This is a genomic window from Haemophilus sp. SZY H35 (assembly GCF_018829705.1).
In the GTDB taxonomy this organism is placed as follows: Bacteria; Pseudomonadota; Gammaproteobacteria; order Enterobacterales; family Pasteurellaceae; genus Haemophilus; species Haemophilus haemolyticus_K.
Genome location: NZ_JAHKJZ010000002.1, coordinates 403701 through 461371, shown reverse-complemented (window position 1 = coordinate 461371; position 57671 = coordinate 403701). Strand labels below are relative to the sequence as shown.

Annotated in this window: 56 protein-coding genes, 2 tRNA genes and 3 pseudogenes (2 of these 61 cut by a window edge); 36 read left to right on the top strand and 25 right to left on the bottom strand. The window is 39.0% G+C overall.

The window, feature by feature from the left end:
* From ispH to murJ, 6 genes are all read right to left on the bottom strand, one after another.
* Positions 1-270, bottom strand: the 5' portion of a protein-coding gene (gene ispH, locus KP710_RS05845) for a 4-hydroxy-3-methylbut-2-enyl diphosphate reductase (protein ID WP_005634483.1). 675 nt of this gene lie to the left of the window's left edge; 270 of the gene's 945 nt are visible here — the first part of the coding sequence; its start codon is at positions 268-270; the stop codon falls past the left edge of the window.
* Positions 267-782 carry a signal peptidase II gene (lspA, locus tag KP710_RS05840; protein WP_005639176.1) on the bottom strand — a complete coding sequence of 172 codons (516 nt, stop codon included), beginning with the start codon at positions 780-782 and terminating at the stop codon, positions 267-269. Before lspA ends, ispH begins: the two co-directional genes overlap by 4 nt.
* Positions 783-850: 68 nt before the next feature.
* Entirely contained in the window at positions 851-2410 is a 1560-nt protein-coding gene (locus KP710_RS05835) for a phosphoethanolamine transferase (protein WP_215770988.1), read from the bottom strand.
* A 76-nt stretch (positions 2411-2486) separates the two neighbouring features.
* Positions 2487-5312: an isoleucine--tRNA ligase gene (gene ileS, locus KP710_RS05830; protein ID WP_215770987.1), complete on the bottom strand. Its 2826-nt coding sequence runs from the start codon at positions 5310-5312 to the stop codon at positions 2487-2489.
* Between the two features lie 28 nt (positions 5313-5340).
* Positions 5341-6267: a bifunctional riboflavin kinase/FAD synthetase gene (gene ribF, locus KP710_RS05825; protein WP_165818765.1), complete on the bottom strand. Its 927-nt coding sequence runs from the start codon at positions 6265-6267 to the stop codon at positions 5341-5343.
* 46 nt (positions 6268-6313) lie between these two features.
* Entirely contained in the window at positions 6314-7888 is a 1575-nt protein-coding gene (gene murJ / locus KP710_RS05820) for a murein biosynthesis integral membrane protein MurJ (protein WP_215770986.1), read from the bottom strand.
* A gap of 266 nt (positions 7889-8154) precedes the next feature.
* Here murJ and rpsT point away from each other — a divergent pair, with 266 nt between their 5' ends.
* Positions 8155-8418 carry a 30S ribosomal protein S20 gene (rpsT, locus tag KP710_RS05815; protein WP_005548279.1) on the top strand — a complete coding sequence of 88 codons (264 nt, stop codon included), beginning with the start codon at positions 8155-8157 and terminating at the stop codon, positions 8416-8418.
* Positions 8419-8472: 54 nt separating this feature from the next.
* On the opposite strand, the gene bamC is transcribed toward rpsT, so the two are convergent.
* Positions 8473-9474, bottom strand: a complete 1002-nt coding sequence (gene bamC, locus KP710_RS05810) for an NlpB/DapX family lipoprotein (protein ID WP_111408034.1) — start codon at positions 9472-9474, stop codon at positions 8473-8475.
* Between the two features lie 87 nt (positions 9475-9561).
* Positions 9562-10458, bottom strand: coding sequence for a 4-hydroxy-tetrahydrodipicolinate synthase (gene dapA / locus KP710_RS05805; RefSeq protein WP_111408035.1), 897 nt, complete (start codon positions 10456-10458; stop codon positions 9562-9564).
* Positions 10459-10558: 100 nt separating this feature from the next.
* Here dapA and bcp point away from each other — a divergent pair, with 100 nt between their 5' ends.
* From bcp to KP710_RS05785, 4 genes are all read left to right on the top strand, one after another.
* Positions 10559-11026, top strand: coding sequence for a thioredoxin-dependent thiol peroxidase (bcp, locus tag KP710_RS05800; protein ID WP_048952705.1), 468 nt, complete (start codon positions 10559-10561; stop codon positions 11024-11026).
* A gap of 163 nt (positions 11027-11189) precedes the next feature.
* Positions 11190-11642: a TonB-system energizer ExbB gene (exbB, locus tag KP710_RS05795; protein ID WP_048952706.1), complete on the top strand. Its 453-nt coding sequence runs from the start codon at positions 11190-11192 to the stop codon at positions 11640-11642.
* A 3-nt stretch (positions 11643-11645) separates the two neighbouring features.
* Positions 11646-12083, top strand: coding sequence for a TonB system transport protein ExbD (gene exbD / locus KP710_RS05790; RefSeq protein WP_111408036.1), 438 nt, complete (start codon positions 11646-11648; stop codon positions 12081-12083).
* Positions 12084-12092: 9 nt separating this feature from the next.
* Positions 12093-12866 (top strand): TonB family protein, encoded by a 774-nt coding sequence (locus KP710_RS05785; RefSeq protein ID WP_111408037.1) that lies wholly within the window; start codon positions 12093-12095, stop codon positions 12864-12866.
* An 85-nt stretch (positions 12867-12951) separates the two neighbouring features.
* Here KP710_RS05785 and KP710_RS05780 read toward each other — a convergent pair whose 3' ends face one another.
* The 7 genes from KP710_RS05780 to mutY all read right to left on the bottom strand — a co-directional run bounded on the left by KP710_RS05780 (position 12952) and on the right by mutY (position 17191).
* Positions 12952-13776: a class II glutamine amidotransferase gene (locus KP710_RS05780; protein WP_140450224.1), complete on the bottom strand. Its 825-nt coding sequence runs from the start codon at positions 13774-13776 to the stop codon at positions 12952-12954.
* A gap of 102 nt (positions 13777-13878) precedes the next feature.
* Complete coding sequence (locus KP710_RS05775; RefSeq protein WP_111408039.1) at positions 13879-14256, bottom strand: cytochrome b562; 378 nt, start codon at positions 14254-14256, stop codon at positions 13879-13881.
* Between the two features lie 67 nt (positions 14257-14323).
* A tRNA-Asn gene (locus KP710_RS05770) sits at positions 14324-14399 on the bottom strand.
* Between the two features lie 2 nt (positions 14400-14401).
* Positions 14402-14477 (bottom strand) — tRNA-Phe (locus KP710_RS05765).
* A 239-nt stretch (positions 14478-14716) separates the two neighbouring features.
* Complete coding sequence (mltC, locus tag KP710_RS05760) at positions 14717-15790, bottom strand: membrane-bound lytic murein transglycosylase MltC (protein ID WP_065265466.1); 1074 nt, start codon at positions 15788-15790, stop codon at positions 14717-14719.
* Positions 15791-15804: 14 nt separating this feature from the next.
* Entirely contained in the window at positions 15805-16077 is a 273-nt protein-coding gene (locus KP710_RS05755; protein WP_065265465.1) for an oxidative damage protection protein, read from the bottom strand.
* Positions 16055-17191, bottom strand: a complete 1137-nt coding sequence (gene mutY / locus KP710_RS05750) for an A/G-specific adenine glycosylase (RefSeq protein WP_215770985.1) — start codon at positions 17189-17191, stop codon at positions 16055-16057. The genes KP710_RS05755 and mutY overlap by 23 nt, the downstream gene beginning before the upstream one ends.
* Positions 17192-17364: 173 nt before the next feature.
* Between mutY and rpmE the strand changes: the two genes are divergently transcribed.
* From rpmE to KP710_RS05730, 4 genes are all read left to right on the top strand, one after another.
* Complete coding sequence (gene rpmE / locus KP710_RS05745; RefSeq protein WP_005625828.1) at positions 17365-17577, top strand: 50S ribosomal protein L31; 213 nt, start codon at positions 17365-17367, stop codon at positions 17575-17577.
* A gap of 95 nt (positions 17578-17672) precedes the next feature.
* Entirely contained in the window at positions 17673-18485 is an 813-nt protein-coding gene (locus KP710_RS05740; protein WP_048952714.1) for a glycosyltransferase family 25 protein, read from the top strand.
* Between the two features lie 3 nt (positions 18486-18488).
* A complete protein-coding gene (locus tag KP710_RS05735) occupies positions 18489-19460 on the top strand; it encodes a glycosyltransferase family 8 protein (RefSeq protein WP_048952715.1) in 972 nt (323 codons plus the stop codon).
* Positions 19457-20203: a glycosyltransferase family 25 protein gene (locus tag KP710_RS05730; RefSeq protein ID WP_048952716.1), complete on the top strand. Its 747-nt coding sequence runs from the start codon at positions 19457-19459 to the stop codon at positions 20201-20203. The genes KP710_RS05735 and KP710_RS05730 overlap by 4 nt, the downstream gene beginning before the upstream one ends.
* 38 nt (positions 20204-20241) lie before the next feature.
* Here KP710_RS05730 and hemN read toward each other — a convergent pair whose 3' ends face one another.
* The 4 genes from hemN to KP710_RS05710 all read right to left on the bottom strand — a co-directional run bounded on the left by hemN (position 20242) and on the right by KP710_RS05710 (position 24266).
* A complete protein-coding gene (hemN, locus tag KP710_RS05725) occupies positions 20242-21609 on the bottom strand; it encodes an oxygen-independent coproporphyrinogen III oxidase (RefSeq protein ID WP_215770984.1) in 1368 nt (455 codons plus the stop codon).
* The gene (locus tag KP710_RS05720) at positions 21609-22055 is read right to left on the bottom strand and encodes a DUF2489 domain-containing protein (protein WP_048952718.1); all 447 of its coding nucleotides are present in this window, start codon (positions 22053-22055) and stop codon (positions 21609-21611) included. The genes hemN and KP710_RS05720 overlap by 1 nt, the downstream gene beginning before the upstream one ends.
* 3 nt (positions 22056-22058) lie before the next feature.
* Complete coding sequence (gene yihI / locus KP710_RS05715; RefSeq protein ID WP_048952719.1) at positions 22059-22619, bottom strand: Der GTPase-activating protein YihI; 561 nt, start codon at positions 22617-22619, stop codon at positions 22059-22061.
* A 120-nt stretch (positions 22620-22739) separates the two neighbouring features.
* Positions 22740-24266: a catalase gene (locus KP710_RS05710; RefSeq protein WP_215770983.1), complete on the bottom strand. Its 1527-nt coding sequence runs from the start codon at positions 24264-24266 to the stop codon at positions 22740-22742.
* A gap of 248 nt (positions 24267-24514) precedes the next feature.
* Here KP710_RS05710 and KP710_RS05705 point away from each other — a divergent pair, with 248 nt between their 5' ends.
* The 15 genes and pseudogenes from KP710_RS05705 to KP710_RS05640 all read left to right on the top strand — a co-directional run bounded on the left by KP710_RS05705 (position 24515) and on the right by KP710_RS05640 (position 39423).
* A complete protein-coding gene (locus tag KP710_RS05705) occupies positions 24515-25672 on the top strand; it encodes an EmrA/EmrK family multidrug efflux transporter periplasmic adaptor subunit (protein ID WP_215770982.1) in 1158 nt (385 codons plus the stop codon).
* 9 nt (positions 25673-25681) lie between these two features.
* A complete protein-coding gene (locus KP710_RS05700) occupies positions 25682-27214 on the top strand; it encodes a DHA2 family efflux MFS transporter permease subunit (RefSeq protein WP_215770692.1) in 1533 nt (510 codons plus the stop codon).
* 125 nt (positions 27215-27339) lie between these two features.
* Positions 27340-29631, top strand: coding sequence for a CRISPR-associated helicase Cas3' (gene cas3, locus KP710_RS05695; RefSeq protein ID WP_215770691.1), 2292 nt, complete (start codon positions 27340-27342; stop codon positions 29629-29631).
* 85 nt (positions 29632-29716) lie between these two features.
* Positions 29717-29986 carry a GmrSD restriction endonuclease domain-containing protein gene (locus KP710_RS05690; RefSeq protein WP_215770690.1) on the top strand — a complete coding sequence of 90 codons (270 nt, stop codon included), beginning with the start codon at positions 29717-29719 and terminating at the stop codon, positions 29984-29986.
* 12 nt (positions 29987-29998) lie between these two features.
* Positions 29999-30403, top strand: a pseudogene (locus KP710_RS09470) (hypothetical protein); the annotation flags it as partial.
* Positions 30404-30601: 198 nt separating this feature from the next.
* A complete protein-coding gene (locus KP710_RS09510) occupies positions 30602-31546 on the top strand; it encodes an HNH endonuclease family protein (protein ID WP_308163122.1) in 945 nt (314 codons plus the stop codon).
* A gap of 150 nt (positions 31547-31696) precedes the next feature.
* On the top strand, positions 31697-32371 hold the full coding sequence (gene cas5c / locus KP710_RS05680; protein ID WP_215770688.1) for a type I-C CRISPR-associated protein Cas5c: 675 nt from the start codon (positions 31697-31699) through the stop codon (positions 32369-32371).
* Positions 32368-34146, top strand: a pseudogene (cas8c, locus tag KP710_RS05675) (type I-C CRISPR-associated protein Cas8c/Csd1). The gene cas5c and the pseudogene cas8c overlap by 4 nt, the downstream one beginning before the upstream one ends.
* A gap of 11 nt (positions 34147-34157) precedes the next feature.
* Positions 34158-35024: a type I-C CRISPR-associated protein Cas7/Csd2 gene (cas7c, locus tag KP710_RS05670; protein ID WP_215770686.1), complete on the top strand. Its 867-nt coding sequence runs from the start codon at positions 34158-34160 to the stop codon at positions 35022-35024.
* A gap of 94 nt (positions 35025-35118) precedes the next feature.
* The gene (gene cas4, locus KP710_RS05665; protein ID WP_215770685.1) at positions 35119-35769 is read left to right on the top strand and encodes a CRISPR-associated protein Cas4; all 651 of its coding nucleotides are present in this window, start codon (positions 35119-35121) and stop codon (positions 35767-35769) included.
* Positions 35744-36367 (top strand): Nmad2 family putative nucleotide modification protein, encoded by a 624-nt coding sequence (locus KP710_RS05660; protein ID WP_215770684.1) that lies wholly within the window; start codon positions 35744-35746, stop codon positions 36365-36367. The genes cas4 and KP710_RS05660 overlap by 26 nt, the downstream gene beginning before the upstream one ends.
* A gap of 144 nt (positions 36368-36511) precedes the next feature.
* Positions 36512-37258 (top strand): HEPN domain-containing protein, encoded by a 747-nt coding sequence (locus KP710_RS05655; protein ID WP_215770683.1) that lies wholly within the window; start codon positions 36512-36514, stop codon positions 37256-37258.
* Between the two features lie 156 nt (positions 37259-37414).
* Positions 37415-38276: pseudogene (gene cas1, locus KP710_RS05650) on the top strand (CRISPR-associated endonuclease Cas1).
* 3 nt (positions 38277-38279) lie between these two features.
* On the top strand, positions 38280-38573 hold the full coding sequence (gene cas2 / locus KP710_RS05645; protein WP_215770981.1) for a CRISPR-associated endonuclease Cas2: 294 nt from the start codon (positions 38280-38282) through the stop codon (positions 38571-38573).
* 589 nt (positions 38574-39162) lie between these two features.
* Entirely contained in the window at positions 39163-39423 is a 261-nt protein-coding gene (locus tag KP710_RS05640) for a hypothetical protein (RefSeq protein ID WP_252346377.1), read from the top strand.
* Between the two features lie 283 nt (positions 39424-39706).
* Here KP710_RS05640 and ligA read toward each other — a convergent pair whose 3' ends face one another.
* Both ligA and zipA read right to left on the bottom strand, forming a co-directional pair.
* On the bottom strand, positions 39707-41725 hold the full coding sequence (gene ligA / locus KP710_RS05635; RefSeq protein ID WP_215770980.1) for an NAD-dependent DNA ligase LigA: 2019 nt from the start codon (positions 41723-41725) through the stop codon (positions 39707-39709).
* Positions 41726-41835: 110 nt separating this feature from the next.
* Positions 41836-42822 (bottom strand): cell division protein ZipA, encoded by a 987-nt coding sequence (zipA, locus tag KP710_RS05630; protein ID WP_215770979.1) that lies wholly within the window; start codon positions 42820-42822, stop codon positions 41836-41838.
* A 152-nt stretch (positions 42823-42974) separates the two neighbouring features.
* Between zipA and cysZ the strand changes: the two genes are divergently transcribed.
* The 6 genes from cysZ to pnuC all read left to right on the top strand — a co-directional run bounded on the left by cysZ (position 42975) and on the right by pnuC (position 48077).
* The gene (gene cysZ, locus KP710_RS05625) at positions 42975-43793 is read left to right on the top strand and encodes a sulfate transporter CysZ (protein ID WP_215770978.1); all 819 of its coding nucleotides are present in this window, start codon (positions 42975-42977) and stop codon (positions 43791-43793) included.
* 99 nt (positions 43794-43892) lie between these two features.
* The gene (gene cysK / locus KP710_RS05620) at positions 43893-44843 is read left to right on the top strand and encodes a cysteine synthase A (RefSeq protein ID WP_140518512.1); all 951 of its coding nucleotides are present in this window, start codon (positions 43893-43895) and stop codon (positions 44841-44843) included.
* Between the two features lie 154 nt (positions 44844-44997).
* Positions 44998-45771: an amino acid ABC transporter substrate-binding protein gene (locus KP710_RS05615; RefSeq protein ID WP_065265444.1), complete on the top strand. Its 774-nt coding sequence runs from the start codon at positions 44998-45000 to the stop codon at positions 45769-45771.
* Entirely contained in the window at positions 45755-46471 is a 717-nt protein-coding gene (locus tag KP710_RS05610) for an amino acid ABC transporter permease (protein WP_215768003.1), read from the top strand. The genes KP710_RS05615 and KP710_RS05610 overlap by 17 nt, the downstream gene beginning before the upstream one ends.
* Before the next feature lie 9 nt (positions 46472-46480).
* A complete protein-coding gene (locus tag KP710_RS05605; protein ID WP_215768002.1) occupies positions 46481-47248 on the top strand; it encodes an amino acid ABC transporter ATP-binding protein in 768 nt (255 codons plus the stop codon).
* Between the two features lie 151 nt (positions 47249-47399).
* On the top strand, positions 47400-48077 hold the full coding sequence (gene pnuC, locus KP710_RS05600) for a nicotinamide riboside transporter PnuC (RefSeq protein ID WP_140581959.1): 678 nt from the start codon (positions 47400-47402) through the stop codon (positions 48075-48077).
* 71 nt (positions 48078-48148) lie between these two features.
* On the opposite strand, the gene gorA is transcribed toward pnuC, so the two are convergent.
* From gorA to ispB, 3 genes are all read right to left on the bottom strand, one after another.
* Positions 48149-49519 carry a glutathione-disulfide reductase gene (gene gorA, locus KP710_RS05595; protein ID WP_215768001.1) on the bottom strand — a complete coding sequence of 457 codons (1371 nt, stop codon included), beginning with the start codon at positions 49517-49519 and terminating at the stop codon, positions 48149-48151.
* A 156-nt stretch (positions 49520-49675) separates the two neighbouring features.
* Entirely contained in the window at positions 49676-50413 is a 738-nt protein-coding gene (locus KP710_RS05590) for an epoxyqueuosine reductase QueH (RefSeq protein WP_111407966.1), read from the bottom strand.
* 50 nt (positions 50414-50463) lie between these two features.
* Positions 50464-51453: an octaprenyl diphosphate synthase gene (ispB, locus tag KP710_RS05585; protein WP_111407965.1), complete on the bottom strand. Its 990-nt coding sequence runs from the start codon at positions 51451-51453 to the stop codon at positions 50464-50466.
* A gap of 214 nt (positions 51454-51667) precedes the next feature.
* On the opposite strand from ispB, the gene rplU reads away from it, so the two are divergent.
* From rplU to KP710_RS09505, 5 genes are all read left to right on the top strand, one after another.
* Entirely contained in the window at positions 51668-51979 is a 312-nt protein-coding gene (gene rplU, locus KP710_RS05580; RefSeq protein WP_005626416.1) for a 50S ribosomal protein L21, read from the top strand.
* Positions 51980-51999: 20 nt separating this feature from the next.
* Complete coding sequence (gene rpmA / locus KP710_RS05575) at positions 52000-52257, top strand: 50S ribosomal protein L27 (RefSeq protein WP_005626413.1); 258 nt, start codon at positions 52000-52002, stop codon at positions 52255-52257.
* An 80-nt stretch (positions 52258-52337) separates the two neighbouring features.
* A complete protein-coding gene (locus tag KP710_RS05570; RefSeq protein ID WP_111407964.1) occupies positions 52338-53258 on the top strand; it encodes a DMT family transporter in 921 nt (306 codons plus the stop codon).
* A gap of 27 nt (positions 53259-53285) precedes the next feature.
* Complete coding sequence (gene cgtA, locus KP710_RS05565) at positions 53286-54458, top strand: Obg family GTPase CgtA (RefSeq protein WP_111407963.1); 1173 nt, start codon at positions 53286-53288, stop codon at positions 54456-54458.
* Positions 54459-54462: 4 nt separating this feature from the next.
* Complete coding sequence (locus tag KP710_RS09505) at positions 54463-54630, top strand: hypothetical protein (RefSeq protein ID WP_226385906.1); 168 nt, start codon at positions 54463-54465, stop codon at positions 54628-54630.
* Positions 54631-54694: 64 nt separating this feature from the next.
* Here the strand turns inward: KP710_RS09505 and typA are convergent, their stop codons facing one another.
* A complete protein-coding gene (gene typA / locus KP710_RS05560; protein WP_215770977.1) occupies positions 54695-56545 on the bottom strand; it encodes a translational GTPase TypA in 1851 nt (616 codons plus the stop codon).
* Between the two features lie 251 nt (positions 56546-56796).
* Between typA and glnA the strand changes: the two genes are divergently transcribed.
* Positions 56797-57671: the 5' portion of a glutamate--ammonia ligase gene (gene glnA, locus KP710_RS05555; RefSeq protein ID WP_111407961.1), read on the top strand. 544 nt of this gene lie beyond the right edge of the window; only the first 875 of its 1419 coding nucleotides appear in the window; it begins with the start codon at positions 56797-56799; its stop codon lies off the right edge, out of view.

Below are 57671 nucleotides of genomic sequence, written 5' to 3'. Positions count from 1 at the left end.
TTTGAGATTACGATCTTTCGCTTCTTGTCGAACGGCTTGAGATACGCCATGCGCAGAAAAAATAACGATAGCACCATCAGGTACTTCGCTTAATTCTTCCACAAAGATCGCGCCACGATCACGCAATCCATTTACAACAAATCGGTTATGCACCACTTCATGACGAACATAAATCGGTGCGCCATGAATTTCTAAGGCTAGTTCAACAATACTAATGGCACGATCTACACCGGCACAAAATCCTCGTGGATTCGCTAAAATTATCTTCATTTCTGACCGCACTTTTCTGCTTGTTTATCTTGTACTTTTTTCTTTTCGCTCTTAAAAGCATCCAATGCTAATAACCCTGCACCAATACAAATGGCAATATCGGCGATATTAAACACAGGATAATGGTAAATATCCCAGTAAAAATCAAAGAAATCCACGACGAAACCATTGTAAGCACGATCCACCATATTCGCTAACGCCCCTCCAATAATGAGTGCATAAGCAGAATTTTGGATTTTTTGTTGGGCATTATTTTTTGCTAAAAAATAAACCAACATGCCAGAAATAGCTAATGCTAACAAAATAAAGAAATATTGTTGCCAGCCACTATGATCCGCTAAGAAACTAAATGCCGCGCCATAATTGCGAACATAGGTGAGATTGAAAACAGGCAACACATTAACACTTTCATACAAATCAAATTTTTGCACCACAATATATTTAGTGAGCAAATCAACCACAAAAGCGACCGCACTTAACCATAAAAATGAAAGCCCTGATTTTTTGGACATAATATTTCCCTTCTAAAAAATTCCGCTAATTCTAGCATAAGCTGATAAATGATAAAGCACGATCTCATTTACTGAACGGCTTCTGGTAATTTTGCTGGATCATCAGCCAACTCTTTAACATTCACCACTTTCTTCCAATCAAATACCTTAATTTCCTGTTTTTCAGGACGGAAGAAATCGACGCCTTGTAAATGTTTTTCCTTAATCCCCATCCAATCAGCAAAACCATAAACAAAATTAAATGCAGATTGTGGTGTTTTTATTTTTTCTACCTTTTGGCTATTACTCGAAAACATAACGAAAGGAATTTCATAATCTTGTTTATAAAGATTATTTGGATGCAATGATAAACCTTTAGAATCCTCATAATGAGCAAGCCCATGATCAGAAAAGTAAATCACCGAATAGGGCTCATTTTGTGCTACCAATTGTGAATTTAATTTTTCTAAAAACTGATCGGTATATTTAATCGATTCTAAATAACAAGACATAGATTGATTAATAAAATAATTTTTAACCTCGTACGGAAGACGCTCACAAAAGGCGGGATGTGAGCCCATTAAATGAATCACAATTAATTTTGGATTCGTAATATTTTCTTTTAAGGCTTTATCTAATACAGGTAACATTTCATCGTCATAAACTTTTTTAGAGTTATAACCTAACGGTTTCATAAAAATCGTTTCATCTGCACTTTGACCAATACGAGAGGCCATCGTATCAAATTCCCCAATTTTGCCTTGATTAGAAATCCAATAGGTTTTCACGCCCGCTTTTTTGGCTAAAGAAATAATATTATCTGTATAAACCGTTTCCCCTTTTTCTGCTCGATACAAGGTGCGTTGTAAAGACGGTTGCGTATTTGGTGCCGCAGAATAATAGTTTTCAAAAACTGTGCCTTTCACACTTTCTAAAAATGGCGTGGTTTTCAATGGAAAGCCATATAACGACATATAATCTTTTCGCATGCTTTCACCGATAATCAAAATATAATTTTTATACTTTGGCGTGAAAGATTGAATATCCCATTGAGAAGGCGCATTAACGGATTGATTTAGAAAATCTCGTTGTTCTAAATACAGATCATTCATACGATCAAATTCTGAGTAAAACAGAACAGGATAAAAACGGAATTTATACGCATAGTTCCAATCAGAAAATTGATTGTAAGAAAAAACTAATAATAGGCTGATAACAGCCGTATTTAGCCATTTAAATGCTTGTTGTTTAGCATGAAAACTTAATTTCATTAAAGCAACAAACAGAATGAGATAAGTAGCTTGAAATAAAAATATCCAAAAAGGAATGGTTGTATAGTATTCCAAAGTTTCATTAATATTCGTTTCATAAACAGAAGCGATAATACCCAAAGATGGAATACCATAGAAAAAACCTGCAGAGCAATAAAATAGCGCACTGAGGAATAATACGGTGATTAATATTCGCCCAATCCAAGGGGTGAAATAAAAAGAAATCGCCGTGATAATAAATAAAATTGCGTAATCTGAAACGGGAATATTCTCACTTAATACATTACCCAACCCCATATTGGTAAAAATGGAGAAAACAAGCAATAAGAGATAAAACCATATTGTTTTTGAGCGAATCATTTCTTTTCCTAACATCATCTCTACTTCCTTTTGTACAAAAGTAAAAAAGTGCGGTTAAAATCAACCGCACTTTTATGTTTTACAACGAATTTAATTATGCAAAATGGCGCACTTCACCATTACCCGCCACATTTTCTACACAACGTGGACAAAGTGTAGGATGTTCGGGATTTCCCCCAATTTTGTCAGAATAATGCCAGCAACGTGGACATTTTTCACCATTTGAACGGGCTACGCTTACCGCAATACCTTCTAACTCATCCGCAGCCACATCCACTGGTTTGTCTGCTAATGCTTTCACTTCAGCTTTTGAGGTGATTAACACGAAACGTAATTCATTGCCTAATTGTTCTAACAATGCACGATATTCGTCATTAGCATAAACGGTTACTTCTGCTTCTAAACCGCCGCCAATCACTTTATCGTTACGCGCAACTTCTAATACGCGGTTCACTTCAGAACGAACTTTAATCAGTTGTTGCCAGTAAGCATCATCTAATTTTTCATTCTCGCCTAAACCAAACAAGCCTTGATAGAATTCTTCAGTAAATACGAATTCTGCACGAGTACTTTCGGTTTGTGGCAAGTGTTGCCAAATTTCATCGGCAGTGAAAGATAAAATCGGTGCCATCCAACGAACTAATGCTTCCGCAATATGCCATAACGCAGTTTGACAACTACGACGAGCAAGGCTGTCTGCTTTGGTTGTATATTGACGGTCTTTGATAATATCTAAATAGAATGACCCCATTTCTACCGAACAGAAACGCATTAAACGTTGTACCACAGTGTGGAATTGATAGTTATCGTAGGCATCTTTGATTTCTTTTTGCGCATCTAATGCACAAGCTACCGCCCAACGATCTAGGCTAATCATGTCTTCTGGTTTGACTAAATCACGTTTTGGATCAAAACCATTTAAGTTCGCTAATAAGAAACGTGCGGTGTTACGAATACGACGATAGCTGTCCGCTGCACGTTTTAAGATTTCATCAGAAACCGTCATTTCACCCGTATAGTCGGTAGAAGCGACCCATAAACGTAAAATATCACCACCGAATTTATCCATTACTTCTTGTGGTGTCACGATGTTACCGATAGATTTTGACATCTTACGGCCTTGACCATCCACAGTGAAACCATGGGTTAATACTTGTTTGTATGGTGCTTTGCTGTCTGTTGCCGTAGAAAGCATTAAAGAAGACATAAACCAGCCACGGTGTTGGTCAGAACCTTCTAAATACATATCGATATCTTGACCGTTAAATTCCGGACGATTCGCCACAACAGAAGAATAGGTTGATCCTGAGTCAAACCATACATCAAGGGTATCAGGCACTTTGCGATAGGTTTCTGCGTCCGCACCTAATAATTCTTTTTCGTCTAAATCCCACCATGCTTGAATACCAGCTTTCTCTACACGTTTAGCCACTTCTTCAAGTAACTCTAAAGTACGCGGATGAAGTTCTTCAGTTTCTTTGTGCACGAATAAGGTCATCGGCACGCCCCAAGTACGTTGACGGGAAATACACCAGTCTGGACGGTTTTCAACCATTTTTTCGATACGTGCTTGACCCCAATCTGGAATCCAGCGAACTTGTTTGATTTCACCTAATGCTTGTTGGCGTAAACCTTGTGTTTCCATGCCGATAAACCATTGTGGGGTCGCACGGAAAATAATCGGGGTTTTGTGGCGCCAGCAGTGTGGGTAGCTGTGTTTGATTTTCTCAACTTTTAATAAGTTGCCCACTTCTTGTAATTTTTCAACAACCAATGGATTGGCTTCAAATACGCCTTTGCCTGCAAAGAATTCAGTGGTCGAAATAAATTTACCGTCATTCGATACAAGACCTGCCATTGGTAAATTATATTTTTGTCCTACAATAAAGTCGTCCAAACCATGATCCGGTGCAGTGTGTACTAAACCTGTACCGCCATCGGTAGTCACGTGATCACCTAAAATTACTGGCACAGTGAAATCATAGAACGGATGGTTAAAGCGTACTAACTCAAGTGCCTGACCTTTTACTGAACCTAAAATTTCAACTTGTTCTATGCCCACCGCTTTCGCTACGGATTCAACTAATTCAGCGGCTAAAATCACACGTTCATCGCCAAGTTGTACTAAGTTGTATTCTAATTCTGCATTTACTGCAATCGCACGGTTAGATGGCATTGTCCAAGGTGTGGTTGTCCAAATTACCGCAGATAATTTGCCATGACCTTTATCAACTGCGTTAAATTTCTCTTCAATTTCAACCGCACTTACTGCTGGAAAACGAACATAAATAGACGGAGAAACTTTGTCTTCGTATTCCACTTCTGCTTCAGCCAAAGAAGAACCGCAGTCTAAACACCAGTGAACTGGTTTTGAGCCTTTGTATAAATGGCCATTCGCAATCACTTTACCAAGAGTACGGATGATGTTTGCTTCGGTGTCGAAGTTCATCGTTAAATAAGGATTATCCCAATCGCCCAACACACCTAAACGGATAAAGTCTTTTTTCTGACCTTCTACTTGTTCCGTCGCATATTCGCGACATTTTTGACGGAACTCAGCTGCTGTAATTTTTTCGTTTGGTTTACCTACTAAACCTTCTACTTTTAATTCAATTGGCAAACCATGACAGTCCCACCCCGGGATATAAGGCGAATCAAAACCTAATGCCGTTTTGGATTTAATAATAATATCTTTCAGAATTTTGTTTACTGCGTGACCAATATGAATGTTACCGTTCGCATACGGAGGACCATCATGCAGAATAAAAGATTTTTTGCCTTTGCTCGCTTCACGAATTTTTTGGTAAAGATTTTTCTCGTACCAATTTTTCAACATATCAGGTTCGCGCTTAGCTAAATCACCGCGCATTGGAAAGCTGGTTTCTGGTAGGTTAAGAGTGTTTTTGTAATCGACTGTCATTTTATTTTCCAATTTTTACATTTTAAAATTAACTGTTAAAAAACGCTTTCGCAGTTTCTACGTCTTTCTCAATTTGTACTTTCAAATCATCAAAAGACGGGAATTTAATCTCGTTTCTAATCTTGTGGCAGAATTCGACTTCCACCATTTGGCCATAAATATTCTGAGAAAAATCAAACAAATGAACTTCTAATAATTGCATTAATCCATTTATAGTTGGGCGTTTTCCCATGTTGGCGACGCCATTAAAAATCTCGCCTGACTTCAACCGCACTTTTACGGCATAAACGCCTTTGATTGGATTGACTTGTCTATGTAAACGAATATTGGCCGTTGGAAATCCTATTGATCTGCCTAACTTATTACCATGGATCACACGCCCGAAAATACGATAAGGTTTACCGAGTAAATTTTCTGCAAGTTGTAAGTCATCATTCGCTAACGCTTCGCGAATTGCAGTGCTACTAATTCGCTGTTCATCTAGACAAAAGCTACGGTTATCTTCAACAATAAAACCGAAACGCTGACCAGCTGCTTGCAACATTGCAAAATTGCCTTGGCGTTTTGAGCCGAACTTGAAATCATCGCCAATGCTTAAAAATTTCACATGTAGATGATTAACAAGCGTTTGCTCAATAAACACATCAGCTGGTTGTTCGGCAAAAGTGCGGTCAAATTTCGCCACAATTACGACATCAACCTTAGCCTTTTCGAGATAATAAATTTTGTCACGCAAACGCATTAAACGCGCTGGTGCATTTTCTCCCATAAAATATTCACGCGGCTGTGATTCAAATAACAATACCGCCATGGGTAAATTTAATTCGTCAGCTTTTTGGCGCAAATGGCGGAGAACTGCTTGATGCCCTAAATGCACACCATCAAAGTTGCCGATCGTTAGCGCACAACCTTGTAAAACACGATTTGCATTATGAAGCCCACGAATTAATTGCATGTCCTTATCCATGAAAATAAGAGAATTTTGGCATTATAGCGAGAAGTTAGTTTTTTGTCAGCAAATGGTGCTTGCGAATGCCCAATAAAATCAACGTTGCGCCATAAGCTATTGCGGCTAATACAATCAACCAAACAAGCCAATAAACACGCATGAAGAAATCCATTTTCGCCCATTGGTTGATTTCAGGCACGTAATACCAAACTGCTGCACCCATTACTATTGCTGCCAATAAAACTTTTCCAAAAAAGACCGCACTTTTACGTGAAAAATGGTACACATCCGCTTTGTCTAAGCCGCGATAGAGCAAATAGGCATTAAGAGTTGCCGACATTGCTGAAGCAATAGCTAAACCTACATAACTGAAAGGAATTGCCAATAGGTTAAAGCCCATATTACTCACCATGGCAATAATGCCTATTTTTACTGGCGTTTTGGTATCTTGGCGGGCGTAATAGCCATTGGCGAGGATTTTAATCAACATAAAGCTAAGTAAACCTGCATTAAATGCCCATAAAGAATAAGAGGCAGCATGAACATCATTGAGCATGAAATTGCCACGCATAAAGAGCGTAAGTAACATCGGTTGAGCCAATACAGCAATACCAATGGCAGCTGGAACGCCAAGTAATAAAATCATTCGCACGCCCCAATCCATTGTATTACGAAAATCAACCGCACTTTTAACTGAATCGCCTTCACGATTAACGTGGTGACGGGCAAGCGTTGGCAAAATTACGGTAGAAATAGCGATGCCAAATAAACCGAGAGGAAATTCCAGTAAGCGGTCGGAGTAATACAACCAGCTAATTGAACCTGTCATTAAAAAGCTTGCAATCACTGTATCCAGCAAAAGATTAATTTGACTTACCGATACACCAAATAACGCAGGGATCATTAATTTGCGGATTTTAGTTACGCCTTCATCCCGCCAAGCCCATTTGGGTTTCACCAGTAAACCGGCTTGTTTCATAAATGGAATTTGAAATAAGAACTGTAATAAGCCGCCTAGAAAAATACCGATAGCCAATGCAAGATCTGGATTATCCATTTGTGGTGCAAGGAAAAGTGCGGTGGCAATCATCGCTATATTTAATAACACGGGTGAAAAGGACATCACGCCGAATTTTCCAATCGTATTAAGTACTGCTCCAGAAAGCGCGACAAAAGTGACAAACCATAAATAAGGAAAAGTTATTTTAAGTAAAAGGGAAGCTTGTTCAAATTTATGCGCATCAGGGCCATCATTCATCCAATCGGTAAACCAGCCCATCCCAAATAAAGCGGCAACGACAGGTGAGCCAACCATCGCGAGGATCGTAACAATACTGACCAATCCCCCAAGGGTACCAGAAACTTTTCCAATAAATTCCCGAGTTTTATTAATATCTCCGGATTTTTGATATTCAGCGAGAACAGGGACAAAAGCCTGTGAAAAAGCCCCTTCAGCGAATAAACGACGAAGAAAATTTGGGATACGATTAGCAAATAAAAAAACGTCCGCCGCAGCGCCTGCACCAATAAGATGGGCGATAACTACATCGCGCACAAGGCCTAACACTCTTGATAATAAAGTCATAGAACTAACAACAATGCTAGATTTTAAAAGTCGTTTACTCAAAATATTCTTCTCTACCCTAAAATTTTTGCCTAATTGTATAGAAATTTTGTTTTTACGCTATATTCCGTGAAAAAAAACTGATAAAATCCACCGCACATCGTTTGTGTGAGCCCATATTGAAAGAGCTTGTAAAAATAACGATACTTACTTTCGGTTGTGTCTCACCGAAATCAACACAAATTTTCCATTGACAAAAGTATAAAAAATCGGCATATTGACGCCCTTTATTTTGTCTATCAATCAACAGAAATTTTAGGAGTTTGACCTTGGCTAATATCAAGTCAGCAAAAAAACGCGCGGTTCAATCTGAAAAACGCCGCCAACACAACGCAAGCCAACGCTCTATGATGCGTACTTACATCAAAAAAGTATATGCTCAAGTAGCAGCAGGTGAAAAAGCAGCAGCTGAAGCAGCATTCGTTGAAATGCAAAAAGTTGTTGACCGTATGGCTTCTAAAGGCTTAATCCACGCTAACAAAGCAGCAAACCACAAATCTAAATTAGCTGCACAAATCAAAAAATTAGCGTAATTTTTAGCTAGAAAGAATGAAAAATAAAACCGCACTTTAAAGTGCGGTTTTTCTTTATCTTGATATGATATTACTTATCGCCTGATAGATCTTTCTTGCATCATCTCCAGAAAGTGAATGCCCTTTTTCATCAGAGATAACCATTGAACTTTGTTTGCCATGATCCGAGATTTGCATATTGTAAATACCGTTATCTATTTTGGGGGATTCGATACCTAAGCGTAGCCAGTCTTCTTTATTTAAAGAGGAATATTTCAATTCGCGATATCCTCTGCCAGAGGTTTCAGATTTAATCGCAAAACCCACTTTAGGTAAGGCATAGCCTAATTTTTCCCATGCTTGGTTAAATGTCGTATTCATTGCTAAAGCGATTTGACCATTTAGATCTTGAATAATGTGTGATGAAATAGCCCCAACAGAAGCATTAGATAAATCTTGCTGTTGTTTTGTATAAGCTGATGTTAATGCATATATGAGACGATTCAGACGATCAGAGGTATAACGCTGTTTTTCAGACACACTTGGTGTGAAGATGATACCATCACGACGTGTTTGTAACACCGATACGGCAAGTGCACTAGAACGGCGATCGGTAACATGCTCTATTTGATATTTAATTTCGACATTTTTATCTCCAATACGATCAGTTGGTGACCAATCCGTCGTTAAAACACTACCCTGAACAGTGGATGAAATATTTTCTTCTTTCAGTAGACGTTCAACTTGCTTTAAATTATAGATGCTTGTTTGTTCTTCTGGATATACTATAAGGGCTCGTTCACCGTCAAATTGTGTTAATGAATTTTGAATAATTGCTAATGGTGTTGATGGTGGACGGATATCGATATTTTCTCCTTTTTTGAAGGCAATATTAGGTAATGCATAAGTGTTGTCTGCAACAGGTAAGTTAACGCCTCCTGTTGCTAATGGAGAGAAACCTGGAATACTGGCTTCTGATTTTTGGAATGTATCATTAGCGGTTTTTAGCTTTTCTGGATCAGATGAACAACCACTTAGCACAACAGTTGCAGCCAAACCTAATATTATTTTTTTCATGTTTAGAATCCTATAAAATAAACGAAAAATCAATAATACTTTTGCGATAATAAAAATATGGGGACAATGATTTGTCCCTTATTTTATTTATAATAATCTCGCAATTTTCAATGCTTCTTCTACTTTGGGTTGAACGTTTTCGCTTAATATGGTCAGCGGTAAACGTAAGTGAGGAGATTTAATTAAACCTAAACGATAAGCTGCCCATTTAACTGGTATTGGATTGGATTCAATAAATAAATCATTATGTAAGCGCATCAGGCGAGCATTAATTTCTTCGGCTTTAGTAAAATCACCTGAAAGTGCATAACGACACATATCAGCCATATCTTTTGAGGCAAGATTATTAGTAACGGAAATAACCCCTTCAGCACCTAATTTCATTGCTTCTAAACTAGTTGCATCGTCGCCACTTAAAACAATGAAATCTTGACCTGCAAGTGCTTTAATTTTTGTTACACGACTTACATCGCCTGTTGCTTCTTTAATACCTACAATATTTTTAATCTGGGCTAAACGAGCAACTGTTTCAGGTTTCATGTCACTACCAGTACGTCCTGGTACATTGTAAAGAATTTGTGGCAGATCGGTACATTCAGCAATAGCTTTAAAATGTTGGTACATACCTTCTTGAGTCGGCTTATTATAGTAAGGCACGACAGATAAACAACCGGCGACACCACTATCGCGTAATAATTTTGTCATCGTTATTGCTTCACTAGTAGCATTTGCGCCAGCCCCTGCAATAATTGGAATACGTCCTTTCGCAAATTCTACTGTCTTCTCAATAACCTTTACATTTTCTTCAATACTTAATGTGGCAGATTCACCTGTTGTTCCTACAGAAACAAGCGCATTAGATCCGGCATCAATATGATGCTCAACTAATTTTTCTAAACAAGCAAAATCAATTTCGCCATAGTTATTCATTGGTGTGACAAGAGCCACAATACTGCCAGAAAATAAAGGATTTTGAGCTGACATAGAACCTCCGTTTATCTTTTTGATTTTATTATTTGGTATAGCTCTCTATAGTCGCTAAAATGGCTTTAATTTGCAAATCTTTTTTTCAAAGGAGTCTTTTATGAATAGATTGATTGCGGGAAACCAAGCACCGGCTTTTACATTATTGAATCAACAAGAAAGTCCTATTTCTTTAAGTGATTTTCGGGGGAAAAAAGTGCTTGTCTATTTTTATCCTAAAGCACTTACTCCTGGTTGTACGAGTCAAGCATGTGGATTACGTGATAGCAAGTCTGAGTTAGATGAATTAGGGCTTGTTATATTGGGGATTAGCCCAGATATGCCGAAAAAATTGGCGCAATTTATTGAGAAAAAAGCACTTAATTTTACGCTACTTTCAGATCCTGATCATCAAGTTGCAGAAATGTTTGGCGTATGGGGGGAGAAGAAATTTATGGGAAAAACCTATGATGGTATTCATAGAGTCAGCTTTTTAATTGATGAAAATGGAAAAATTATGCATGTATTTGATAAATTTAAAACTACAGTTCATCACCAAGTTATCGTAGATTATCTTAAAAATCTTTAAACCTTTTTCAAAACTTACCGCGCTTTATGTAAAGTGCGGTAAAAAAACATTATTTTTTAGTTCGATATTTACGTCTAATCCTAGCTTTGCTAAAATTCTCTAAAATTGAAATTCATTCTCAATTATATTTCCAATAAAATTCTCAAATAATAAGGACAGAAAAATGTTACAGCTTTTTGATTTTTTACAACAATACAGTGATTTTATCATTATTGGTTTACTGCTACTGATGAGTGTGACGATGTTAGCAATGGTAACTGAGCGTTATATTTTTTTACGTAAAGTTAATGTTGCGCATTACTCAACTATTCATGAGTTAGATATTGATTTGAATCGTAACATGACCACGATTTCAACAATTGGAGCTAATGCGCCTTATGTTGGATTACTCGGAACGGTTATAGGAATTTTGCTTACTTTTTATCAAATTGGCCACGGTGGTGGTGATATTGATGCAGGCATTATTATGATGCATCTTTCACTTGCGTTAAAAGCAACAGCATTAGGGATTCTCGTCGCAATTCCTTCTATGGTATTTTATAACGGTTTAGGACGTAAGGTAGAAGTTAATCGTTTGAAATGGAAAGTGTTAAACGAACCAAAAGATAAGGAATAGTCTGTGAAAAAATTTGATGAAATCAACATTATCCCTTTTATCGATATTATGTTGGTGTTACTTGCTGTCGTCTTGATTACAGCATCATTTATTTCTCAAGGTAAAATTCAAGTAAATGTGCCAAAGGCGAGTACTGCTGTGGCATTCAAATCTGATGATCTCGCTAAATTATTAACGGTTACAGCGGATAAACAACTCTATTTTAATGATAAACCTATTTCGCAAGAGGCTCTTGAGGCTGAGGTTACACGCTGGAATAAGGATCAGAAAGTCACCTTAAAGATTGATGCAGAAGCATCTTTTCAGGATTTTGTAACAATCACGGATATGCTTGCTAAAAATGATATTAAAAATGTTGCGATTGTTTCAATGAAAGACAAAGGGCAGGGAAAAAGTGGCCGGGCTCCCGTCTCTACTCAATCTATTTCTACCGCACCTTAAGGAATCATTATGCAGCAAACAAAACGTTCGCTCTTAGGTTTGCTAGTTTCTTTATTGGTACATGGCATTATTGTTGGTTTACTTTTATGGACTTGGAATAAACCAAGTGATAGCGCCAATAATGCCGCAGGAGACATTGCAACGAGCATTTCTATGGAAATGGTGCAGGGAATGGTTATGGAAGAGCCTGCACCTGAGCCTCAAAATATGCAGAAAGAACCTGAGCCGGAGAAGAAAGAGGTTGTGGAAGATCCCACAGTGAAGCCTGAGCCTAAAAAAATTAAAGAGCCAGAAAAAGAAAAGCCTAAGCCTAAGGAAAAGCCTAAAGAAAAACCAAAGGATAAACCTAAGAAAGAGCTTAAACCTCAAGATAAGCCTATTAATAAAGATTTACCAAAGGGTGATAAAAATATTGATTCTACTGCGAATGCTAATGCAAAAGCGACAACAACGAGTACAGCTAATAGCAATGCTCAAGTAGCTGGTTCAGGGACTGATTCGACTGAAATAGCCGCTTATCGTTCAGCAATTCGCCGTGAAATTGAACGTCATAAACGTTATCCAACTAGGGCAAAAATGATGCGTAAACAGGGTAAAGTCAGCGTATCCTTTAATGTTTCGGGTGACGGTTCATTAACTGGTGCACATATAACTCAGTCATCCGGTGATGAAAGTTTAGACAATGCGGCACTTGATGCGGTGAATAGTGCGAGCCCTGTTGGTGCAAGACCTGCTGGATTTCCTTCGGGATTAAATGTGCCGATTAGTTTTACGCTTCAGTAATAAAAATAAAGGTATATAGGACAAAATAAAAGTGCGGTTAAAATCAATGAAACTTAACCGCACTTTTATTCTGACTAGAAAATAGTTAGATTTTTCTATTACCTAATGTGCCATCATCAATTGCTGCTTTGGGTGTACCGATGACTTCAGCAATTTTATCTCCATTTTTAAAAAAAACAAATCCGCCATTTTCCATTTTTGTCCAGGTTTCATCTTTGGTAAGTGGAAAGGTTGTAATGATGTTTACCTTATCCCCTTCTTTCGCATAATCGCTAAAATCAATGACGCCGTCATCATCAATACGATGTGCTTTTCCAAAAGGCGCTTTTCGCATTAAATAATGCAGGTTAGTGGAGCAGTGAGCAATCATCCATTCACCATTGGATAAAATAAAGTTGAACGTACCGTGTTGAGCTAGCTCTTTTGTCACTTTTTGAATTGCCTCAAAAATTTCCGTTTCGCTAGGTTTTTGGCGGTAGGTATTTTTGAGATATTCTGCTAAATAACAAAAAGCAGCCTCAGAATCAGTAGAACCAATAGGTTGCAAAAAGTAGTTACTCATATCAGGTAAATTTTTTAAATTACCATTATGCGCAAATACCCAGTTCTCCCCCCAGATTTCACGAATGAAAGGATGGGTGTTTTCGATATTAACATCACCTTGAGTTGCTTTACGAATATGAGCAATAACGTTTAGTGATTTAATCTTGTATTGTTTGACGCAATCTGCAATAGGCGAGTTACTTGCAGGATGATTATCACGAAAAACACGTACGCCACGCCCTTCAAAAAAAGCGATACCAAAGCCATCAGAATGGCAATCTGTTAACCCTGCACGACGACGAAATCCCTCAAAAGAAAAGACGATATCCGTTGGTGTGTTGCAGTTCATTCCGAGTAATTGACACATAGTTTAGATATATAACCCCATAATATGTATTGATTTAACACCATTATAGGGGGGATTTCAAGAGAAGTGCGGTGAATTTTTATAATAAAACGTTACATTTTATTACTTATATAACTTATGGTACATTTGTCGTAATTCTGACATTTCATATAGCTTTGTTTTAGCCGCATCAAGTTTGCCTTCTTTAGCTAAATTAGAGGCCTCTGTGGCTACATCAATCACTTTTTGAATACCTTGTTGATAACCAGGAAATTGAGATTGATCTCCGTTCCATTTTGTCGGCATGGTTACTTTTGAGTGTTCGGCAGCATTAATAAATGCGCTTATGTTATTTTGGAATTCTTCTGATGAAGAGGCTTTTGATGCTAATACCAAACGTTGGGACATAATCATCATTTCATCACGAAGATTAATAGGATTTGTTGCAAAAGTGGAAGAGGCAAATACAGCAAGGCCCATAAATGCAAGAAATTTTTTCATTTGTATACCCTTAAAAAATAAAAGATAGCAAAAAGCCGCTAAATTTCTTTAGCGGCTTTTTAGAATTTGGCTCCTCCTGCGGGACTCGAACCTGCGACATATGGATTAACAGTCCACCGTTCTACCGACTGAACTAAGGAGGAAATGGTGCCTCGAGGCGGAATCGAACCACCGACACGGGGATTTTCAATCCCCTGCTCTACCGACTGAGCTATCGAGGCGTTATCATTATCGGCTGCTGCCTGACAACGGAGCGTATTAAACTATTTTTTCGAGAGCCGGTCAATAACTAAATTTAAAAAAAATGAAAAAACTGTTTTGTTTGGATAGTTAATCATCAAAGTGTTTATTAAAACAACTAAAATTTATAATTTGCTTATTTATTTTACAATCATCTTTTTATAAAAAAATGCTCGTTGAAATGGTTCAACGAGCATTTAGTTATGATTAAAGGGCTGTATTATCGTCTTACACGGAATTTTTTCTGTGCTTGATCTACTTTTAATAGGTAATTTCGTGCTTGAGCAGATGGATGAGCGGTTGTCAGAATGCGGAAAACTTGTTCCGGATACATTTGATTGATTTTATAAATCGCTTCATCTTTATCATTATCAAATACACGTAACACCGCACCTGCACCACTATTATAAGCAGAAATCATAGCAAAGCGTTTTGATGTCGGATTGGTAATGCCATCTAAATATTGGTTTTGAAGAAGCCATAAATAAGAGACGCCCGAATCAATATTATTTGCTGGATCGTATAAATAATGCTCTGATGGCTGCCCACTTTTCCCTTTCATAGCAAATACATCACGGCCCGCAGTGCGTGGAACAACTTGCATTAAACCAATAGCATTTGCATAGCTAATTGCATAAGGGTTAAAGCTTGATTCTGTTTGCATAATACCTAAGATCAGACTTTCATCAATGCCATAACGTTCAGAGGCCTTACGAACTAATGGTAAATATTTCTGAGCGCGGACTTCCACGTGGTTTGCAATCATAGGAATTGCAACAAATTGCACGGTATGACCATTTTGTAGGCGGCGTGTTTGTAATTTATTTTGGATCAAATAAGTTGCAAAATTACTTGCAATAAATTGGTTTGCAATTTGCTGACCTTGGTGGTCTACCACCTGTCCTAAAAGAAACGGACGAGAGCTAATGGGAACATCACCTGAGGCAAATAAATCAATTCCTTTTGCATCTGCTCCCATTAATAACGTATGAACAATTGCATTATGTAAACGATTAAGGTCTTGTTGTGTTTCAATGACAATATTACCTTCATCAAAACTTACGTGGCTACGAGTATAAAAAGAATCGGTATATTTTACGTAATCTTTACGGCTGGCCACTAATAATTCATTTACACCCCAAATACGATCAATATTATGTGAGAATTGTCCAGTAAGAATGTCTAAACCTTGTGTATCTTTTGCAAAGGCTTCATCGTAATTAATACTGCGGTTCGGAGAGTCGCTACAAGCATATAAAAAAGGCAGTAATGCTAATAATAAATACTTTTTCATTGTGTTACAGGCAATTAATTTGATGGTGGAACATAACCTTCAATATGCACATCTTTTCCTTCAAACAAAAAATTGATCATTTCTTGTTCTAATAATTTACGATGCTCGGTATTCATCATATTGAGTTTTTTTTCATTAACCAGCATCGTTTGTTTTTTGATCCATTCTCCCCAAGCCTGTTTGCTGATTGAATCAAAAATACGTTTTCCGAGTTCACCAGGATAGAGCTGGAAATCTAAACCTTCTGCTTCTTTTTTAAGATGTTCACAAAATACTGTTCTTGCCATAATGATTCCTTACAAATTGAATTAAAAGATTTTTTACCGGTTGAGCAAGCCCGATTTGTTCAGGATTTTGCGGATCATACCAATATTTGACCGTACTGGATAGATTTGATTGATATTCTTTTGGGTTTTCCGAGATTTTACGCCAATCATCGTTTTCTTGTTCAATATGTAAATTATCATTAACTTCTGCGTAAATTGGGTGAATATCTAAATGAAAATGACTAAAAGTATGTCGAAAACTTGGCCAGGCTTGATAATGGGAAATACCTTCTTGTATGAGGTGGTTCAATAACGTTGATTTATCCTCAAATTGAGGAAAGCAAAATAATCCTCCCCATAATCCCGAATTTTCTCTTTGTTCTAACCACACTTTTCCTTTGTTTGATAGTATTAAAAAATAGGTTTCTTTTTCTGGTATGATTTTTTTATGTTTTTTATTTGGAAATTGCCCCCAACTTTCATGTTTATTCGCCAAACAATCCTTATTTAAAGGGCAAAGTTCACATTTTGGTTTTGTTCGTGTGCATACCATTGCACCAATATCCATCATCGCTTGGTTAAAGTCAGCAACGTGTGTTACAGGCGTGACTTGTTCAGTTAAATGCCACAGGTAATTTTCCACTTTTTTTTCACCCGTCCAGCCTTCCACTTCAAAATAGCGGGCAAGTACACGTTTTACATTACCATCTAAAATCGGGTAAGGTTGATTTAAAACCGAAGATAAAATCGCACCCGCTGTGGAGCGCCCTATGCCAGGCAATGCCCATACTTGTTCAAAATTAGTTGGAAAATTCCCATTAAATTCATCCCGCACTTTTTGGGCTGCTTTATGTAAGTTACGTGCACGCGCATAATAGCCTAAGCCTGTCCATAAATGTAAGACTTCGTCTTGTGATGCATTAGCAAGTGCGGTAATAGAGGGGAATGTTTTTATAAATTGCTTAAAATAAGGTATAACAGTGGCTACTTGTGTTTGCTGTAGCATTACTTCAGAAAGCCATACGCCATAGAGCGTTTTATCTTGTTGCCAAGGCAAATTCTTACGCCCGAATTTTTCGTACCAATCTAAAATAGATTTGGCAAAAGAAGTATGTATTGAAGATTGTGCTTGCATAAGGAAAAGTTTTGTTAAGAATGTTTTTGATTCTACACTAAAATGGGGCTTGTTTATCTATGTTTTTTCAGTATAATTCGCAGTCTATTTGGTGCCAAATATGGCGTATTATTCACTCACGCGGTGTAGGAAGAAAGTTCTTATAGCGGCGTGGCTTCATTTTGAGGTTTTCTATGAAACAAGGTATTCACCCAGAATATAAAGAAATCACGGCAACCTGCTCTTGTGGTAACGTGATCAAAACTCGTTCAACTTTAGGCAAAGATATTAACCTTGATGTGTGTGGTAACTGTCACCCATTCTACACTGGTAAACAACGTGTTGTAGATACTGGCGGTCGTGTTGAACGCTTTAACAGCCGTTTCAAAATCCCAAGCACAAAATAATTTGAACTTGCTTCGAAACCCTGCCAAATGGTGGGGTTTTGTTTTATCTGAAGAACGTATAAAATAGATAAATCTAAATTGAATAAGAAATACCTATGCATACCAATTATGTTATAAGCCTTTCATCTGCTTCTCAACGTCGAGAACATATCATCAAAGAATTTGGTAAACATCATATTCCTTTTGAGTTCTATGACGCTATAACCCCATCAGAGTGCCTTAATCAACTCATTCAAACTTATTTACCAAATCTTGCTCATGCTAAACTTTCAGAAGGGGAGAAAGCGTGTTTTATGAGTCATTATATGCTATGGAAAAAATGCATAGATGAAAATCTTCCTTATATATATATTTTTGAAGATGATGTATTGCTAGGTGAAGATGCTTATTCATTTTTAGCTGAAGATGAATGGTTAAAGGAGCGATTTACTTCAGATGATAGTTTTATTTTGAGATTTGAAACTTTTTTGAAACCAGCCAAATGTGAAAATGTAAAGATCTCATCATTTAAGAGTAGGTTAATTTTAAAATTAGTCGAAGAGCAGTATGGATTAGCTGCATACGTTATATCCAAAAATGCAGTTATCAGTTTGTTTAGGCAAATGTCCAGGCTTACATCGGATGATATTGATGCGATTGATATTTTGGCATTTAGAGATTTTCTGAATTTAGATAATGTATATAGTTACCAAATTATACCAGCTATAAGTATTCAAGAATTACAATGGAAAAAGAGTAAAAGTGTTTTATATAGTCAGTTAGAAGATGAACGTTATAAAATATTAAAAGATAATAAAGTTAAAAATTCAAAGAAAACATTAATAGAACATCTCTTTCGATTAATAACCAAACCTAAGAGACTCTTATATAAGAGAAAGAGAAAAAAATATATAGTACCATTTAGATAGATTATGTTTAGTAATATTAAATTAGTTAATAAAAGATTAGATTTGATTATTAATCATGATAATAATCATAATAATATAGTATTCTCATCAGATTTTAAGTATTCTAAATATATCGGTGTGTCAATATTATCAATTTTAGAGAATAACATTCATGAGAAGTATAATTTTCATATATTTGTTAATGATATTGATATATTAGATTTAAACAGAATAAGATTATTGCCATATAAAAATATAAATATTTTCTTTTACTGGTTAGACGATAGTATTGTTGAGGGGTTACAAACAACTCAACATTTTTCAAAAGGTATGTATTATAGGCTGCTTATCCCTTATATTTTACATAGGAAAGTAGATACTTTTTTGTATTTAGATACAGATGTTATATGTGTTGGAGATATATCTGAAATATTTTCTACCAATTTATCTAAAAAGGTTGTAGCAGCTGTAGCTGATACAATAGAAGAATATCATTTATATAGGCTATATGAATTAGGATTTAAAAAAGAATCAACATATTTTAATTCTGGAGTAATGTATATAAATACTAGTGAATGGGTTAATAATAAAATCACAGAGAAGTTTCTTAGTTTAATTGGTATGAGTTCTTATGTTTATCCAGATCAGGATGTACTGAACCTGATATTAAATAATAGTTCTGTTGTATTTTTATCAGAAAAGTTTAACTACCAAAAATGGTTAAAACTATCTAGGGAAGATTTTTATGAAGAATGTAAATTAGTTTCTTTAGTCCATTTTATTGGACCTCATAAACCTTGGTCGATATCTGGCTACAATAGAATCTATAATTATTATAAAAGTAGATCATTTTGGAAAAAGCAAGAATTTGAAAATATTGATACAACATTAGGGTTAAAAAAAGCATCTAAATGCTTTTGGAAGGATGGTAATAAATTTATTTCAGTATGGTATCATGTCAGATATTTAATAAGAAAGTTAAAGAGACTAAAATGAAAAAATTGCCTATCTATATTATTAACCTAGAAAAATCTACTGATCGTAAAGCTTATATGCAGGCTCAGTTTGATCAATTATTTTTGGATAACACAGAACAGGCTATTCATTTCTTTAAGGCAATTAATGGAAAAGAAAATCCGAATCACCCCTTATTTCAACGTTATAACGAGAAGAAGAGACTGAATGTGAAAGGGTATCCACTCACACGCAATCAACTAGGGTGCTATGCTAGCCATTATTCAATGTGGGAAAAATGTATTGAGTTAGATAGTCCAATTATTGTGTTGGAAGATGACGCTAAGTTTAAAGATAATTTTCTAGACGTGCTTGATTTTATTAATAGTGAGAAAAATACCTTTGAGTTTTTCTGGCTACAGCCTGATCGTTTAAAAAATAAAAGAAAATTAGTGGCGGATTTTGGGCATTTCTCTGTTTATCAATTTAGTAAAGGTTTTATTGGGGCGACAGGTTATTATTTAACACCTAAAGCGGCTAAGAAATTTTTAGCGCAAAGCCAAGAATGGTATTTAACTGTAGATGTGACAATGGATCGTTTTTTTGAAAATAAAGTCCCACCTTATGCAATTGTACCGTTTTGCTTAGAGGCTGATTATGAAATTGAATCAACTATCTTTGAAAAGCAGAAGAAAGTCAAGACATTAAAAACAGTGATTGCAAGAGAGTTATTTAATATTAGTACCAGTATTAAAAGGAATATTTATAATTTGTTGCATCCATAAATGACAAAGTGCGGTAAAATTTTTACCGCACTTTTTTGTTATATTATTCTTGAAAATTGCTGACGTTTTGCTGCTTCACGTGAGTAAGTATCAAAACACAAACAGATGTTACGAATTAATAGCCTTCCTTTTGGCGAAACTTGGAGACCTGTATGCGTGAGTTTGATAAGCTCATCATCGATTAATGGTTTTAATAGTGCTAAATCTTCGGCAAAGTGAGTGGTAAACTGAATGTTATATTGCGCCTCGAACGGTGAGAAATCGAGTTTAAAGTTACAAATTAATTGTTTAATAACATCACGGCGTAAGCAGTCTTCTTGTGTTAATGCTAATCCTTTATGTAGAGCATTGCCTTGTTCTTCAATGAGGGCATAATAGCGCTTTAAGTCTTTTTCATTCTGTGCGTAAGTGTCACCTAATAAGCTAATAGAAGACACTCCAAGCCCTAATAAATCACATTCTTCTTGCGTTGTGTAGCCTTGAAAGTTTCGGTGCAATACGCCTTGGTCCTGCGCAATGGCAAGTTCATCATGGGGTTTAGCAAAGTGATCCATACCAATAAATTTATAACCTGCATTACCTAGTGTTTCGATCGTTTTTTGCAAAATGGTTAGTTTTGTTTCTGGCGCGGGCAGTTGATATTCTTTAATTTTTGCTTGCCCAGGTACGCGACTTGGTAAATGCGCATAATTAAACACACTTAATCGATCTGGATTGAGTGCAATTACTTTTTCAAGAGTGAACATAAAACTTTCTACAGTTTGTAATGGCAAACCGTAAATTAAATCAAGGTTAGTTGATTGAAAGCCTAATTCTCTAGCGTGATCTAACAATGCATGAATAAAATCTTCATCTTGTTCACGATTTACCGCTTTTTGCACATCTTTATTAAAGTCTTGTACACCCATGCTCATGCGGTTAAAACCAAGGTGACGTAGATGATCAAGCATAGAAAGTTCAATTCTACGAGGATCGATTTCAATTGAAATTTCAGCTGTCTCAGATACTGTAAAATGTTTTTTTAGCATTGCCATTAAACGAGCTGATTGGGTTTCACTCAGATAGGTGGGTGTACCGCCACCCCAGTGAATTTGGGTAACGAGACGATGTTTAAATAATGCTGAGCGTGCACTAATTTCTTTTTCAAGGTAATCTAAATAAATATCAGCCTTATGTTGATGGCGAGTGATCACTTTATTACAGGCACAGAAATAGCAGAGCTGGTGGCAAAAAGGAATGTGAACGTATAAAGAGAGCGGACGATTTGGATAGCGTTTTACGGCGGCTTCAAAATCTTGCTCAGTATAATTTTCATTAAATTCTAGGGCTGTAGGATAGGAGGTATAACGCGGGCCTGATTGATTGTATTTTTGAATAAGTGCGCTATCCCAAATAATTTCTGACATTAAATCACTCCAATCTGTTTAATATCGTCTAAAAACTGACGTAATTCTTCTTTAATTTCGTGTTCAAATTTGGCTTCGGCTCTTTCACGTGCTAAATCTAAACGCATTCTTTCTTTTTTTTCTAATTGTTTACGAGTATCATGAGTTGGCATGTTACGTACGATTTCGTGTAATTGCGCCATACTGGGGTATGGAGTAAGCGTTTTACCAAAGGGCATTAATAACATGGTAAGGCGAATTACACCCTCTGAGTGATTACATTCGCCAGACTGCATTGCTCGAGCAATGATTTCAATACTTTCCTTTAAGCGGGCTTCCCTTATCGCTTTGGATTTAGCTATCATAATGTTTTGTTGTTTTAGCTGTTTTAGTAAACGAATTGTATATCCACTTAACCCTAGAACAACAATAAGTGCAACAATACTTAAAATAATGATCCAAATCATAGATTATCTAAATTGATTAATATCAATACGTTCAAAAGTGCGGTATAAATCATCTTCGTTTTCGTCTTCCTCTTCGATGCCTAGTTCTTCCATTAATTCGGCAATTCTTTCGAGACATTCATCCACAAATTGTTGATCTGCTTTGGTAATTGCTTTACCTTCATCTAAGGCATCTAATAATTCATTCAGAATCTCATTATTTTCAAGCTTTTCAAGCTCTTGCATTGGATCTAACTTTTTCACCTGTTTTACGACAGGAATCGTTTGTCCTTTTTCTGGCTTATTAACAAATTCCACAATTAATGGTACTTTTTTCTTGCTACCAATTTTAGGATCTTTAATTTCTTGTTGGATTTTGTTCGTTTTATCTTCTATTGCGCTATGACGAGAACCTGATGCTAAACCTTTATGTTTTCGTTTTTTCTTATCTTCACGTGCTTTGGCATCTAATTCATAACGTGTGAGTTTTTTTCCTGGACGAGAGTTGGAGATTTCGGGTTTCTTATCCGCTTTACGGATTGGCATAACATCAGTGATGCGACGTGTTTTTTTCTTACGAGCCATTCATAGTTCCTTTTTATAAAATTTTGTGGATTGTATCATTTTCATGTCTAAATTTATAGGCAAATAAAAAACGGAAGCACGTCACTTCCGTTTTTCTTTATCAGTAAAAACTGATTACAATTATAACAATCCACCTTGTCCTAATGCGGGATCAGTATCACGAGCTTTTAATGCATCTTCTACTGTTAATCCTAATGCTTTTGCAACACCAGCGCCGTATGCAGGATCACACCAGTGACAATTACGGATATGACGGTATTTGATGAAGTCAGGCGCATCCCCCATTGCCGCTGCAGTATTATTAAATAATGCTTGTTTTTGTTCAGCATTCATTAAGTTAAATAATGCACGTGGTTGGCTGAAGTAGTCATTATCATCTTGGCGATAATCCCAGAATGCAGCATCACCATTAATACGAAGAGGTGGTTCTGCAAAATCAGGTTGTTGTTGCCATTGATTGAAGCTGTTTGGTTCATAGTGTGGTAAGCTTCCGTAGTTACCATCAACACGACCTTGACCATCGCGTTGGTTGCTATGAACTGGGCAACGTGGACGGTTTACTGGAATTTGACGGTAGTTCACACCTAAACGGTAACGTTGTGCATCCGCATAGTTGAATAAACGAGCTTGTAACATTCTGTCAGGACTTGCACCGATACCTGGAACTAAGTTGCTTGGTGCAAAAGCAGATTGCTCTACATCAGCAAAGAAGTTTTCTGGGTTACGATTAAGTTCAAATTCACCTACTTCAATTAATGGATAATCTTTTTTCGGCCATACTTTGGTTAAGTCAAATGGGTGGTAAGGCACTTTTTCAGCATCAGCTTCAGGCATGATTTGTACAAATAGTTTCCATTTAGGGAAGTCACCGCGTTCGATTGCTTCATATAAATCGCGTTGATGACTTTCGCGGTCGTTTGCAATCACTGCTGCTGCTTCCGCATCGGTTAAGTTTTTAATACCTTGTTGAGTATGGAAATGGAATTTTACCCAGAAACGTTCACCAGCTTCATTCCAGAAACTATAAGTGTGTGAACCATAACCATGCATATGACGATAACTTGCTGGAATGCCACGCTCGCTCATTACAATAGTAACTTGATGTAACGCTTCCGGTAATAATGTCCAGAAATCCCAGTTGTTTGTTGCTGAACGCATATTAGTGCGAGGATCGCGTTTTACAGCTTTATTTAAATCAGGGAATTTACGAGGATCACGTAAGAAGAATACTGGGGTATTGTTACCCACTAAATCCCAGTTACCTTCTTCAGTATAGAATTTTAATGCAAAACCACGAATATCACGTTCAGCATCTGCTGCACCACGTTCACCCGCAACAGTGGTAAAGCGTGCGAACATTTCTGTTTTTTTGCCAATTTCACTGAAAATTTTTGCACGAGTATATTTAGTAATATCGTGTGTGACAGTAAAGGTACCAAAAGCACCAGAACCTTTTGCGTGCATACGGCGCTCAGGAATTACTTCACGTACAAAATCTGCTAGTTTTTCATTTAACCATAAATCTTGTGCAAGTAATGGGCCGCGAGGTCCTGCTGTTAAGCTGTTTTGGTTATCGGCAACAGGGGCACCGTTACCCATAGTAAGATTAGAGCCATTTAAATGTGAAAAAGGACATTGAGAACTCATAGAATACTCCTTGTAAAGTAAATAATCGTTTGGTTGAAATAAATTTCTTGGGTATCATACAAAAAGGTTTTGACGATTGAAATCTATTAAATCAATTCAAAAAAACTATTTTAAACTTTATCTATCTTGAGTTCCTTTTTATAAAGTTTCATAATGAAGCATTTCGATCTTTGATAGCGTTTAAAGATTAGCTTTAAATTTTTTTATGAGTTAATTTGTAAGCGCTATTCCTAATTTAGGATTAATTTATGGCTGAAATTAAACAATCTGATACTCCTAATCAGGCAAAACGTAAAAAAAGTCTCGGTATTTTTATCGTTATTTTACTTATTTTAAGTATCACTTGTACTTTGTATTGGTTTTTCTTCTTGAAGGATTTTGAAGAAACAGAAGATGCTTATGTTGGTGGAAATCAAGTAATGGTGTCATCACAAGTTGCGGGTAATGTAGCGAAGATTAATGCGGACAATATGGATAAAGTCCATGCAGGTGACATTCTAGTTGAATTGGATGATACGAATGCAAAACTGAGTTTCGAACAGGCAAAAAGCAATCTAGCCAATGCTGTGCGTCAGGTAGAACAACTCGGTTTTACTGTGCAGCAATTACAATCAGCTGTGCACGCCAATGAAATTTCTTTAGCTCAAGCACAAGGCAATTTGGCGCGCCGAGTTCAACTTGAAAAAATGGGTGCAATTGATAAAGAATCTTTCCAGCATGCAAAAGAAGCCGTTGAACTCTCCAAAGCAAATTTAAATTCCTCTAGAAACCAATTAGCTGCTAATCAGGCTTTATTGAGTAACGTTCCATTACGTCAACAACCGCAAATACAGAACGCAATGAGTTCGCTCAAACAGGCTTGGTTGAATTTACAACGTACAAAAATTAGAAGTCCAATTGATGGCTATGTGGCGCGTCGTAATGCTCAAGTTGGGCAAGCTGTTTCAGTGGGTGGCGCATTAATGGCGGTGGTATCTAATGAGCAAATGTGGTTAGAAGCTAACTTCAAAGAAACCCAATTAACGAATATGCGCATTAGCCAGCCGGTGAAAATTCATTTTGATTTATACGGTAAAAATAAAGAATTTGATGGCGTGATAAATGGCATTGAAATGGGGACTGGCAATGCGTTTTCTCTTTTGCCTTCACAAAATGCTACGGGTAACTGGATTAAAGTGGTGCAACGTGTACCTGTGCGAATTAAATTAGATCCACAACAATTTTCTGAAACCCCATTACGAATTGGTCTTTCTGCAACGGCAAAAGTAAGAATTGCAGATTCATCTGGTCCAATGTTACGAGAAAAAGCAGAACCGAAAACTTTATTTGCTACTGATACGCTTAAATATGATGAAAGTGCGGTAGAAGATTTGATCGAATCTATTATTCAGCAAAACAGCCATTAAGGCGGCGTTATGGAAAATTCCGCAAAAAAATTCCCGCCTATTCAAGGTGGCGCCCTAATTTTATTGACGCTGGCTTTATCTCTCGCCACCTTTATGCAGGTATTAGATTCTACCATTGCAAATGTGGCGATTCCGACTATTGCGGGCGATCTTGGTGCATCTTTTAGTCAAGGTACGTGGGTAATTACTTCTTTTGGTGTGGCAAATGCGATTTCTATTCCAATAACGGGTTGGTTAGCAAAACGTTTTGGCGAAGTGCGGTTATTTTTAGTTTCAACTTTTTTATTCGTTGTATCTTCTTGGCTCTGTGGGATCGCAGATAGTCTTGAGGCATTAATTATTTTTCGTGTCATTCAAGGTGCTGTCGCAGGCCCGGTGATCCCTCTTTCGCAAAGTTTATTACTAAATAATTATCCACCAGAAAAACGCGGAATGGCATTGGCATTTTGGTCAATGACTATTGTCGTTGCGCCTATTTTTGGCCCAATTTTAGGCGGATGGATTAGTGATAATATCCATTGGGGATGGATCTTCTTTATCAATGTTCCGATTGGTTTATTAGTTGTGCTAATCAGCTGGAAGATTTTAGGTAGCCGAGAAAGTGAAATTGTTCATCAACCTATTGATAAAGTCGGTTTAGTTTTACTTGTCTTAGGCGTGGGATGTTTGCAATTAATGCTTGATCAGGGCCGTGAGCAAGATTGGTTTAATTCTAATGAAATCATTATATTAGCCGTTGTTGCTGTCGTTTGTCTGATTGCCTTGGTTATTTGGGAATTGACAGATGACAATCCTGTGGTGGATATTTCGCTTTTCCATTCTCGTAATTTTAGCGTAGGGTGTTTATGTACTAGTTTAGCCTTTTTGATTTATCTAGGTTCTGTGGTATTAATTCCGCTTTTGCTACAACAAGTCTTCCATTACACCGCGACGTGGGCAGGGCTTGCGGCTTCCCCAGTTGGATTATTCCCAATTTTGCTTTCACCGATTATTGGGCGTTTCGGTTATAAGATCGATATGAGAATTTTAGTGACGATAAGTTTTATTGTATATGCAATAACATTTTATTGGCGAGCGGTGACTTTCGAGCCATCAATGACTTTTGCTGATGTGGCTTTACCACAATTAGTACAAGGTTTGGCTGTGGCCTGTTTCTTTATGCCACTTACTACAATAACGTTGTCTGGCTTGCCTGCGCATAGAATGGCTTCTGCGTCTAGCTTATTTAATTTCTTGAGAACTTTAGCGGGTTCTGTAGGGACATCTTTAACCACATTTATGTGGTATAACCGTGAAGCTGTTCATCATACTCAATTAACAGAACAGATTAATCCTTATAACCCAATTTCCCAAAGTTTTTATCATCAAATGAATCAATTTGGTTTAAGTGATACCCAAACTTCAGCTTACCTCGCTCAACAAATAACATCGCAAGGATTTATTATTGGTGCAAATGAAATATTTTGGCTATCAGCTATGGGATTCTTAGGATTGTTTATTGTGATTTGGTTTGCAAAACCACCTTTTGGCGGGCGTCATTAGTATCATATTATTCAAAATTTGAATGATTTAACCTCAAAATTTATCAATGTAAACATTGTTGAATTAAAAGAGGATTAGGAGTAGATTAGGTCAAATAATAATCATAAATATAAAGGATTATTTTTATGCCTGCTAAGCTTCTGTACTACGCCCATTCTGCACAAGACGAACTCAGCAATCTTTTACCTTACGAACATTGGCAAACCTTACAAAGCCATTCGGTAAATGTTGGAGAAATGGCGTCGGAGTTTGCTCAGGTATTTGGTGCGCAGGAAATTGCCTGCCAGACGGGACAGCTGCATGATTTGGGGAAATATTCAGAAGCCTTTAATCACCGATTGCATGGTGGCCCATCAGTCGATCATGCTACTGCCGGAGCCAAAATTGCTGTTGAGCGTTGGGGAAATGTGCTCGGCAAGTTGATGGCGTTTTGCATTGCGGGGCATCATGCAGGGCTAGCCAACGGGAGCGGTGAAGGTGATAACCGCCGCACATTGAAACAGCGTCTAGCCTTGCAATTTGGCGAAGATATTCCCGCCCTTGATAACCTGTGGCAACAAGAAATCAAGCTCCCTCAAAACCTGTCCGCACCGCCACTCAAAGCTGACGCGCATCATCCTTTTTTCTCCTACGCCTTCTTCACCCGAATGCTCTATTCCTGCTTAGTGGATGCCGATTATCTCGATACCGAAGCCTTTTATTTAAACCTAGAAAACAACGCCGTCGAGCGCGGCGGTTATCCCGATTTAAACGCCTTACAACGCAATTTCAATCAATTTATCAACTATTTCAGACGACGTATCGCCCAAGCTCCAGAGCAAACTGAAGCCGAAAAACGCAATGCCGCCTTAAACCGCCTGCGCAGTGAAATTCTCGATCATGCCGTAGAACAAGCGGCACAACCGCAAGGGCTGTTCACGCTCACCGTGCCGACCGGAGGCGGTAAAACCTTCACTTCCATGGCGTTCGCGCTGGAACACGCCAAACGGCACGGAATGCGGCGCGTCATTTACGTCATCCCGTTCACCAGCATCATCGAACAAAATGCCGCTGAATTTCGCAAAGCCTTTGGCGAATTGGGCGAACAAGCCGTGTTGGAACACCACAGCACCTTCGACGACGGCAAACTGCAAAATGAGGCCACCAAAGATAAATTGCGCCTTGCCTCGGAAAACTGGGACGTGCCGATTGTCGTGACCACCGCCGTGCAATTCTTCGAATCCCTCTTTGCCGACCGCTCCTCGCGCTGCCGCAAACTGCACAACATCGCAGGCTCCGTCATTATCCTCGATGAAGCGCAAATGCTGCCGCTCAATCTTTTGCTGCCCATCATGCAAGCCATCAAAGAATTGTCGCAAAATTACCGCTGCAGCGTCGTCATGTGCACCGCCACCCAGCCAGCTGTGCAAGCTGAAAACGGCTTCTATCGCGGCTTTGAAAACGTGCGCGAAATAGCCCCAAAACCGACCGCACTTTTCGACAAACTGCGCCGCACCACCGTGCAACACATCGGCAAACAAACCGACGCCGACCTGCTCGCCAAACTTGGCGAACACCCGCAAATGCTCGTCATCGTCAATAACCGCCGCCACGCCCGCAGCCTGTACGACCAAGCCAAACACCTTGAGGGTACGTTCCACCTGACCACCTTAATGTGCGCCAAACACCGCAGTCAAAAGCTCGATGAGATCAGAGGTCGTCTGAAAAGCGGAGAACCCTGCCGCGTCATCGCCACCTCCTTAATCGAAGCCGGCGTTGATGTGGATTTTCCGCTAGTAATGCGCGCCGAAGCAGGTTTAGACAGCGTTGCCCAAGCCGCAGGACGTTGCAATCGCGAAGGCAAAAGGCCGTCTGAAAACAGCTTTGTCTGGATATTTACGCCAGAAGAACAATGGAAAGCCCCGCCTGAACTTGCCGCCCAAGCCGCCGTTATGCGCCTGACCGCCGATAGCTTTTCAGACGACCTCTTATCCACCCAAGCCGTCGCTGCCTACTTCGCCGAGCTTTATCAATTAAAAAGCAGCGAACTGGACAATAAAAAAATCCTTAAAATGCACAACGATACAGGGCAAAGCCTCGATTTCCCATTCCAAACCATCGCCGACAAATTCCGCATGATTGAAAGCCATATGCAGCCGCTGATTATTCCCTTCGATGGTGAGGCTGAAAACCTCATTAGCAGCCTGCACCACGCCGACCACATCGGCGGACTCTTACGCAAACTGCAACTCTACACCGTCCAAATCCCCAAAAATGCCCTCGCCGCTTTGTATAAAGCAGGGCGTATCGAACCAATTAATGAGAAAAACTTCGGCAAACAGTTTTATACGCTGATCGGGCTGGATTTGTATGATGATGTGGCGGGGTTGAGTTGGGAGGATAATGTTTTTATCAAAGCTGAAAATTCAGTATTTTGATTAAAGCAAGATGATAAAATAAGTATAAATCAGTATGGTTTAATGCTCGTTTTATATATTTATTAACTTAACTAAAGGAAACAACATGGATATTTCTCCAGACAAACAAAATATAGATAAAGTTTTTAGTAATACTCAATACTATATTGATTTTTATCAACGAGAATATAAGTGGACAAAAGAACCTGTAAAGCGGTTGTTAGATGATATTTTTTATAAATTTAATGAAGTCTATCAACAGAATAGTAGTTTGCCCCCTGATGAACAGGTTATCGATAGTAAATATCCTTGGTATTACTTGAATACCTATGTAACCAATACAATAGATGGACGTGTTTATGTTGTAGATGGATAGCAAAGGCTAACCACTTTAACTTTAATATTGTTAAATTTGCATCATAGGGCTGCTGCCTATGACAGCGAATTGTCTGATTGGGTAAAAAATAAAATATTTGGACAATCAGGCTATAAAAAAACTTTTTGGATGAGGCATGAAGCTCATTTGGCAACGTTGGAAGCATTGTTTAAAGAAAAGATTGATGACGCGCCAATAGATAGCGGATTAACAGCCGATAATATGGTTAAGAACTATAAGGAAATCAAATCTTGGTTAGATCAGAATATAAAAGAAAAACATCAATTAGAAACATTTATATTTTATTTTTTACGTCGCTTGGTGTTGATTAATTTATCTGTAGAACAGACAGACGTTCCCATGGTATTTGAAGTCATTAATGACCGTGGGGTACGTTTAAAGCCTTATGAAATTCTAAAAGGTAAACTGCTTGGGCAAATTGATAAGATTATATTGGATAAAAAACAATATAACCAACTTTGGGAAGATAAAACGCGTGCAATTAATAAGTTATCTGATGATGAAACCGATCGTTTTTTCCGTTTTTATCTAAAAGCTCGTTTTAGCCAAAGCCGTAGTGATGCCAAGCGTTATGATGGTGATTATCATCGATTAATGTTTTCAACTGAATTTCAACAAAATTTGAAACTTGATCATAATCCGCAAGGGGTTATGGATTTCTTAGATGAAGATTTTACTTATTATGCTGATTTGTATGTGAAATTATCAACTCATCTTAAAAAAGATGAGGTAGGTGGATTTGCGTTTAATCGTTTAAATGATATTGATGGTGTGCTTTTGTTAGGGCTATCTGCCTGTAAGATTAATGATGAGAAAGAAGAGGAGAAGATTAAGAAAATTGCACTAGAAACAGATAGATTGTTTTCTTTGTTGCAACTTCAGAGCGTTTACGAAAGTAATAACTTCCAAGAGGCACTACATCGAATTGCTGCAACTATTCGCAATGCTGATAACGACGAAATTATCCGTTGTGCGTTTGATAAAGAGTTAAAAGACGCATTAAAAGATAAAACAACGTCTGATGAATCAATGATCTATTCCTTGTTTAAAACAACAGGAGATAATTTAAATACTCGTTTTAAACGCTATTTCTTTGCGCGGGTAGAAGGTTTTCTTGCTGAACAATTTGATGTCAAAATGCGACATACTTATGAAGATTTAGTTACAAAAACAGGCGCAAAAAATGGATTTCATATTGAACACATCCTATCTCGAAATGAAGAAAGTCAAAAACATTTTGAAGATGAAGATACTTTCCTTGTGGAGCGAAATAGACTAGGTGGAATTTTGTTATTAAAAGGAAAAGACAATATTTCTAGTAGCAATGAAATCTATCAGCAAAAATTAAAAACTTATTCAGGGACTTTGCTTTGGAACGAAACATTGAGAGAGGATTTTTACAAGTCAAATCTTGATGTGGAACGGTTTAAGAAGGAACATAAGTTGGATGAATTGAAGGCAATTAATGAATTTGATGCAAAAGCACTAGAAGAACGCCATATTTTGCTGTTTAAAATTGCCAAAATGATTTGGGCTTAGTTGAAAATATTCCATCAAGAAGCAAAAGTGCGGTCATTTTCCCCAACGTTTTCAAAACGTCGTCTAAATCCGCACTTCCCAACCAAACAAAGAAAATCCAGCTATCCGAAATTTTCGAATAACTGCCGATGACAACAAAAGGAGAACCCAATGAACCAAATCCGCCTACACATTTGGGGCGATTATGCCTGTTTTACCCGTCCGGAGATGAAGGTGGAGCGGGTGTCTTATGATGTTATCACACCGTCGGCGGCGCGCGGGATTTTGGCGGCGGTGCATTGGAAGCCGGCGATTCGGTGGGTGATTGACCGGATTTATGTGTTGAAGCCAATTCGGTTTGAGTCGGTGCGGCGCAATGAATTGGGCGGCAAGATTTCGGCGGGTAAGGTCAGCGGGGCGATGAAGCGCAAGAGCGTTGCCGATTTATATACGCTGATTGAAGACGACCGCCAGCAGCGCGCGGCGACAGTGCTTAAAGACGTGGCTTATGTGATTGAAGCCCATGCGGTGCTGACGGCAAAAGCGGGGGCGGATGAGACCGTTACCAAGCATATTGAGATGTTCAAACGCCGTGCGAAAAAGGGGCAATGCTTTCAGCAACCTTGTTTGGGCGTGCGTGAATTTCCTGCCGATTTTGCGTTGATTGATGAAGACGAGCCGCTGCCGCCGTCGGCGTTATCGGAAAACGAGGCAAACCGTGATTTAGGCTGGATGCTGCACGATATTGATTTTGATCACGGCAACACGCCGCATTTTTTCCGCGCGGAAATGAAAGATGGCGTGATTGATGTGCCGCCGTTTTACGCCGAGGAGGTGAAAGCATGATTCTTGCGTCCCTTGCCCGCTATTACCGCCGTTTGGCAGCAAAAACCGATGAAATGGGCAATCCGAAAGTGCCGCCTTATGGTTTTAGCGAGGAGAAAATCGGCTGGATTTTGGTGTTGGATAAAGAAGGTCGTCTGAAAACCGTTGTGCCGAATCTGACCGTCGATAAAAAGCCGCAGCCGAAGCTGATGAGCGTGCCGCGCCCTGAAAAACGCACGTCGGGCATCAAACCGAATTTTTTGTGGGATAAAACCGCCTACGCGCTTGGCGTGGAAGCCAATAAAAACAAAGCCGAAGCGAAGGAAAAGCCGTTTACGCCGTCTGGAAAAACCTTTGAAGCCTTTAAGCAATATCATCTCGATTTACTGCAAAACAGTGAAGATGAAGGCCTGCAAGCCTTGTGCCGTTTTCTGCAAAACTGGCAGCCTGCACATTTTGCCGCCGCAAATCTGCCTTCCAAAATGCTTGATGCCAACATCGCATTTTCTCTTGAAAAACCGACCGCACTTATCCATAAACGCGAAGCCGCACAAAGCTTGTGGGCTGGCTGCCTGAAAAGCGATGAAGCGCTTGAGGGCTTGTGCCTGATTAGCGGCGACACCGCCCCGATTGCGCGGCTGCATCCTGCGATTAAAGGCGTATTTGGCGGGCAAAGCTCCGGCGGCTCGATTATCTCGTTTAACAAAGAAGCTTTTGCCTCGTTTGGTAAGGAGCAAGGAGCAAATGCGCCCGTTTCCGAACAATCCGCTTTTGCCTACACCACCGCGCTGAACTATCTGTTGCGCCGCGAAAATAATCACTGCTTGACCATCGGCGATGCCAGCACGGTCTTTTGGGCGGAAGCGGATGATAACGCCACGGCGCAGGCTGCTGAAGGTTTCTTCGCGCACGTGTTCACGCCGCCGGATGATGAACAAGAAAGCGCTAAAGTTTTTAACGTATTGGAACAAATCGGCAAAGGTCGCCCGCTGCAAGAAATTGCCCCCGAACTCTCTCCCAATACCCGTTTTTACATCTTAGGGCTTGCCCCTAATGCCGCGCGGATTTCTGTTCGGTTTTGACTGGATACCACGTTTGGGCAGTTGGCGGAAAATTTGGCGCAGCATTGGCAAGATTTAGCCCTTGAGCCTTGCGCGTGGAAAACGCCGCCGTCTATTTGGCGACTCTTATTGCAAACTGCCGTGTTGGGCAAAAGCGAAAATATCTCGCCCGTATTGGCAGGCGAAATGACCCGCGCCGTGATTTGCGGTACACCGTACCCCTTGAGTTTGCTGTCGCAACTGATTACCCGAATCCGTGCCGACGGCGATGTAAACGGCTTGCGCGTGGCAATGATGAAAGCCGTATTACAGCGGCGTTTTAGAAAGGGTTTTATCGAAGAAGGAGTTCCTATGAGTTTGAATAATGAAAGCCCGAATCGCGCTTATCTTTTAGGGCAGCTGTTTGCCGTGTTGGAGCGCATTCAATATCAGGCGTTGGGCGAATTAAACGCCGGCATCGCCGACCGCTATTACGGCTCTGCCTCCGCCGTGCCGTTTTCGGTTTTTCCGCGCCTTTTGTCGGGCACAAAACACCATTTGTCGCGCTTGCGTAAAGACAAAGCCGGCATGGCGGTGAATTTGGATAAAGATTTGGGCGAAATCATTGCCAAACTGCCCGAAACCTTTCCGCGCCATTTGAGCATTGACGAGCAAGGCCGCTTCGCCATCGGCTATTACCATCAAAAACAAAGCTATTTTGCTAAAAAAGAAACCGCTGAAACCATTGAAAACTAAGGAGCCAGAAAATGTCTGCCATTCAAAACCGCTATGAATTTGTTTACTTTTTTGACGTAACCAACGGCAACCCCAACGGCGATCCCGATGCGGGCAATATGCCGCGCCTCGACCCCGAATCCAGCAAAGGCTTGGTAACCGATGTCTGCTTAAAACGCAAAATCCGTAATTTTGTCGAAATCAGCAGCGAAAACGAAGCCGGTTACGAAATCTACATCAAAGAAAAAAGCGTGTTAAACCTACAAAACAAACGTGCTTATGAAGCACTTGGCATTGAGTCGGAAGCCAAAAAACTGCCAAAAGACGAAGCCAAAGCCCGCGACATTACCGCTTGGATGTGCAAAAACTTCTTTGATATCCGCACCTTTGGCGCCGTGATGACTACCGAAGTCAACAGCGGACAAGTGCGTGGCCCGGTGCAGCTGGCGTTTGCCCAATCCATCGACCCGATTGTGCCGCTGGAAGTTTCCATCACCCGCATGGCAGTCACCAACGAAAAAGACTTGGAAAAAGAACGCACTATGGGGCGAAAATACATCGTCCCTTACGCGCTCTACCGCGTGCATGGCTTTATCTCCGCCAACCTTGCTGCTAAAACCAGTTTTTCAGACGACGATTTAGCCAAACTCTGGCAAGCCCTGACGCTGATGTTTGAACACGACCGCTCCGCCGCCCGTGGCGAAATGGCAGCACGCAAACTGATTGTGTTTAAACACGACAGTGCACTCGGCAGCCAGCCTGCACATAAACTGTTTGACGCCGTGAAAGTCGAACGCGTAAACGGCGAATTAGGTACGCCTGCAAGCGGTTTTGGCGATTACAAAATCAGCGTGGTTTCAGATGACCTGAATGGCGTGAGTGTGGAAGAGCTGCTTTAAAAACACTTAAAAAGATACTCATAAATCACTTATGTGATTTATTCGCTCCTTCGGGGCCGTTGGCATAGCCAACGTTCAAAAAACGGAGTTTTTTGTGACCGCACTTTTAACCAAAACCCAAGGGGAAAATCAGGACACGCGCCTGATTCCCCTTTCCGCCCTGCAACACTACGCCTTCTGCCCGCGCCAATGCGCGTTGATTCATAACGAGCAGGCGTGGGTGGAGAACTATTTGACCGCGCAAGGCAAGGCGTTGCATGAGCGGGTGGATTCAGGCGAGCCGGAAACGCGCAAGGGCATACGATTTGAGCGGACGGTGCATGTGTCGGCGGAAAAACTGGGCATCAGCGGCGTGTTGGATTTAGTGGAAGTGGATACAAAAACAGGCCGTCTGAAACCTGTGGAATACAAACGCGGCAACCCCAAATCCGACCCGATGGACGAAATCCAGCTTTGCGTCCAAGGCTTGTGCTTGGAAGAAATGACGGGGCAAACCGTCTCTGAGGGCGCGCTGTGGTATATGCAAACCCGCCACCGCGTCCCCGTCGTGTTTTCAGACGACCTGCGCGCCCAAACCCTCGCCACCATCGCTGCCGTGCGCGAACTTTTAAACAGCGGCCAAACCCCGCCACCCGACTACGGCAAACGCTGCAAAGCCTGCTCACTGGTGGAGATTTGTCAGCCGGAATTGCTGGGGAAACGGGATAGGAGTGTGGGGTATGTGGCTGAGCTATTTTGCGAATAGAGAATTTACATTATTTAATCGAGATAAAATTATGAAAATAATGAGTTATATCGTTACACATGATTATGGTTTTGCTCCTAATCCTTATGGTGGATTTTTAACCCTTGCTACATGCAAACCAAAAATAAGAAATAGTTCAAAAATAGGAGATATTCTTGTTGGAATAGGCTCTAGCTCTGGAGTTTATAAAAACCGATTAATTTATGCAGCTCAGGTATCTGATGTAGTGAATATGAATGAATATTTTGAAAATCCAATATATCAAGTCAAAAAACCAAGTGATGAAAATATTTCAAGAAGAAGAGGAGATAATATTTATTATAAAGAAAATGGAAGTTGGACTCAGTTAAATAACCCTTTCCATGATGAAGGCAATATGAGCCATGATTTGAATTCTACGAATGTTTTAATATGTGGGGATTTTTGGTACTTTGGAGACAAAGCGCCATTATTGCCTGAAAAATTCCTTGGGATCGTTAAGAAAGGACCCAACCATAAAAATATAGATGACCACGTTTTAGTGTCTAGTTTTTTAGATTGGTTGGCAACATATGAAAAAGGGATTATTGGTAAGCCTAGTAGTTTAGGAAATAGATAGGAAAACCCTCATGTGGAAACTGCAAAACACGCTCTATATCTCCACTTAGGCAGTTTCTACATGAGCAAACCGTAGCCTGTATGCACCCAATGAGTGTGTGGCTGCACCACTATATTTATCCCCTAAATGGTATTGGAGGATTTTATGAACACTACTGTAAATAATTTTTCTGTAGAAGAAAATGAAATTTTAGATGATGAATTAGATGCGATTATACAAGAGCTTGACAAATTTGAAGAGGAAATGGATATGCATAATCAAGGATTGGATAAATTATTCAATTTATTTGATTGTGCTTTAGAATTATATGAAAAAATTGATGAGTGTAAGAAAAATTTAGAGCAGTTAAAAAAAATTATACCCCACACATCTAATTCAGATGATTTTTTATTAGGTTGTTTATATTGCAATATATGTTCTGCACTAGAAGGATTTGTTCATGGATTTATATCTGGTTTAATTAAAAATGAAGTAGATGTCGATGAGAAAAAACTTATTTCCTCTGCAAATGATAATTTAGGAAGAAAAAAGAAATTACTAACAAATATAAATGAAATTGTTAATGAGTATAAAAATAAAACTATAAACAATCCTTTCGAAATAGCTATCTTATGCAACAAGATATTTAATCTAAACATTAAATATGATGAAATAAAATTAGAAAAATATAGCACTGAGATGATAAGAGTTAGAAACTCCTTTACGCACAATAATGGTTACAATAACGGGACTTATGTGAATATAAATAAAAATGATGTCGAACATTTACTATTTTTTATAACAAGGTTTATTAATATAATTAATGACAAGGCTCTTAAGAAGTTTGATAAACAACTATCAGATGTATCAGATAAATATGGATTAAATATAGAACAAGGGCAGAATGGCTGAAATCCTCAGTCAAGGTCGTCTGAAAAACAATATTTGAAAAGCCGAGCCGTTGTGTTGGGTTACGGCGTTCCGCCTAACCCAACCTACCGAGAATTTTCAGGTATCCCAACCAACCCGTAAAACCCAAAACTGCGGTCAAAATCCAAGGAGTTTTCCATGCGCAAACTGCAAAACACGCTCTACATCACCACCCAAGGCAGCTATCTGCATAAGGAGGGGGAGACGCTGGTGGTGGAGCAGGAGCGTAAGAAGGTAGCGCAGTTGCCGGTGCATTCCATCGGGCATATTTTCTGTTTTGTGAATGTGTTGGTGTCGCCGTTTTTGCTGGGGTTTTGCGGCGAAGATTCAGGCGAGTAAGCGGGTGCTTCAGCGGCAGATTCGCAATTACGGGGAGAATGCGGCGATTCAAAGTGCGGTCGATGCTTTGAACATTTCGCTGCGGCAGTTGAAGGGCGCGGCGGAGCTGGATGTGGTGCGTGGCATTGAAGGCGATGCGGCGGCGCATTATTTCGGCGTGTTCGGGCAGCTTTTGAGTGAAAAAAGCGGCTTTGTTTTTGACGGGCGCAACCGCCGTCCGCCCAGAGACGGGGTGAATGCGCTGTTGTCGTTTGTGTACAGCATTCTGGGCAAGGACATCAGCGGCGCGCTGCAAGGCGTGGGGCTGGATCCACAGGTAGGCTTTCTGCACGCCGACCGACCTGGACGCGACAGTCTGGCGCAGGATATTTTGGAAGAATTCCGCGCGTGGTGGGCAGACAGGTTGGTGCTTTCGCTGATTAACCGCGGACAAATCAAACCGCAGGATTTCGTTACCGAAGCAAGCGGCGCGGTAAGCTTGAAAGCGGAGGCGCGTAAGCTCTTGTTTCAAGCCTTGCAGGCGAAAAAGCAGGAAAAAATTGTTCATCCGTTTTTGGGCGAGGAAGTAGAAATCGGCTTGCTGCCGTATATTCAGGCAATGCTGTTGGCGCGCCATTTGCGTGGGGATTTGGCGGAATATCCGCCGTTTTTGATGAGATAAACTATGTTAATGCTAATTACTTATGATATTTCTTTTGACGATCCTAATGGTCAAGCGCGATTGCGCCGCATCGCAAAACATTGCTTAGATTACGGCGTGCGGGCGCAATATTCGGTATTTGAATGCGATGTCACGCCTGATCAGTGGATTATGTTGAAAAACAAACTGTTGGAAACCTACGACCCCACATGTGACAGTCTGCGTTTTTACCATTTGGGCAGTAAGTGGCGTAATAAAGTGGAGCATCATGGGGCAAAACCGGCAGTAGATGTATTTAAAGACGTGCTTGTCATTTAGTTCGCTAACCTGTTGTTCTCATTAAAACCCTGATGGGATAGCGATCTTTATTTTCTTTAACAATTTGGATGAATTAATCTATTTGTATAACGGCGGTATGGCCGTTATACTTACCAAACTCCTTATCATAAAATCAGTTAGCGAAATACAGTGTTTAATTCGCTGATTTTTCTTACTTTTTTATGTAGGGAGCAGCCGCCTCCGCGCGGCTGTGTGTTGAAACTTGGGTTGATGTATGTCGACAATTTGTGAATGTGCAGCCGCCTCCGCGCGGCTGTGTGTTGAAACTACTCTGTGACCGGAGATATTTAGATGCACTTCGCAGCCGCCTCCGCGCGGCTGTGTGTTGAAACAATGGATTAGTTACCAATAGAGCTGTTTTGATTGGCAGCCGCCTCCGCGCGGCTGTGTGTTGAAACCGAGATTTAAAACCTGCACATACTTACTGTTATTTGCAGCCGCCTCCGCGCGGCTGTGTGTTCAGCATTAAGTACTGAGCAGTACAACCGTACGTAAGCTGAAAAGCAAAGGGAAGATGAAATTAAAAAAATCAACTCTAACTTTAAATATGAAATCAAGTAGGTAAATTATGGAAAATTTAATTAGATTATCTTTATTGGCTTTATTCTCTATTACTCTCTTTGCTTGTAATGAAGAAAGTAAGGAAATGACGGTTTATGATTATCTTGTGAATAAACCTTTGCTAGATAGTGATATGCAGAATTGTATTAGTGGAAAAGAAAATAATGTGCATAAGTGCGATATAGTAAAATCTGCTTACAACAGATATAACTTCTTTGAAGAAGGTCTTTATTCAGAAAAAGACTTAAAAGAATTCGGCAAAAAATAACTAATAAAAAGGGGATTGTATGGGTGTTTTTACTTATGTAGATAATGCTGTGTCTACTGTATTAAGCAGCCGCTTTCGCGCGGCTGTGTGTTGAAACTAGCTGAAACCCAAACTCGCCTTATCGCCAACATAGCAGCCACCTCCTTGCAACTGTGTATTTAAGTAAGGATGAAATAAGACAAACGACTATGTCAGTAAATAGATAAATTAACATTCAAATACAAAAGAGCGGTCAAAAATACGATAATTTTTGGCCGCTCTTGTTTATACGATTTGAATTCAACTAGTTTAAAAGATTAACCTGCTCTAAAAACTCGTCTTCTGTTAATACTGTAATATTTAGTTCTTGTGCTTTGGCAAGTTTAGAGCCAGCAGCATCTCCTGCGATGACAAAGTCAGTTTTGCTGGAAACTGAGCCACTTACTTTTGCGCCTAGCTGTTGTAGTAATGCTTTTGCTTCGTTGCGACCCATTTGAGTGAGGGTGCCTGTGAGGACGACGGTTTTATCTTTGAAGAAGTTTTCACTGGCTTCTTTTACTTCCACAGTTTCCCAATGTACGCCTTGTGCGATTAAATCCTCAACAACGGCAACATTATGTGCTTCACGCCAGAATACAAAAATTCTGTTTGCTACAACTTCACCTACATCAGGCACTTTTTGAAGCTCTTCAAGATCAGCGGCTTTAAGCGCATCTAAAGTTTTGAAGTGATTCGCAAGATTTAATGCAGTGGCCTCACCTACCTCACGTATGCCTAAGGCAAAAATAAAGCGAGCAAGGGTCGTGCTTTTGGCTTTCTCAAGACTATTGAGAGCATTTTCTGCAGATTTTGCGCCCATTCTTTCTAAGCGTGTGAGCGTAGTTAAATCAAGTTTAAATAAGTCCGCTGGTGTATGAACCAGTTCGCGATCGACCAATTGCTCTATTAATTTTCCACCCACACCATCAATATCCATGGCTTTACGAGAGACGAAATGTTTTAGCGCCTCTTTGCGTTGTGCAGGACAGAATAATCCTCCTGTACAGCGAGCTACTGCCTCGCCTTCAATACGAATAATTTGAGAATCGCACACTGGGCAGTTTGTTGGGAAAATGATTGGTTTAGCATTATCAGGGCGACGTTCATGTAGTACACCGATGATTTGTGGGATTACATCGCCTGCTCGGCGAATGACAACAGTATCGCCAATAGCAATATTTAAGCGTTCAATTTCATCACCATTGTGTAAGGTGGCATTGCTTACTGTAACACCTGCAACAAATACGGGTTCTAATTTAGCGACTGGTGTGATTGCACCCGTTCGGCCAACTTGGAATTCAACATCATTCAACACCGTTAATTCCTCTTGGGCGGGGAATTTATAAGCAATCGCCCAACGAGGAGCTTTAGAAATAAATCCTAGTTCATTTTGTAAAGCAATATCATTGATTTTTAATACCGTTCCATCAATGTCATAACCCAGCGAGCTTCGTTTATTCTGAATATCTCGGTAAAAATCTAAAACTTCATTCGTACCATTACATAAACGAATTTCTGGATTCACTGGAATACCTATAGATTTTAGCCATTGCAAACGAGCATAATGAGTGCTTGGCAGTTCAACGCCTTCAGCAATCCCAATACCATAAGCATTTAATACCAATGGGCGTTTACTTGTAATATTAGGATCAAGTTGACGCAAAGAGCCTGCCGCAGCATTACGAGGGTTAGCAAAAGTTTTTTCACCATGTTCTAGTGCATATTCATTTAAACGCTCAAATCCTGCGTGTGGCATAAAAACTTCTCCTCGCACTTCTAAACGTGCTGGAGGATTGTCTGTTAGAAGTTGTAATGGAATATTACGAATAGTACGGATATTTGCTGTAATATCTTCGCCTGTGGTGCCATCGCCACGAGTGGCAGCTTGGGTGAGAATGCCATTTACATACAAAATACTCACCGCCAAACCATCAAGTTTAGGTTCGCAACAAAAGGTAAGCGGTTTAGGCAATACGATTAAACGATCTTCAATGCGTTTTACAAAGGCATTGAATTCTTCATCGGAAAAAGCATTATCTAAAGAGAGCATGGGAATTTCATGACGAATTTGGCTAAACCCAGAAAGTGGTTTTGCACCAACACGTTGAGTTGGGGAATCTGAAGTAAGAAATTCAGGATGTTCTAGCTCTAACGCTTTTAGCTGATGAAAGAGGCGATCATATTCGCTATCAGGCACGGTTGGATTATCTAGAACGTGATATTCGTATTCATATTGGCGCAAGGTTTTGCGTAGATTGTCTATTTGAGTTTGAATATTTGTCATAAAATTCTCGGGGAAAAATGACTACACTTTTTGCTTGTTTAGAGTGAAAATAGACAGGCATAAAGCCTGTCTCAGTAAAGATAAAAGTGCGGTAAATTTAAGGTATGAATTTACACGCGAGCAAGATATGTTTGCTCTGCATTTTCATCAAAGATTTCTTGTTCTTCAGTAAGCACAATGCCTTGTAAATCTTCAGCTAATGTATGTGCAGCGCGGATCATCATGCGTAAATTAGCGAGATTATTACCTGGTGATGGCAGTTGCATAAAGAATACAATTCCCATCGTGCTGAAATCTACTAAGTTGTAAGCATCAAATGTTCCTGGCTGTTCTAAATTTGCCACGCTAAAGAGAACTGGACTTGCCACACTTAAATCTAAGTGGCGGTGATACATTTCATCCTCACCCAAGATAAAGCCTAAGTTTTCAAGTGCTTGTACTAATTTCGCACCATTGAATTGGTCACTAGATTTTGGAATAAGATAAAGTTGAATATAACCACTTGTTTGTTTAGATTTAGCTGTCTTTTCTGATTTTGGTTCATTAAAAGATACGTTGTAGTCCACTTGACGTTCTTCGTGAGCTAATTCTGCAAGTTGTGCTCTTAATTCTGGTGATGACGAATTAATTCCATCGAAACTAGCATTTTGGCTTTGTTCTTCAATTTGTTCCAATGTCATATTTGAAACGCTATTTGATGTCGGCATATCATATTGTGGTTGAGTCGGCTTCAACGGCTCAGAACGATGATTTCCCATATCATAAACAGGTTGAACATTTGGAATTGAAATCTTAATGTCATCGACGCTTTTTTCACTTTGTCTATAATCAACAGGTTCTTGATTTACTGCTGCATTAGGCATGACTTGATGACGAATTGGTGCATTTGCTTGCGCTGTAGTTGCATGAGACAAATTAGCATTTGTTGGTTGCGTTTCTTCTTGCGTATGGGATCTTTGCATATGAGAAGTGCGGTCAAATTTATTTGCTTTATCAAAATATTTTGATTTCTCACGACGATTTGACCATAATCCGTGCACGATTAAGGCAACAAGTGCCAAAATGCCCACAATAATCAAAATTGTATTTAAATCCATCTTTATTCCTTACGCGTGCTAGTCCTGCGAGAATGCTATTGATGGCGCTAATCCTACCATATTTCAGTAGGTGAAAAAATACTTCAATGCGTGGAATTTTAAGGGAAAATAGCGGTCTGTTTTAGGCGTATTTTTATTGAAAGGAAAGAAAAATGTTGAATCCTAATGAATTAAAATCTGGTTTCCATTATTTTGTAATGGGCTGGCATTACATCACACAAAAAGGTTTGCGTCGGTTTGTTATTATTCCAATTTTGCTCAATACCGTTTTACTTTGTGGTTTATTTTGGCTTTTTATTAGCCAAATCACGAGTGCGATTGATTGGGTGATGAATTTTATTCCAGACTGGCTGAGTTTTCTCAGTGTAATTTTGTTAACCCTGTCAATTTTAACGATTTTATTGCTCTTTTATTTTACCTTCACCACACTTTCTGGCTTTATTGCTGCACCTTTTAATGGTTTGTTGGCGGAAAAAGTAGAAAAAATTCTGACAGGTGAAAATATTAATGATGATAGTCTCGTGGATGTAATGAGGGATGTGCCTCGTATGCTTTCTCGAGAGTGGCAAAAATTACGTTATAGCCTGCCCAAAATTATCACCTTGTTTTTACTGAGTTTTATTCCTTTGGTTGGGCAAACCATCGTACCTGTACTTACTTTCTTGTTCACTTGTTGGATGATGGCAATTCAATATTGTGATTACCCTTTTGATAATCATAAAGTCTCTTTTGATATCATGAAAAATGCGCTTGGCAATCAACGAACTCAAAGTTTAACTTTTGGTGGATTGGTTACTTGTTGTACTTTTGTACCAGTGATTAATTTATTAATCATGCCTGTTGCAGTATGTGGTGCGACGGTGATGTGGGTGGAAAATTATCGTAATGGCTTACGTTTTAATATGAATAGTCATTCCTCATCTCAAACAGGGATTGATGTTCATTCAGAAAATACAGGGATTGTTAAATAGCTTGCGGTTATAAAATAGATCAAATAACTATTTTTTTAATCAAAAGTGCGGTGCTATAAATAAACCAACATTAACAAAGTCCAACGAAAGGGAAATATTATGACAATTTATGCAGACAATTCTTATTCTATCGGAAATACGCCACTTGTGCGTTTAAAACACTTTGGTCACAACGGCAATGTGGTAGTTAAAATTGAGGGGCGTAATCCTAGCTACAGCGTGAAATGCCGAATTGGAGCGAATATGGTGTGGCAAGCAGAAAAAGATGGTACGCTCACGAAAGGGAAAGAAATTGTAGATGCAACGAGTGGTAACACAGGTATTGCTTTGGCCTATGTTGCAGCAGCTAGAGGTTATAAAATCACGCTCACCATGCCGGAAACAATGAGTTTAGAAAGAAAACGCTTATTGCGCGGATTGGGTGTGAATTTGGTGCTTACTGAAGGCACAAAAGGAATGAAAGGCGCGATTGCGAAAGCAGAAGAAATTGTTGCTTCGGATCCAAACCGCTATGTCATGCTTAAACAATTTGAAAATCCAGCTAACCCACAAATTCATCAAGAAACAACAGGCCCTGAAATTTGGAAAGATACGGATGGTAAAGTCGATGTTGTTGTTGCTGGCGTAGGAACAGGTGGTACGATTACGGGGATTTCTCGCTCGATTAAATTAGATTTTGGTAAACAAATCACTTCTGTTGCCGTTGAGCCAGTGGAATCTCCCGTCATTACTCAGACTTTAGCTGGCGAAGAAGCAAAACCAGGCCCACACAAAATTCAAGGCATCGGTGCTGGTTTTATTCCAAAAAATTTAGATTTATCTATTATTGATCGTGTAGAAACCGTTGATAGTGATACCGCACTTGCCACAGCTCGTCGCCTAATGGCAGAAGAAGGCATTCTTGCAGGTATTTCATCTGGTGCAGCTGTCGCTGCTGCAGATCGCATTGCTAAATTACCAGAATTTAAGGATAAATTAGTTGTGGCTATTTTACCTTCGGCATCAGAACGTTATTTAAGTACCGCATTATTTGAGGGCATTGAGGGATAGGTTATATTACGGGTAAAGTGCGGTAAAATTTTGCTGCACTTTTAATGTTCTTCTTATAACTAAAAAATCTAACTCATTACATAATCGTCTTGTTTTTCTATTAATTAGACTTTTATAATCAAGCTAATTCAAACATCATATAAGGAATACAATTATGAAAAAACTATTTTTTACAACCGCACTTTTGGCTGCGGGTTTAACATTTTCTACACTTTCAAACGCAGGTGAAATTTCAGAACGCGTTGAGAAAACAAAGACATTGCTCGTAGGGACAGAAGGGACTTATGCGCCATTTACTTTCCATGATAAAAGTGGAAAATTAACAGGCTTTGATGTAGAGGTTATTCGTAAAGTGGCTGAAAAGCTCGGTTTGAAAGTAGAATTTAAAGAAACACAATGGGATGCAATGTATGCGGGGTTGAATGCAAAACGTTTTGATGTGATTGCAAACCAAACTAACCCAAGCCCAGAGCGTTTAAAAAAATACAGTTTCACAACGCCTTATAATTATTCTGGTGGGGTGATTGTAACAAAATCATCGGATAACAGTATTAAATCATTTGAAGATTTGAAGGGTCGTAAATCTGCGCAATCTGCAACAAGTAATTGGGGTAAAGATGCAAAAGCTGCAGGCGCGCAGATTCTTGTAGTGGATGGTTTAGCACAGAGCTTAGAGCTTATTAAACAAGGCCGTGCAGAAGCAACAATTAATGATAAATTGGCTGTATTAGATTATTTTAAACAACACCCGAATGCTGGTTTAAAAATTGCTTATGATCGTGGGGATAAAATTCCAACAGCCTTTGCTTTTTTACAAGGTGAAGATGCATTGATTACAAAATTTAATCAAGCACTTGAAGCACTTCGCCAAGATGGTACATTAAAACAGATTTCAATTGAATGGTTTGGTGATGATATTACTCAATAATTGGTTGGCGAGTCTTCCATTTATGAGCGCAGAACGAGCTGATTATGTAATCAGCTCGTTTTGGCCTATGTTGGAAGCAGCAATTTTATACACATTGCCATTGGCAGTCATTTCCTTCTTCTGTGGTTTGCTTATTGCAGTGATTGTTGCAGTTATTCGTACTTTGCCTAGCCCTAATTTACCCTTAAAATTGTTACAGGCTTTATGTCGAGTGTATATCTCTATAATTCGAGGTACACCGATGTTAGTACAAATTTTTATTATTTTTTATGGATTACCTGAAGTTGGTATTACTTTAGAGCCCTTCCCGACAGCGATTATTGCATTTTCTATTAATATTGGTGCTTATGCAGCAGAGACAGTTCGAGCTTCAATTATTGCTATACCTAAAGGGCAGTGGGAAGCTTCTTATGCGATAGGTATGAATTATCGACAAGCATTTATTCGTACAATTATGCCACAGGCTTTACGTATTTCAGTACCATCACTTTCTAATACTTTTATTAGTACAGTGAAAGACACTTCACTAGCTTCTCTTGTTTTAGTGACAGAATTATTCCGTATCGCACAGAATATTACGGCAGCAAACTATGAATTTATTTTAATTTATAGTGAGGCCGCTTTAATTTATTGGATTTTCTGTTTTGTTTTATCTTTCTTACAAGATCGTCTTGAAATTCGCTTATCTCGCCATTTATAAGGAATGTTTATGTTAAAAGTAACCAATATTCAAAAAAACTTTAATGGCAATCATGTATTAAAAGGCATTGATTTTGAGATAAATAAAGGTGAAGTTGTCGCTATTTTAGGTCCCTCAGGCTCAGGAAAAACGACATTTTTGCGTTGCCTAAATTTGTTAGAGCGCCCAGAGCAAGGTAAGTTAGTTTTTACTGATGGTGATTTGAAAATTGATTTTAGTCGAAAAATTACGAAATCGGATGAATTAAGTTTACGCCGTCGTTCATCAATGGTATTTCAACAATATAATTTATTTCCTCATCGTACAGCACTTGAGAATGTAATGGAAGGGATGCTGGTGGTTCAAAAACAACCGAAAGAGCAGGCTCGAAAAAAAGCATTAATGTTGTTAGAGAAGGTTGGGTTAAGAGCTAAAGCAGATTTATTTCCATCACAACTTTCTGGTGGGCAGCAACAACGAGTTGGTATTGCTCGTGCCTTGGCGGTACAACCAGATTTAATTTTATTAGATGAACCTACATCTGCGTTGGATCCTGAATTAGTAGGCGAGGTATTGCAAACCCTTAAAATGCTTGCACAGGAAGGATGGACTATGATTATTGTTACTCATGAAATGCAGTTTGCGAAAGATGTTGCTGATCGTGTGATTTTGATGGCGGATGGGCATATTGTAGAACAAAATACAGCAGATAAATTCTTTACTTGCCCAAAACAAGAACGCACTCGACAATTCTTAATGCAAGCTAAAATGCCTTTAGACTTAGATTACTGTATTTAACTTTCTTATTACTTTGAAAAGAGAGTGACTACTCGTTTTCATTGGATAAAATTTGGTGTACAAATAACGTTTAGAATAATCTGATAGAATGTTTTACATAAAAAAAATAATTGTGTAAAAATACCGACCTGAAAACCTAAAAGGAGTAAAAATGACTTTAATTGAACGTCTTAAGCAAGAGTTTATTACTGGCTGGAAGCCTTTTGAAGTAATATGGCTTGCGCTTTTCATTATTGCGCAGATTTGGGCTTATGTACAAGCGCCAGATTCTTGGTTAGCAATGATTTCTGGTATTTCCGGTATTTTGTGTGTGGTATTAGTAAGTAAAGGTAAAATTAGTAATTATTTCTTTGGATTAATTTTTGCTTACACTTATTTTTATGTCGCTTGGGGATCAAATTTCTTAGGCGAAATGAATACCGTACTCTATGTATATTTGCCATCTCAATTTATTGGTTACTTCATGTGGAAAGCCAATATGCAAAATAGTGATGGTGGAGAAAGTGTGATTGCCAAAGCTTTAACTGTTAAAGGATGGGGGACACTAATTGTTGTGACTACGGTTGGTACTTTGCTTTTTGTTCAAGCATTACAAGCGGCTGGCGGCAGTTCAACTGGTTTAGATGGTCTAACTACAATTATTACGGTTGCTGCACAGATTTTAATGATTTTGCGTTATCGTGAACAGTGGTTGTTATGGATTGCTTTAAATATCCTTTCTATTTTCTTATGGGCAGAAACACCAGCCATGTACTTAATGTATTCAGCCTACTTACTTAACTCGTTGTACGGTTATTATAACTGGACGAAATTGGTTAAACGTAGCTAAACATACTTAAGCAAAATTAGAAACAAAAAAAGAGCGGTAATTTTACCGCTCTTTTTTCTTTGCTTTGAAGATTAACGCATGGTCACGAATTCTTCTGAACCCGTTGGGTGAATAGCCACGGTGTTATCAAAATCAGCTTTTGTTGCGCCCATTTTGATTGCTACGGCAAATCCTTGAATCATTTCATCTACACCGAAACCAATACCATGTAAACCCACAACTTTTTCATCTTTACCCACACAAACCAATTTCATTTTGCACGGTTGGCGATGTTGAGTGACTGCGGTGTACATCGCTGTGAAAGAGGATTTATATACCTTAACATTTTCAGCACCATATTGTTCAATAGCTTGAGGTTCAGTTAAACCTACAGTGCCGATTGGTGGATGGCTGAATACAACGGTTGGAACTAAATTGTAATCTAAATGTTCAGTCGGTTTATTATTGAATAAACGCTCAGAAAGGCGTCGACCCGCTGCAACTGCAACTGGTGTTAATTCAATGCCGTTTTCGATAATATCGCCTACTGCATAAATGCCTTTCACATTAGTATTTTGATATTTATCTACTTTGACATAGCCGTGTTCATTCGTTTCTACGCCAGCATTTTCTAAGCCAATTTTATCTGTCGCTGGAACACGACCTGCAGCCCAAATAACGCAATCTACAATAACATCAGATTGACCATCACATTTTACTGTAAGTGAACCATCTGCATTTTTAACAATCTCAGATGGTGTGGAATTGGTATGTAATTGAATTCCATCTTGCGCAAGTACTTCCACTAATGTTTCTACGATTAATGGATCTTGATTACGCATTGGCGCATGGCGACGCACTAATAAATGGGTTTCCACGCCTAGGCTGTTTAATACACCAGAAAGTTCAACGGCAATATAGCCGGCACCGATAACCGCAGCGCGTTTTGGTAATTCTGTTAATGCGAAGAAACCATCTGAATCAATGCCGTATTCTTGTCCTTTAATGTTTGGACGATATGGGCGGCCACCTGTTGCGATTAAAATATGATCTGCGGTTACTTGTTCTTTTTTACCATCAGCAAGTGTTACTTCAATAGTATGCGCATCGACAAATTTTCCGAAACCGTTAATTACATCAATGTTATTTTTTGCTAATACATTGTTATAAGATGTATGAATACGACCAATATAGGCTTGGCGACTTTCAATCAGTTTTGAAAAATCAAATTTTTTCACTTCAAAATCAAAACCATAATCTGGCGCATAATTGTTAATTGCTTCTGCAATATGTGCACCATAAAACATTACTTTTTTAGGTACGCAACCTACATTTACACAAGTACCTCCAAGATGTTTTGCTTCAATGATTGCGCATTTTTTTCCATAGCTTGCAGCACGATTTAGAGAAGCAATACCGCCACTGCCACCGCCAATAGCGATGTAATCATAATGTTTAGTCATAGTTTGATCCTTTTTTAAACTCAAAAATTTTCCGTATTTTGCCTAATTTTTATGAAGAATGCTATAAATTGATGTAATTGGTCTTTTTAAATGTCTATCAATCTTAATTTTAAAAGAAAATAAGGCTGAAAATATCAGCCTTATTAAAGAGGGAGCTTAATCTGGCGTATAATAAAGTTTACCAATTTCAATTTTTTGACGCCCCGTCTCTTCTCGCCATTTATTACTATCACGTAAAGAATACACACAACCGCAATATTCCTGTTGATAAAACCGTTCACGCTTACTAATCTCAATCATGCGTTGCGAGCCACCTTCTTTTCGCCAGTTATAATCCCAATAAATAACATTATCATATTTTTCCGCAGCGCGATGCCCACAGCCATTGATTTGATCCATATCCTTCCAGCGAGAAATGCCCAGGCAGCTAGTAAATACAGGGAAACCATGTTCATGAGCATATTCAGCAGCTTTTTCAAAGCGCATATCAAAACACATAGTACAACGAATTCCCCTCTCTGGCTCCCATTCCATTCCTTTGGCACGATCAAACCAATTTTGACGATCGTAATCTGCATCAATAAATGGAATGCCAAATTTTTTAGCAAAACGAATATTTTCTTCTTTACGAATTAAATATTCTTTGAGTGGATGAATGTTTGGATTGTAAAAATAAATTGTAAATTCAATGCCAGATGCAAGGATTGCTTCCATCACTTCCCCCGAGCAAGGCGCACAGCATGAGTGTAAAAGGAGTTTATTATGTCCATCTGGCAACTCAAGTTTTTCACGAATAAAAGGTGCATTAGGATCTTTGCGTACCTTTTGTTTACGAGTTTTGCCTTGAAAATTAACCGCACTTTGCTCAGGTTTAGATTGAAGTTCTGTATTCATAAAGTTTAATTAAAATTAATTGGTATCAAGTATATAAGCTAAATTAAGGGCTAATAATTTCTATCCACAGACAAATATGCTAAAGAAATCAATGCCTTCTTATAATCACTCTCTGGCAACATTGCAATTGCATCTACTGCTTTTTGAGCTTCTTCTTTTGCACGATTCATCGCGTAATCTAAAGACTTATGCTCAGCCATAATAGCTAATACTTCATCAATAGCTTCTCGTTTACCACCTTGCTCAATCGCTTCACGAATTAAAGCCGCCTGTTGAGCATTACCATGACGCATAGCGTGTAGCAGAGGAAGAGTTGGTTTTCCTTCAGCTAAATCATCGCCTACATTTTTACCTAGAGCTTGCGCATTTGCACTATAATCCAATACATCATCCACGAGCTGGAATGCAGTTCCAAGATAACGCCCATAATCTTGTAAAGCCTTTTCTTGAGCTTCTGTTCCACCCGCCACAATTGCCGCAGCCTGACCAGCCACCTCAAACAAACGCGCAGTTTTGCTATAAATTACACGCATATAATTAGCTTCGCTCGTTTCAGGATCATTAACATTCATTAACTGCTGAACTTCGCCTTCTGCTAAAACGTTAGTCGCATCGGCCATAATGCCCAAAATCTTCAATGACTCTAATTGTGCAACTAATTGAAATGCACGCGTATAAATAAAATCTCCTACAAGTACACTTGCAGCATTCCCAAATTCTGAATTCGCCGTAGCGCGCCCACGACGCATATCGGACTCATCCACTACATCATCATGTAATAAAGAGGCAGTATGAATAAATTCAACAAAAGTAGCACAAGTAATTGAATTAGATCCTCCAAATCCTAAAGATCGAGCAGCGAGAACTGCGATCAATGGACGGATCCGCTTACCGCCACCTTGAACAATATAAAAACCTAACTGTCCTATTAATGGAACATCTGAATTAAGCTGAGCAAGGATACTTTGATTAACTTTTTGCATATCGGGATCTGCAAGTTTCTGGATCTCGTCTATGCTCATAAGATCTTGTTTCTTCATTTTTTCATCAATTATTAGTCAAAAGTGCGGTACATTTTACCCGAATTTTCAAACTTTCTGAAATCAATCATGCAAATGAAGGGAATTTTTTTATTTTATTGTAAATAAATTCTTGCCATAGGTAGGATTTTTCCGTAGAATTTGCGACCTATTTATATGAATTTTTAAGTGTGGACTGCTAAAGAGCAGGGAAACACAATTAAGCGGAGTATTTATGTACGCAGTTTTCCAAAGTGGCGGTAAACAACACCGTGTGAGCGAAGGTCAAGTTGTTCGTTTAGAAAAACTTGAACTTGCAACTGGCGCAACAGTTGAGTTCGATTCTGTGTTGATGGTCGTTAATGGTGAAGATGTTAAAATCGGTGCACCAGTAGTTGCTGGCGCAAAAGTAGTGGCTGAAGTAGTTGCACAAGGTCGTGGCGAGAAAGTTAAAATCGTTAAGTTCCGTCGTCGCAAACACAGCCGTAAACAACAAGGTCATCGTCAGTGGTTCACAGAAGTGAAAATCACTGGGATTCAAGCATAATTTCAGAGGAGATCAAGTAGATGGCAACTAAAAAAGCTGGTGGTTCAACTCGTAACGGTCGCGATTCTGAAGCTAAACGCCTTGGTGTTAAACGTTTCGGTGGCGAATCTGTATTAGCAGGTAGCATCATTGTTCGTCAACGTGGTACTAAGTTCCACGCGGGTAGCAACGTAGGTATGGGCAAAGACCACACCTTATTCGCAACTGCAGATGGTAAAGTTAAATTTGAAGTAAAAGGCGAGAAGAGCCGTAAATACGTAAGTATTGTTACTGAATAATTTAAAATCTATTCGATTGAAACGCCCTACAATTTTGTGGGGCGTTTTGTCTTTTTTAATTTCACATAAGCGAGCAAGCAATGAAACAACAACCTTTATTAGGCTTTACCTTTGCGCTTATTACCGCTATGGCTTGGGGATCCTTACCTATCGCTCTCAAACAAGCTTTATCTGTAATGAATGCGCAAACTATCGTATGGTATCGTTTTATTGTAGCGGCGATCTCATTATTAGCCCTACTTGCTTATAAAAAGAAATTACCTGAACTAATGAAAGTTGGCCAATATGCTTGGCTTGCTCTTATTGGAGTAATTGGTCTTACCGGCAATTTTCTATTATTTAGTAGTTCGCTAAATTATATTGAACCTTCAGTTGCACAAATTTTTATTCATTTATCCTCTTTTGGAATGCTTATCTGTGGTGTACTGATCTTCAAAGAAAAATTGGGGCTGCACCAAAAGATTGGACTTTTCTTATTGTTAATTGGTTTAGGCTTATTCTTTAATGATCGTTTTGATGTATTTGCCGGACTAAATCAGTATTCAACAGGTGTCATCTTAAGCGTAGCAGGATCCCTTATTTGGGTCGCTTATGGAATGGCGCAAAAATTAATGTTGCGTAAATTTAATTCGCAACAAATCTTGCTAATGATGTATTTAGGCTGTGCCATAGCCTTTATGCCGATGGCTGAATTCTCGCAAGTAAAAGAACTTACACCTTTAGCTCTGATTTGTTTTATTTACTGTTGTTTAAATACCTTAATTGGATACGGCTCTTATGCGGAAGCACTTAATCGTTGGGATGTATCAAAAGTCAGTGTTGTTATCACACTTGTACCTCTTTTCACGATCCTATTTTCCCATATTGCCCATTATTTTAGCCCAGCAGATTTTGCGGCACCAGAATTGAATAACATTAGCTATATTGGTGCATTTGTTGTAGTATGCGGGGCAATTTTATCCGCGATTGGACATAAATTATTACCGCACAAAACTCATTAAAGTGCGGTTTATTTTGGAGAAGTTTTAATGAAATTTATTGATGAATCCCTTATCCGAATTGAGGCTGGGGATGGTGGCAACGGTTGCGTAAGTTTCCGTCGAGAGAAATTTATTCCTAAAGGCGGCCCTGATGGTGGAGACGGTGGAGACGGTGGTGATGTATATTTACAAGCTGATGAAAACCTCAATACCTTAATCGATTACCGTTTTAATAAACGCTTTGCTGCAGAGCGTGGAGAGAATGGGCGGAGTTCAGATTGTACAGGGCGTCGCGGTAAAGATATTATTTTACCTGTTCCCGTAGGAACTCGCGCTATTGATAACGACACCCAAGAAACCTTGGGGGATTTAACCCAACACGGTCAAAAAATGTTGGTAGCCAAAGGTGGTTATCACGGTTTAGGGAATACTCGTTTCAAATCATCAGTAAACCGTGCACCGCGTCAAAAAACAATGGGAACACCGGGTGAAAAACGCGATTTATTACTCGAATTAATGTTGCTTGCCGATGTGGGAATGCTCGGTTTACCTAATGCAGGTAAATCCACTTTTATTCGTGCCGTTTCAGCCGCCAAACCAAAAGTTGCAGATTATCCATTTACTACTTTAGTACCAAGTCTCGGTGTTGTGAAAGTAGACGACTCACATAGTTTCGTCGTTGCTGATATTCCAGGATTAATTGAGGGTGCAGCAGATGGTGCTGGGCTAGGAATTCGCTTTTTAAAACATTTAGAACGTTGTAGAGTGCTTATTCATTTAGTCGATATTGCTCCAATTGATGGCTCTAATCCAGCAGATAATGTCGCTATTATTGAATCTGAACTTTTCCAATACAGTGAAAAATTATCAGAAAAACCACGTTGGTTAGTATTCAATAAAATTGATACGATGAGCGATGAAGAAGCTGAAGAGCGGGCTCGAGAAATTACTGAACAATTGGGTTGGGAAGAAGATTATTACCTAATTTCAGCTGCAACAGGGAAAAATGTTCCACCACTTTGTCGTGATATTATGGACTTTATCATAGCGAATCCACGAGAAGCTGAAATACAACAAGTTGCACCTGAAGAAGTAAAATTCAAATGGGAAGATTATCATCAGGAACAACTAGCGGAGCATCAACTTGATGTTGACGAAGATTGGGATGATGATTGGACCGAAGAAGATGATGAAGGTATAGAGTTTATCTATAAACCTTAATAAAATGGCGGTTCTAGCAGTTCATCAGCTATATGCTTCTAAATACTTAAAAGAGCTTTGTGATATAGGTGTTTTGAGTGAGATATCTTTGGGAAGAGATAAATTATTTATTCATCCTAAATTGATGTCGTTATTACGAGGTGAAAATAACGAATTTACACCTTATATATAATTTTCATAAAACTTTATGATGGATTTAGGAAAATAAAAATGGGATCGCAATGATCCCATTTTTGTTAGTGAGTACTCGTGCTGGTTGTAGTACGGTTTGCACGTTTACGATCGTTTTCCGTTAAGAGTTTTTTACGGATACGGATCGATTCAGGTGTCACTTCCACTAACTCGTCGTCATCGATAAACTCAATAGCTTGTTCAAGGGTGAATTTCACCGGCGTGGTTAAGACGATGGCATCATCTTTACCTGATGCACGCATATTGGTGAGTTTTTTACCTTGTAAACAGTTAACAGTTAAGTCGTTTGTACGGCTATGAATACCGATAATTTGACCCTCGTAAACTTCTACGTTGGCTTCGATCATTAATTTACCACGTTCTTGTAAACCAAATAGCGCATAAGCGAGTGCTTTACCTGTTGCGTTAGAAATTAATACACCATTTTTACGTTGGCCGATTTCACCTGGTTTGATGTCATCGTAGTGATCAAAGCTAGAGTAAAGTAAACCGGTACCAGACGTCATGGTCATGAATTCACCACGGAAACCGATTAAGCCACGGCTTGGGATGATGTATTCTAAACGAACACGGCCTTTTCCATCTGGCATCATATCGCGAACTTCGCCTTTACGGATACCTAATGCTTCCATGACAGAACCTTGGTGTTGTTCTTCTACGTCGATAGTCACTTGTTCGTAAGGCTCTTGTTTTCTGCCGTCGATTTGACGATAGATTACTTTAGGACGAGAAACTGCAAGCTCATAACCTTCACGACGCATATTTTCAATTAATACAGAAAGGTGTAATTCACCACGACCAGAAATACGGAATTCATCTGGGTTTGGTGTTTCTTCTACGCGTAATGCCACGTTGTGAACTAACTCTTTGTTTAAACGTTCAAGAATTTGACGAGAAGTCACATATTTACCTTCTTGACCTGCAAACGGTGAAGTATTTACACAGAAGAACATGGTTACAGTTGGTTCATCAACAGTTAATGAAGGTAAGGCTTCAACGGCATTGATATCACAAATAGTATCCGAGATATTTAATTCACCTAAACCGGTAATGGCAATGATGTCTCCTGCGTAAGCAATATTTTCTTCATAACGTTGTAAACCAAGGTGACCTAATACTTGTCCCACACGGCCTTGACGAGTTTTACCTTCGCCATCAATGATAGTCACCGGTTGATTTGGTTTGATTGCACCACGTTTGATACGACCGATACCGATAACACCCACATAGCTGTTATAGTCTAATTGGGATATTTGCATTTGGAATGGTGCATCTAATTCCACTTTTGGTGGTTCAACATGTTGAACGATCGCTTCAAATAACGGCGTCATATCTTCCGCTAATTCTTCGTGTTCAAGACCTGCTACACCATTTAATGCAGAAGCATAGATAATAGGGAAGTCTAATTGCTCATCCGTTGCGCCAAGGTTAACGAATAAATCGAATACTTGATCCACCACCCAATCAGGACGTGCGCCTGGGCGGTCAACTTTGTTGATAACTACGATTGGTTTTAAACCGTGAGCAAAGGCTTTTTGGGTTACGAAACGCGTTTGTGGCATTGGACCGTCAAAGGCATCTACCACCAAAAGTACAGAATCTACCATAGAAAGCACACGTTCTACTTCACCACCGAAGTCCGCGTGTCCTGGGGTGTCGACGATGTTAATGCGATAACCATTCCAGTTAATTGCGGTATTTTTTGCAAGAATGGTAATACCACGTTCTTTTTCGAGATCATTTGAGTCCATTACGCGTTCATCAACATCACCACGAGTGGATTCAAATGTACCAGATTGTTGAAGAAGTTTGTCAACGAGGGTGGTTTTACCATGGTCAACGTGAGCGATAATTGCGATATTGCGCAATTTGTTAATATCAATGTCGTTTTTCATTTATTACTTTCTTAAAGTTTAAGTTTTATAAGGTGGAATTTTAACACCACCGAATAGTCCAAGTAGTTTAAATTGGTGAGTAGAACTCACCCTACAAGAGAATGTTGAAAGGGCAAAAATTATACACGATATTTCGTTGATCTGCTATGCTGGGTGATAAAATAAATCCAATGAAAAAGGTAAGTGGTTACGTTATAATGCGCCTTTCATTTTTGTAAAGATTATACACATAGCAAAATAGAGGACTCCTTATGCCAAATGCAAATGTAATTGCCAATGTATTCAAACTGATCGAAGAGAACGATATTAAGTTCGTGCTACTCCGCTTCACTGACATTAAAGGTAAAGAACACGGTGTTTCTATCCCGGTTAGTCTTGTCGATGAAGATATGTTTGAAGATGGCAAAATGTTTGATGGCTCTTCTGTTGAAGGTTGGAAAACCATTAACAAAGCCGATATGCTTTTAATGCCAATTGCTGAAACAGCAGTAGTCGATCCATTTGCGCAGATCCCAACACTTTCAATTCGTTGTAGCGTGTATGAACCAACAACCATGCAAAGCTATGATCGTGATCCACGCTCAATCGCTATTCGAGCAGAAAACTATATGCGTTCAACAGGCGTTGCAGATCAGGCATTCTTTGGTCCAGAACCAGAGTTCTTCTTATTTGATGATGTACGTTTTGATGTATCAATGAACCGTGCTTCTTTCGCCATTGATGACATTGAAGCCGCTTGGAACACCAATAAAAAATATGAAGGTGGTAACAATGCCTATCGTCCATTGAAGAAAGGTGGTTATTGTGCAGTGGCACCAATTGATACGGCTCATGATATTCGCTCTGAAATGTGTTTGATTTTAGAAGAAATGGGCTTAGTCATCGAAGCTCACCACCATGAAGTGGCAACCGCGGGTCAAAACGAAATTGCAACGAAATTCAACAGCTTAACTTTGAAAGCGGATGAAACGCAAATCTATAAATACGTGGTACAAAATGTTGCATTAGAACACGGTAAAACCGCTTGTTTTATGCCAAAACCAATCACAGGTGATAATGGTTCAGGCATGCACTGCAATATGTCATTAAGCAAAGATGGCAAAAACATTTTCCAAGGTGATAAGTA

Coding starts and splice junctions, on each gene's coding strand:
- lspA (WP_005639176.1), bottom strand. CDS start 782: ATGTCCAAAAAATCAGGGCTTTCATTTTTATGGTTAAGTGCGGTCGCT.
- KP710_RS05835 (WP_215770988.1), bottom strand. CDS start 2,410: ATGATGTTAGGAAAAGAAATGATTCGCTCAAAAACAATATGGTTTTAT.
- ileS (WP_215770987.1), bottom strand. CDS start 5,312: ATGACAGTCGATTACAAAAACACTCTTAACCTACCAGAAACCAGCTTT.
- ribF (WP_165818765.1), bottom strand. CDS start 6,267: ATGCAATTAATTCGTGGGCTTCATAATGCAAATCGTGTTTTACAAGGT.
- bamC (WP_111408034.1), bottom strand. CDS start 9,474: ATGAAAAAAATAATATTAGGTTTGGCTGCAACTGTTGTGCTAAGTGGT.
- dapA (WP_111408035.1), bottom strand. CDS start 10,458: ATGTCAGCTCAAAATCCTTTATTTTCTGGCAGTATTGTGGCTCTTGTC.
- bcp (WP_048952705.1), top strand. CDS start 10,559: ATGAATAGATTGATTGCGGGAAACCAAGCACCGGCTTTTACATTATTG.
- exbB (WP_048952706.1), top strand. CDS start 11,190: ATGTTACAGCTTTTTGATTTTTTACAACAATACAGTGATTTTATCATT.
- KP710_RS05785 (WP_111408037.1), top strand. CDS start 12,093: ATGCAGCAAACAAAACGTTCGCTCTTAGGTTTGCTAGTTTCTTTATTG.
- KP710_RS05780 (WP_140450224.1), bottom strand. CDS start 13,776: ATGTGTCAATTACTCGGAATGAACTGCAACACACCAACGGATATCGTC.
- KP710_RS05775 (WP_111408039.1), bottom strand. CDS start 14,256: ATGAAAAAATTTCTTGCATTTATGGGCCTTGCTGTATTTGCCTCTTCC.
- mltC (WP_065265466.1), bottom strand. CDS start 15,790: ATGAAAAAGTATTTATTATTAGCATTACTGCCTTTTTTATATGCTTGT.
- KP710_RS05755 (WP_065265465.1), bottom strand. CDS start 16,077: ATGGCAAGAACAGTATTTTGTGAACATCTTAAAAAAGAAGCAGAAGGT.
- mutY (WP_215770985.1), bottom strand. CDS start 17,191: ATGCAAGCACAATCTTCAATACATACTTCTTTTGCCAAATCTATTTTA.
- rpmE (WP_005625828.1), top strand. CDS start 17,365: ATGAAACAAGGTATTCACCCAGAATATAAAGAAATCACGGCAACCTGC.
- KP710_RS05740 (WP_048952714.1), top strand. CDS start 17,673: ATGCATACCAATTATGTTATAAGCCTTTCATCTGCTTCTCAACGTCGA.
- KP710_RS05735 (WP_048952715.1), top strand. CDS start 18,489: ATGTTTAGTAATATTAAATTAGTTAATAAAAGATTAGATTTGATTATT.
- KP710_RS05730 (WP_048952716.1), top strand. CDS start 19,457: ATGAAAAAATTGCCTATCTATATTATTAACCTAGAAAAATCTACTGAT.
- hemN (WP_215770984.1), bottom strand. CDS start 21,609: ATGTCAGAAATTATTTGGGATAGCGCACTTATTCAAAAATACAATCAA.
- KP710_RS05720 (WP_048952718.1), bottom strand. CDS start 22,055: ATGATTTGGATCATTATTTTAAGTATTGTTGCACTTATTGTTGTTCTA.
- yihI (WP_048952719.1), bottom strand. CDS start 22,619: ATGGCTCGTAAGAAAAAAACACGTCGCATCACTGATGTTATGCCAATC.
- KP710_RS05710 (WP_215770983.1), bottom strand. CDS start 24,266: ATGAGTTCTCAATGTCCTTTTTCACATTTAAATGGCTCTAATCTTACT.
- KP710_RS05705 (WP_215770982.1), top strand. CDS start 24,515: ATGGCTGAAATTAAACAATCTGATACTCCTAATCAGGCAAAACGTAAA.
- KP710_RS05700 (WP_215770692.1), top strand. CDS start 25,682: ATGGAAAATTCCGCAAAAAAATTCCCGCCTATTCAAGGTGGCGCCCTA.
- cas3 (WP_215770691.1), top strand. CDS start 27,340: ATGCCTGCTAAGCTTCTGTACTACGCCCATTCTGCACAAGACGAACTC.
- KP710_RS05690 (WP_215770690.1), top strand. CDS start 29,717: ATGGATATTTCTCCAGACAAACAAAATATAGATAAAGTTTTTAGTAAT.
- KP710_RS09510 (WP_308163122.1), top strand. CDS start 30,602: ATGTTTTCAACTGAATTTCAACAAAATTTGAAACTTGATCATAATCCG.
- cas5c (WP_215770688.1), top strand. CDS start 31,697: ATGAACCAAATCCGCCTACACATTTGGGGCGATTATGCCTGTTTTACC.
- cas7c (WP_215770686.1), top strand. CDS start 34,158: ATGTCTGCCATTCAAAACCGCTATGAATTTGTTTACTTTTTTGACGTA.
- KP710_RS05660 (WP_215770684.1), top strand. CDS start 35,744: ATGTGGCTGAGCTATTTTGCGAATAGAGAATTTACATTATTTAATCGA.
- KP710_RS05655 (WP_215770683.1), top strand. CDS start 36,512: ATGAACACTACTGTAAATAATTTTTCTGTAGAAGAAAATGAAATTTTA.
- cas2 (WP_215770981.1), top strand. CDS start 38,280: ATGTTAATGCTAATTACTTATGATATTTCTTTTGACGATCCTAATGGT.
- KP710_RS05640 (WP_252346377.1), top strand. CDS start 39,163: ATGGAAAATTTAATTAGATTATCTTTATTGGCTTTATTCTCTATTACT.
- ligA (WP_215770980.1), bottom strand. CDS start 41,725: ATGACAAATATTCAAACTCAAATAGACAATCTACGCAAAACCTTGCGC.
- zipA (WP_215770979.1), bottom strand. CDS start 42,822: ATGGATTTAAATACAATTTTGATTATTGTGGGCATTTTGGCACTTGTT.
- cysZ (WP_215770978.1), top strand. CDS start 42,975: ATGTTGAATCCTAATGAATTAAAATCTGGTTTCCATTATTTTGTAATG.
- cysK (WP_140518512.1), top strand. CDS start 43,893: ATGACAATTTATGCAGACAATTCTTATTCTATCGGAAATACGCCACTT.
- KP710_RS05615 (WP_065265444.1), top strand. CDS start 44,998: ATGAAAAAACTATTTTTTACAACCGCACTTTTGGCTGCGGGTTTAACA.
- KP710_RS05610 (WP_215768003.1), top strand. CDS start 45,755: ATGATATTACTCAATAATTGGTTGGCGAGTCTTCCATTTATGAGCGCA.
- KP710_RS05605 (WP_215768002.1), top strand. CDS start 46,481: ATGTTAAAAGTAACCAATATTCAAAAAAACTTTAATGGCAATCATGTA.
- pnuC (WP_140581959.1), top strand. CDS start 47,400: ATGACTTTAATTGAACGTCTTAAGCAAGAGTTTATTACTGGCTGGAAG.
- gorA (WP_215768001.1), bottom strand. CDS start 49,519: ATGACTAAACATTATGATTACATCGCTATTGGCGGTGGCAGTGGCGGT.
- KP710_RS05590 (WP_111407966.1), bottom strand. CDS start 50,413: ATGAATACAGAACTTCAATCTAAACCTGAGCAAAGTGCGGTTAATTTT.
- ispB (WP_111407965.1), bottom strand. CDS start 51,453: ATGAAGAAACAAGATCTTATGAGCATAGACGAGATCCAGAAACTTGCA.
- rplU (WP_005626416.1), top strand. CDS start 51,668: ATGTACGCAGTTTTCCAAAGTGGCGGTAAACAACACCGTGTGAGCGAA.
- rpmA (WP_005626413.1), top strand. CDS start 52,000: ATGGCAACTAAAAAAGCTGGTGGTTCAACTCGTAACGGTCGCGATTCT.
- KP710_RS05570 (WP_111407964.1), top strand. CDS start 52,338: ATGAAACAACAACCTTTATTAGGCTTTACCTTTGCGCTTATTACCGCT.
- cgtA (WP_111407963.1), top strand. CDS start 53,286: ATGAAATTTATTGATGAATCCCTTATCCGAATTGAGGCTGGGGATGGT.
- KP710_RS09505 (WP_226385906.1), top strand. CDS start 54,463: ATGGCGGTTCTAGCAGTTCATCAGCTATATGCTTCTAAATACTTAAAA.
- typA (WP_215770977.1), bottom strand. CDS start 56,545: ATGAAAAACGACATTGATATTAACAAATTGCGCAATATCGCAATTATC.